This is a genomic window from Marinobacter sp. Hex_13 (assembly GCF_001566815.1).
In the GTDB taxonomy this organism is placed as follows: Bacteria; Pseudomonadota; Gammaproteobacteria; order Pseudomonadales; family Oleiphilaceae; genus Marinobacter; species Marinobacter salarius.
The window spans coordinates 1-54,123 of sequence record NZ_LSMM01000036.1; the positions used below are offsets into that span (position 1 = coordinate 1).

The 54,123-nt window shown below is 56.8% G+C and carries 47 protein-coding genes, 1 tRNA gene, 1 other RNA gene and 1 pseudogene; 10 read left to right on the top strand and 40 right to left on the bottom strand.

Features of this window, described 5'->3' with window-relative positions; translation table 11 throughout:
- Nucleotides 1-251 precede the first annotated feature (251 nt).
- The 13 genes from rpsO to rlmE form a co-directional block, all read right to left on the bottom strand.
- On the bottom strand, nucleotides 252-521 hold the full coding sequence (gene rpsO / locus AXW11_RS09165) for a 30S ribosomal protein S15 (RefSeq protein WP_007153099.1): 270 nt from the start codon (nucleotides 519-521) through the stop codon (nucleotides 252-254).
- 91 nt (nucleotides 522-612) lie between these two features.
- On the bottom strand, nucleotides 613-1,533 hold the full coding sequence (truB, locus tag AXW11_RS09170; RefSeq protein WP_091642836.1) for a tRNA pseudouridine(55) synthase TruB: 921 nt from the start codon (nucleotides 1,531-1,533) through the stop codon (nucleotides 613-615).
- Nucleotides 1,530-1,967, bottom strand: a complete 438-nt coding sequence (gene rbfA / locus AXW11_RS09175) for a 30S ribosome-binding factor RbfA (RefSeq protein WP_036207858.1) — start codon at nucleotides 1,965-1,967, stop codon at nucleotides 1,530-1,532. Before rbfA ends, truB begins: the two co-directional genes overlap by 4 nt.
- 25 nt (nucleotides 1,968-1,992) lie before the next feature.
- On the bottom strand, nucleotides 1,993-4,554 hold the full coding sequence (infB, locus tag AXW11_RS09180) for a translation initiation factor IF-2 (RefSeq protein WP_091642834.1): 2,562 nt from the start codon (nucleotides 4,552-4,554) through the stop codon (nucleotides 1,993-1,995).
- A 17-nt stretch (nucleotides 4,555-4,571) separates the two neighbouring features.
- Nucleotides 4,572-6,065, bottom strand: a complete 1,494-nt coding sequence (gene nusA, locus AXW11_RS09185; protein WP_036212210.1) for a transcription termination factor NusA — start codon at nucleotides 6,063-6,065, stop codon at nucleotides 4,572-4,574.
- 42 nt (nucleotides 6,066-6,107) lie between these two features.
- A complete protein-coding gene (gene rimP, locus AXW11_RS09190; RefSeq protein ID WP_036212208.1) occupies nucleotides 6,108-6,569 on the bottom strand; it encodes a ribosome maturation factor RimP in 462 nt (153 codons plus the stop codon).
- Nucleotides 6,570-6,898: 329 nt separating this feature from the next.
- A tRNA-Leu gene (locus AXW11_RS09195) sits at nucleotides 6,899-6,983 on the bottom strand.
- Nucleotides 6,984-6,990: 7 nt separating this feature from the next.
- Nucleotides 6,991-7,371, bottom strand: a complete 381-nt coding sequence (gene secG / locus AXW11_RS09200; RefSeq protein ID WP_036212204.1) for a preprotein translocase subunit SecG — start codon at nucleotides 7,369-7,371, stop codon at nucleotides 6,991-6,993.
- 49 nt (nucleotides 7,372-7,420) lie between these two features.
- A complete protein-coding gene (tpiA, locus tag AXW11_RS09205; protein ID WP_091642831.1) occupies nucleotides 7,421-8,179 on the bottom strand; it encodes a triose-phosphate isomerase in 759 nt (252 codons plus the stop codon).
- A 75-nt stretch (nucleotides 8,180-8,254) separates the two neighbouring features.
- Nucleotides 8,255-9,598, bottom strand: coding sequence for a phosphoglucosamine mutase (gene glmM, locus AXW11_RS09210; RefSeq protein WP_091642828.1), 1,344 nt, complete (start codon nucleotides 9,596-9,598; stop codon nucleotides 8,255-8,257).
- Nucleotides 9,595-10,428 carry a dihydropteroate synthase gene (gene folP, locus AXW11_RS09215; protein WP_085679072.1) on the bottom strand — a complete coding sequence of 278 codons (834 nt, stop codon included), beginning with the start codon at nucleotides 10,426-10,428 and terminating at the stop codon, nucleotides 9,595-9,597. Before folP ends, glmM begins: the two co-directional genes overlap by 4 nt.
- A 93-nt stretch (nucleotides 10,429-10,521) precedes the next feature.
- Nucleotides 10,522-12,465, bottom strand: a complete 1,944-nt coding sequence (gene ftsH / locus AXW11_RS09220) for an ATP-dependent zinc metalloprotease FtsH (protein ID WP_220387378.1) — start codon at nucleotides 12,463-12,465, stop codon at nucleotides 10,522-10,524.
- A 152-nt stretch (nucleotides 12,466-12,617) separates the two neighbouring features.
- Nucleotides 12,618-13,238: a 23S rRNA (uridine(2552)-2'-O)-methyltransferase RlmE gene (gene rlmE, locus AXW11_RS09225; protein ID WP_041333801.1), complete on the bottom strand. Its 621-nt coding sequence runs from the start codon at nucleotides 13,236-13,238 to the stop codon at nucleotides 12,618-12,620.
- A gap of 164 nt (nucleotides 13,239-13,402) precedes the next feature.
- Here rlmE and yhbY point away from each other — a divergent pair, with 164 nt between their 5' ends.
- The gene (gene yhbY / locus AXW11_RS09230) at nucleotides 13,403-13,714 is read left to right on the top strand and encodes a ribosome assembly RNA-binding protein YhbY (protein ID WP_091642825.1); all 312 of its coding nucleotides are present in this window, start codon (nucleotides 13,403-13,405) and stop codon (nucleotides 13,712-13,714) included.
- Nucleotides 13,715-13,804: 90 nt separating this feature from the next.
- Here the strand turns inward: yhbY and greA are convergent, their stop codons facing one another.
- The 7 genes from greA to grpE all read right to left on the bottom strand — a co-directional run bounded on the left by greA (nucleotide 13,805) and on the right by grpE (nucleotide 23,492).
- Nucleotides 13,805-14,284 (bottom strand): transcription elongation factor GreA, encoded by a 480-nt coding sequence (gene greA, locus AXW11_RS09235; protein WP_082040532.1) that lies wholly within the window; start codon nucleotides 14,282-14,284, stop codon nucleotides 13,805-13,807.
- Nucleotides 14,285-14,288: 4 nt separating this feature from the next.
- A complete protein-coding gene (carB, locus tag AXW11_RS09240) occupies nucleotides 14,289-17,504 on the bottom strand; it encodes a carbamoyl-phosphate synthase large subunit (protein WP_091642823.1) in 3,216 nt (1,071 codons plus the stop codon).
- Nucleotides 17,504-18,628 carry a glutamine-hydrolyzing carbamoyl-phosphate synthase small subunit gene (gene carA / locus AXW11_RS09245; protein ID WP_091642820.1) on the bottom strand — a complete coding sequence of 375 codons (1,125 nt, stop codon included), beginning with the start codon at nucleotides 18,626-18,628 and terminating at the stop codon, nucleotides 17,504-17,506. Before carA ends, carB begins: the two co-directional genes overlap by 1 nt.
- A gap of 201 nt (nucleotides 18,629-18,829) precedes the next feature.
- Nucleotides 18,830-19,630: a 4-hydroxy-tetrahydrodipicolinate reductase gene (dapB, locus tag AXW11_RS09250; RefSeq protein WP_041333799.1), complete on the bottom strand. Its 801-nt coding sequence runs from the start codon at nucleotides 19,628-19,630 to the stop codon at nucleotides 18,830-18,832.
- A gap of 11 nt (nucleotides 19,631-19,641) precedes the next feature.
- Nucleotides 19,642-20,772 carry a molecular chaperone DnaJ gene (gene dnaJ, locus AXW11_RS09255; protein ID WP_041333797.1) on the bottom strand — a complete coding sequence of 377 codons (1,131 nt, stop codon included), beginning with the start codon at nucleotides 20,770-20,772 and terminating at the stop codon, nucleotides 19,642-19,644.
- A 78-nt stretch (nucleotides 20,773-20,850) separates the two neighbouring features.
- The gene (dnaK, locus tag AXW11_RS09260) at nucleotides 20,851-22,776 is read right to left on the bottom strand and encodes a molecular chaperone DnaK (RefSeq protein ID WP_091642817.1); all 1,926 of its coding nucleotides are present in this window, start codon (nucleotides 22,774-22,776) and stop codon (nucleotides 20,851-20,853) included.
- A 110-nt stretch (nucleotides 22,777-22,886) separates the two neighbouring features.
- Nucleotides 22,887-23,492, bottom strand: a complete 606-nt coding sequence (gene grpE, locus AXW11_RS09265; protein ID WP_091642814.1) for a nucleotide exchange factor GrpE — start codon at nucleotides 23,490-23,492, stop codon at nucleotides 22,887-22,889.
- A gap of 246 nt (nucleotides 23,493-23,738) precedes the next feature.
- Between grpE and recN the strand changes: the two genes are divergently transcribed.
- Nucleotides 23,739-25,418 (top strand): DNA repair protein RecN, encoded by a 1,680-nt coding sequence (recN, locus tag AXW11_RS09270; RefSeq protein ID WP_041333796.1) that lies wholly within the window; start codon nucleotides 23,739-23,741, stop codon nucleotides 25,416-25,418.
- Between the two features lie 103 nt (nucleotides 25,419-25,521).
- Here recN and fur read toward each other — a convergent pair whose 3' ends face one another.
- Complete coding sequence (gene fur / locus AXW11_RS09275; protein WP_007153120.1) at nucleotides 25,522-25,932, bottom strand: ferric iron uptake transcriptional regulator; 411 nt, start codon at nucleotides 25,930-25,932, stop codon at nucleotides 25,522-25,524.
- A 122-nt stretch (nucleotides 25,933-26,054) separates the two neighbouring features.
- Here fur and AXW11_RS09280 point away from each other — a divergent pair, with 122 nt between their 5' ends.
- Entirely contained in the window at nucleotides 26,055-26,381 is a 327-nt protein-coding gene (locus AXW11_RS09280; RefSeq protein ID WP_007153121.1) for an outer membrane protein assembly factor BamE, read from the top strand.
- 14 nt (nucleotides 26,382-26,395) lie between these two features.
- On the opposite strand, the gene AXW11_RS09285 is transcribed toward AXW11_RS09280, so the two are convergent.
- From AXW11_RS09285 to AXW11_RS09295, 3 genes are all read right to left on the bottom strand, one after another.
- The gene (locus tag AXW11_RS09285) at nucleotides 26,396-26,677 is read right to left on the bottom strand and encodes an RnfH family protein (RefSeq protein ID WP_036212170.1); all 282 of its coding nucleotides are present in this window, start codon (nucleotides 26,675-26,677) and stop codon (nucleotides 26,396-26,398) included.
- Nucleotides 26,678-26,679: 2 nt separating this feature from the next.
- Nucleotides 26,680-27,120 (bottom strand): type II toxin-antitoxin system RatA family toxin, encoded by a 441-nt coding sequence (locus tag AXW11_RS09290; protein WP_036212167.1) that lies wholly within the window; start codon nucleotides 27,118-27,120, stop codon nucleotides 26,680-26,682.
- 81 nt (nucleotides 27,121-27,201) lie between these two features.
- Nucleotides 27,202-28,818 carry a sodium-dependent transporter gene (locus tag AXW11_RS09295; RefSeq protein ID WP_041333794.1) on the bottom strand — a complete coding sequence of 539 codons (1,617 nt, stop codon included), beginning with the start codon at nucleotides 28,816-28,818 and terminating at the stop codon, nucleotides 27,202-27,204.
- A 179-nt stretch (nucleotides 28,819-28,997) separates the two neighbouring features.
- On the opposite strand from AXW11_RS09295, the gene smpB reads away from it, so the two are divergent.
- From smpB to AXW11_RS09315, 4 genes are all read left to right on the top strand, one after another.
- The gene (gene smpB / locus AXW11_RS09300) at nucleotides 28,998-29,477 is read left to right on the top strand and encodes an SsrA-binding protein SmpB (protein ID WP_007153125.1); all 480 of its coding nucleotides are present in this window, start codon (nucleotides 28,998-29,000) and stop codon (nucleotides 29,475-29,477) included.
- 162 nt (nucleotides 29,478-29,639) lie between these two features.
- Nucleotides 29,640-31,058 (top strand): wax ester/triacylglycerol synthase family O-acyltransferase, encoded by a 1,419-nt coding sequence (locus tag AXW11_RS09305; RefSeq protein WP_177190623.1) that lies wholly within the window; start codon nucleotides 29,640-29,642, stop codon nucleotides 31,056-31,058.
- Between the two features lie 85 nt (nucleotides 31,059-31,143).
- Nucleotides 31,144-31,508: a transfer-messenger RNA gene (gene ssrA, locus AXW11_RS09310) on the top strand.
- A 112-nt stretch (nucleotides 31,509-31,620) separates the two neighbouring features.
- Nucleotides 31,621-32,484: a hypothetical protein gene (locus tag AXW11_RS09315; protein WP_143071146.1), complete on the top strand. Its 864-nt coding sequence runs from the start codon at nucleotides 31,621-31,623 to the stop codon at nucleotides 32,482-32,484.
- Nucleotides 32,485-32,646: 162 nt separating this feature from the next.
- Here AXW11_RS09315 and AXW11_RS09320 read toward each other — a convergent pair whose 3' ends face one another.
- From AXW11_RS09320 to AXW11_RS09330, 3 genes are all read right to left on the bottom strand, one after another.
- A complete protein-coding gene (locus AXW11_RS09320) occupies nucleotides 32,647-34,548 on the bottom strand; it encodes an ATP-dependent nuclease (protein ID WP_041335284.1) in 1,902 nt (633 codons plus the stop codon).
- A 762-nt stretch (nucleotides 34,549-35,310) separates the two neighbouring features.
- Nucleotides 35,311-35,799 (bottom strand): hypothetical protein, encoded by a 489-nt coding sequence (locus AXW11_RS09325; protein WP_041335281.1) that lies wholly within the window; start codon nucleotides 35,797-35,799, stop codon nucleotides 35,311-35,313.
- A 169-nt stretch (nucleotides 35,800-35,968) separates the two neighbouring features.
- Nucleotides 35,969-36,478 carry an MgtC/SapB family protein gene (locus AXW11_RS09330; RefSeq protein ID WP_041335277.1) on the bottom strand — a complete coding sequence of 170 codons (510 nt, stop codon included), beginning with the start codon at nucleotides 36,476-36,478 and terminating at the stop codon, nucleotides 35,969-35,971.
- Nucleotides 36,479-36,659: 181 nt separating this feature from the next.
- On the opposite strand from AXW11_RS09330, the gene AXW11_RS09335 reads away from it, so the two are divergent.
- Entirely contained in the window at nucleotides 36,660-37,256 is a 597-nt protein-coding gene (locus AXW11_RS09335) for an exopolysaccharide biosynthesis protein (RefSeq protein ID WP_041335274.1), read from the top strand.
- A gap of 132 nt (nucleotides 37,257-37,388) precedes the next feature.
- Here the strand turns inward: AXW11_RS09335 and AXW11_RS09340 are convergent, their stop codons facing one another.
- The 5 genes from AXW11_RS09340 to mqo all read right to left on the bottom strand — a co-directional run bounded on the left by AXW11_RS09340 (nucleotide 37,389) and on the right by mqo (nucleotide 44,953).
- The gene (locus AXW11_RS09340; RefSeq protein ID WP_041335272.1) at nucleotides 37,389-38,258 is read right to left on the bottom strand and encodes a hypothetical protein; all 870 of its coding nucleotides are present in this window, start codon (nucleotides 38,256-38,258) and stop codon (nucleotides 37,389-37,391) included.
- Nucleotides 38,259-38,308: 50 nt separating this feature from the next.
- Nucleotides 38,309-39,979: an acetolactate synthase large subunit gene (locus tag AXW11_RS09345; protein WP_075194484.1), complete on the bottom strand. Its 1,671-nt coding sequence runs from the start codon at nucleotides 39,977-39,979 to the stop codon at nucleotides 38,309-38,311.
- Between the two features lie 28 nt (nucleotides 39,980-40,007).
- On the bottom strand, nucleotides 40,008-42,032 hold the full coding sequence (locus AXW11_RS09350) for a hypothetical protein (protein WP_091642805.1): 2,025 nt from the start codon (nucleotides 42,030-42,032) through the stop codon (nucleotides 40,008-40,010).
- 53 nt (nucleotides 42,033-42,085) lie between these two features.
- Nucleotides 42,086-43,318: an ATP-grasp domain-containing protein gene (locus tag AXW11_RS09355; protein ID WP_091642803.1), complete on the bottom strand. Its 1,233-nt coding sequence runs from the start codon at nucleotides 43,316-43,318 to the stop codon at nucleotides 42,086-42,088.
- 153 nt (nucleotides 43,319-43,471) lie between these two features.
- The gene (mqo, locus tag AXW11_RS09360) at nucleotides 43,472-44,953 is read right to left on the bottom strand and encodes a malate dehydrogenase (quinone) (RefSeq protein WP_091642799.1); all 1,482 of its coding nucleotides are present in this window, start codon (nucleotides 44,951-44,953) and stop codon (nucleotides 43,472-43,474) included.
- 330 nt (nucleotides 44,954-45,283) lie between these two features.
- Between mqo and AXW11_RS09365 the strand changes: the two genes are divergently transcribed.
- Nucleotides 45,284-46,255 (top strand): calcium/sodium antiporter, encoded by a 972-nt coding sequence (locus AXW11_RS09365; RefSeq protein WP_177190622.1) that lies wholly within the window; start codon nucleotides 45,284-45,286, stop codon nucleotides 46,253-46,255.
- 9 nt (nucleotides 46,256-46,264) lie between these two features.
- Here the strand turns inward: AXW11_RS09365 and msrB are convergent, their stop codons facing one another.
- The 3 genes from msrB to chrA form a co-directional block, all read right to left on the bottom strand.
- Entirely contained in the window at nucleotides 46,265-46,693 is a 429-nt protein-coding gene (gene msrB, locus AXW11_RS09370) for a peptide-methionine (R)-S-oxide reductase MsrB (RefSeq protein ID WP_091642796.1), read from the bottom strand.
- Between the two features lie 10 nt (nucleotides 46,694-46,703).
- A complete protein-coding gene (gene msrA, locus AXW11_RS09375; protein WP_091642794.1) occupies nucleotides 46,704-47,351 on the bottom strand; it encodes a peptide-methionine (S)-S-oxide reductase MsrA in 648 nt (215 codons plus the stop codon).
- Between the two features lie 99 nt (nucleotides 47,352-47,450).
- Nucleotides 47,451-48,644: a chromate efflux transporter gene (gene chrA / locus AXW11_RS09380; RefSeq protein ID WP_091642791.1), complete on the bottom strand. Its 1,194-nt coding sequence runs from the start codon at nucleotides 48,642-48,644 to the stop codon at nucleotides 47,451-47,453.
- Nucleotides 48,645-48,802: 158 nt separating this feature from the next.
- On the opposite strand from chrA, the gene AXW11_RS09385 reads away from it, so the two are divergent.
- Nucleotides 48,803-49,777: a metallophosphoesterase gene (locus AXW11_RS09385; protein WP_091642788.1), complete on the top strand. Its 975-nt coding sequence runs from the start codon at nucleotides 48,803-48,805 to the stop codon at nucleotides 49,775-49,777.
- A gap of 9 nt (nucleotides 49,778-49,786) precedes the next feature.
- Here AXW11_RS09385 and AXW11_RS09390 read toward each other — a convergent pair whose 3' ends face one another.
- From AXW11_RS09390 to AXW11_RS09410, 5 genes and pseudogenes are all read right to left on the bottom strand, one after another.
- Nucleotides 49,787-50,269 (bottom strand): CDP-archaeol synthase, encoded by a 483-nt coding sequence (locus AXW11_RS09390; protein WP_091642786.1) that lies wholly within the window; start codon nucleotides 50,267-50,269, stop codon nucleotides 49,787-49,789.
- 46 nt (nucleotides 50,270-50,315) lie between these two features.
- Nucleotides 50,316-51,692 (bottom strand): class II fumarate hydratase, encoded by a 1,377-nt coding sequence (locus AXW11_RS09395; protein ID WP_091642783.1) that lies wholly within the window; start codon nucleotides 51,690-51,692, stop codon nucleotides 50,316-50,318.
- Nucleotides 51,693-51,723: 31 nt separating this feature from the next.
- Complete coding sequence (locus AXW11_RS09400; protein ID WP_041335245.1) at nucleotides 51,724-52,008, bottom strand: hypothetical protein; 285 nt, start codon at nucleotides 52,006-52,008, stop codon at nucleotides 51,724-51,726.
- Between the two features lie 49 nt (nucleotides 52,009-52,057).
- Entirely contained in the window at nucleotides 52,058-53,809 is a 1,752-nt protein-coding gene (locus AXW11_RS09405; protein WP_091642780.1) for a PAS domain-containing hybrid sensor histidine kinase/response regulator, read from the bottom strand.
- Nucleotides 53,793-54,123: pseudogene (locus AXW11_RS09410) on the bottom strand (alcohol dehydrogenase); the annotation flags it as partial. The pseudogene AXW11_RS09410 and the gene AXW11_RS09405, both read right to left, overlap by 17 nt.

The following is a 54,123-nucleotide window of genomic DNA, read 5'->3' on the forward strand; positions in this document are numbered from 1 at the left end:
TTATCCGCTATAACTGCAACATCGCCTGAAGTGATGAACTGAAGGGTAGCCCGTCTGAAAGCTAACAGGCTGTTGCAAAACCCCGGGGCGTAAGCCACCTGGCTAAACCGGGCTTTTCAACAACCTGCTATCAATTTCAGCTTTCCGTTACGACAGGGAGTTCCTTCAGGGTTCACAGACAGACACGATGCAGGAGAGAGGCACAACCAGCGGGACTATCAAAGCCCCGCCGGCCGTTAAGTACAACCGGATTAGCGACGCAGGCTCAGACGCTGGATCAGGTCCAGGTAGCGGTCTGCGTTCTTACGCTTCAGGTAATCCAGCAGTTTACGACGCTGGTTAACCATCCGGATCAGACCACGGCGGGAATGGTGATCCTGCTTGTTGGTCTTGAAGTGATCCTGCAGCTTGTTGATGTTGTGGCTCAACAGTGCAACCTGAACTTCAGGAGAACCGGTATCGCCATCACCCTGCTGAAAATCCTTAACGATCTGTGCTTTCTCGTCGGCAGAAAGTGCCATAAAACTCACCTCATTGTCGCGATGCTATCGAATTCGGCCGAACCACGCATCTCTACAGCCCGGCTAACTGGCAATAACCCTCAAAGGGCTATCAGCCACTCTTCACCAGACGACGAGGCACCAGTTTGGTCGCCTCCCCCTCCGGGAATCCTTCCGCCAGCCCGACAAAACGCCCGTTGCCATAAAGGCGAACGAACCCTTCCGCGGGCTGACCCGATATTCTAACTGGTTGTCCGTTCAATATCGACACCAGCGAACTGCCTTCCAGATCCCGCTCCGGGAACATGGACAGAGCAGCATCCGGGGCCACCAGCAGGCCATCCAGACTTTCACCTTCTTCGCGCATGGACTCCAGCACTGAAACCTCTCGGGCATCCGCCAGCGTGAAACCGGAGGCCATGGTGCGGCGCAATGCCGTGACATGGGCACCGCAGCCCAATGCCTCGCCAATGTCCTCCACCAGCGAGCGAATATAGGTGCCTTTCGTGCAACTTACCGCGATATCAATCTCAGTTTCGCGCACCTCCAGCAGCGTCAGCTCGTATATGGTCACCGGGCGCGACGGACGCTCCACCTCAATACCTTCGCGCGCGTATTCATAGAGCGGTTTGCCCTTGTGTTTTAGCGCGGAGTACATGGAGGGAACCTGCTGGATATCGCCACGAAAGCGTTCCAACACCGGCTCCAGGGCATCGGCATCGAGCCCAGGGGGCACCGGTTTCTCAGCAACCACGGCACCTTCGCTGTCCCCGGTTTCGGTACGGACACCCAGGCGAGCGGTGGCGATGTAGGCTTTGTCGCTGTCCAGCATCATCTGGGAAAACTTGGTGGCTTCACCAAAGCACAACGGCAGCACGCCGGTGGCCAGCGGGTCCAACGCACCGGTGTGACCGGCCTTGGCCGCCCCGAACAGGCGTTTTACCTGCTGCAGGATGCCGTTGGACGTAATGTCCATCGGCTTGTCGATCACCAGTATGCCGTTAACATCGCGGCCTTTACGACGTCGACTCAAGCCTTTTGCTCCGGATCATCAGACGCCCCGTCGTTGCGGGCGTCGTCGTCACGGTCAACCACTGGCTTGTCGCCAACCGCTTCCCGAATCAGATTGTCCATGTGACGGCTGTGCCCAAGCAACGTATCGAAATGAAAACGCAACTGGGGCGTCACCCGCAATTTCATGGCACGGCCGACCTGCCCTTTCAGGAAGCCAGCCGCTTTATTCAGCACTGTCAGGGAATCCCGCACCTGCGGCGACTCCTCGGTCAGCTCTTCGGTGGTCAGCAGCGATACGTAAACGTCTGCATAACCCAGGTCACGGCTCACCTTGACGGCATTCACCGTGACCATGCCCACCCGCGGGTCTTTGACCTCCCGCTGGATGAGCTGGGCCAGCTCCCGCTGCATCTGATCGCCGATGCGATCAATCCGGCTGAACTCTCTTGGCATCAGGTTTCCTTTAATCTCAGGCGCATCACGCGCCGGTGGACTCAAGCTTACGCTCAACCCGAACGCGATCGAATACCTCGATCTGGTCGCCGACCTTCACGTCGTAGCCCTTAACGCCGATACCACACTCCATACCGTTGCGGACTTCGGGTACGTCATCCTTGAAGCGGCGCAGCGATTCCAGCTCGCCTTCAAAGATAACCACGTTGTCACGCAGGACACGGATCGGCTTGTTGCGGTAAACGTTACCCTCGGTGACCATACAGCCAGCCACCTGGCCAAACTTCGGCGAACGGAACACATCACGCACATCGGCAATGCCCACGATATCCTCGCGGAATTCCGGCGCCAGCATGCCGGTCAGAGCTGCTTTCACATCATCAATCAGGTTGTAGATGATGCTGTAGTAGCGCAGATCCAGACCTTCCTGCTCCACCAGACGCTTGGACGCGGTGTCCGCACGCACGTTGAAGCCGAAGATAACCGCGTTGGTCGCCATGGCCAGACTGATGTCCGTCTCTGCGATACCACCAACGCCCGACGACACGATCTTGACCTGTACTTCGTCGTTACCAAGATCCTGCAGCGACTTGGTGATGGCTTCCAGGGAACCACGAACGTCGGTCTTGAGCACTACGTTGAGGGTTTTGACCTCGTCCTTGCCCATATTCTCGAACAGGTTCTCAAGCTTCGCAGCCTGCTGCCTGTGCAGACGCTGCTCCCGCTCGCGGGACTGACGGAATTCCGCCAGTTCCTTGGCCTTCTTCTCGTCAGCCACAGCAAAGAACTCATCACCAGCGTTCGGCGTGCCATTCAGGCCCAGGATTTCCACCGGAATGGAAGGCCCGGCTTCTTTGACCTGCTTGCCGGCCTCGTCGGTCATGGCGCGAACCTTACCGAAGAAGGAACCAGCCACCACCATCTCGCCCTGACGGAGCGTGCCGTTCTGCACCAGTACGGTAGCCACGGAACCGCGACCACGCTCAAGGCTGGATTCGACCACTACACCCTTCGCAGGTGCATCCGGAGAGGCCTCGAGCTCAAGGATTTCAGCCTGCAGCAGCAGTGCCTCAAGCAGATCTTCAATGCCGTCACCGGTATGGGCGGATACAGGGATAAACTGAACGTCACCGCCCCAGTCTTCCGGAATAACTTCCATACCCGCCAATTCGGTCTTGATACGATCCGGGTCGGCCTCTTCCTTGTCCATCTTGTTGATGGCAACGACGATGGGAACGCCGGCGGAACGTGCGTGATCCACGGCTTCCTTGGTTTGCGGCATAACGCCGTCATCGGCGGCCACCACCAGGATAACGATATCGGTGCACTGGGCACCCCGCGCACGCATCGCCGTGAAGGCGGCGTGGCCCGGAGTATCCAGGAAGGACACCATGCCATGGTCGGTTTCAACGTGGTACGCACCGATGTGCTGGGTGATACCCCCAGACTCGCCGGACGCCACCTTGGTGCGGCGAATGTAATCCAGCAGTGAGGTCTTACCGTGGTCAACGTGACCCATCACACTGACAACCGGCGCACGTTTGGTCTTTTCCTTGCCTTCAAAGGAGAATTCGCTCAGAACCTCTTCCTCAAACGCATCTTCACTCACTGTGTTGGCTTTGTGACCGAGTTCCTCAGTCACCAGCACAGCGGTTTCCTGATCGAGAGCCTGGTTGATCGTCGCCATTACCCCCATGCCCATCAGTTTCTTGATGACGTCCGCTGACTTGACCGCCATCCGCTGGGCAAGATCACCCACTGTGATCGTCTCGGGAATATCGACTTCTCGTACCATTGGCTTGGTCGGCCTCTCGAAAGCATGACGCTTTTCTTTGGGTTTCTTTTTCGCACGGAGCGGCTTGCGCAGCGTGGTGTCTTCTTCCTCTTCATTGATAATCAGAGGCTCTTCCACCGGACGGCTGCGCGGCCCACGATGCCCTGCGGACTTCTTCTTGGGCTTGCCCTCTTCGGGCTCATCACCGCGCTCGCGGGCCTTTTCCTTCTTCTTCTTCGGCTTTCGATCCTTGCCTTCGCCTTCTTCAGGCGGCGGAATCGGCATGTCTTCCGGCGCGGGAACCGGTGACGGTTCCGGCTCAGCAGCCACTTCCGGCTGAGCTTTTTCAGCCGGTTTTTCGTCAGCAGCCGGCTCTTCAGCCGGAGAATCTGACACCGGCGCTTCCGGCTTCGGCGCATCCGCAGGCTGTGCCTGCTCAGCCGCGACTGGCGCTGGGGCCTCTTCCGGGGACGCAGCCGCCTGCTCGGCAGCTTCTTCCTGCTTCGCCGCTTCCGGCTCGAGCTCGGCGCGCTTGATATACGTACGGCGCTTGCGAACCTCAACATTGACCGTTTTGGTACGGCCCGCTTTCAGCGTGGTTGTTGTCTTGCGCTTAAGAGTGATTTTCTTGGGCTCAGCCTCACTCTCACCGTGATTCTTTTTCAGATAGGTCAGCAACTGCTGCTTCTCATCACTGGTAACAGAATCCCCTTCGGAGCGGGCTTTCAGGCCAGCCTCCACGATCTGTCGCAGCAAACGATCCACGGGAGCGCCTACATCTGCGGCCAGTTGTTTTACCGTTACATCAGCCATACTGGTCCTCCTCCCGATTAAGCCTGGTCTTCAAACCAGGGGGCGCGTGCTGCCATAATCAACTGGCCGGCACGCTCTTCTTCCATTCCTTCAATGTCGAGCAAGTCGTCAACCGACTGCTCTGCAAGATCTTCCATGGTACGAATCCCCATACCGGCCAGCTTGAAAGCCAGGCCACGATCCATACCGTCCATTGCGAGAAGATCTTCTGCGGGCTCAGCGCCCTCTAGCGCCTCTTCACTGGCCAGGGCCTGATTCAACAGGGCATCCTTGGCACGGCGACGCAATTCGGTCACGGTTTCTTCATCAAAACCGTCAATGGCAAGCATCTCTTCCATGGGGATGTACGCTACCTCCTCAATGGAGGTAAACCCTTCCTCAATGAGGACACCTGCAAATTCTTCGTCCACATCCAGATTGCCGGTGAAGTGCTCGAGCAGAGAATTATACTCCTGCTCCTGACGCTCACCTGCTTCCTCTTCTGTCATGACGTTCAGCGTCCAGCTGGTAAGGTCCGTCGCCAACCGAACATTCTGACCATTCCGGCCAATCGCCTGGGCCAGATTGTCCTCAGCTACTGCCACTTCCATGGTATGGCGGTCCTCGTCCATGACGATGGACGCCACTTCCGCCGGTGCCATGGCATTGATGACCAGTTGCGCGGGATTGTCGTCCCACAGCACGATATCCACACGCTCGCCACCCAACTCGTTGGAAACTGCCTGTACTCGTGAACCACGCATGCCCACGCAGGCACCCACCGGATCAATCCGGCGGTCGTTGGTCTTGACCGCAATCTTGGCGCGGGAGCCTGGGTCCCGGGCTGCGCCACGAATTTCAATCAGCTCCTCCGCGATTTCCGGCACCTCAATGCGGAACAGTTCGATCAGCATCTGCGGATCGGTACGGCTCAGAATCAGCTGCGGGCCGCGATGATCGGTACGGATTTCCTGCAGCAGAGAGCGCACACGATCACCCATCCGGAACGTTTCACGGGGAATCAGGTGTTCACGGGGCAGCAAGGCTTCGGCGTTGGCACCCAGATCCACGATGACGTTGTCACGTGTCACTTTCTTTACGGTGCCAGAGACGAGCTCACCCACGCGATCCCGGTAGCTGTCGACAATCTTGGTGCGCTCGGCTTCCCGCACTTTCTGGAATATGATCTGCTTCGCTGCCTGGGCACCAATACGGCCGAAGGCAACGGATTCCACTTTCTCTTCGTGGATATCGCCGGGCTGCAGACTCTTGTCGATTTCTTCCGCTTCCTGCATGGTCAGCTCGGTGCCCAAAGCAGGAACCGCATCGTTATCAACCACCAGCCAGCGACGGAACGTTTCATATTCGCCGGTGCGGCGATCGATGGAAACGCGGATGTCCGCCTCCTCGTCGTCGTAGCGTTTTTTGGCAGCGGTGGCGAGTGCCAGCTCGATTGCTTCGAAGATCACGTCCTTCTCGACACCTTTCTCGTTCGAGACGGATTCAACCACCAGCAAGATCTCTTTACTCATTGGATTGCCCTGCCCTTAAAAATAAACTTTGCGTCCACTGACTTACTCAAATACCGGAACGATGTTGGCTTTCTCGATGCTATCGAATGGCAACAGGTATTCGTGATCATCAACAACCACGACAACGTCTTCACCTTCAATGCCTTTAATCAGGCCCTGAAACTTGCGACGCCCCTCAAATGCCATTCGTAATTTGATCTGGACCTGGTGGCCTGCGAATGCCTCATATTGCTCCAGACGGAACAACGGCCGGTCCATGCCCGGAGAAGATACCTCCAGGGTATACTCCGTCTGAATGGGGTCTTCCACATCCATTACGCCGCTGGCCTGGCGACTGACTTTCTCACAGTCTTCAATGCCGATGCCGTTTTCAGCATCGTCAATAAAAATTCTCAACAGGGAATGGTGTCCCTGGGAGCGAAATTCAATGCCCCAAAACTCGTAACCCAGGCCTTCCACAATGGGCCTGAGCAATTCTTCCAGCTGCTTCAACTTGGCTGACAAGGTTATCCCGTCTCCGTTACTCGATTTTTCCGACCCCAAAAACAAAAAAAGGGCTGTTGATCAGCCCTTTTTATGCACCAGGGCCTGATGCGCCAGGCCCCTTAATCAAAAAGCCCCTAAAAAGTGGGGCCCTTTGTTGCAAGAACTCACAGGGGAAAAGCAATCTAAACACCCCCTGCTGACAGACACCTGGCCTGCCTGGAACCGGCAGGGCAAATGTGCCCGGAGCCCGCTCCAATATCCGCCGGAGTATAGAGACGCCGGCCTTACTGGTCAAGGACTGACCAAAAAAAACGGCCTGGTAAATCCAAGCCGTTTTTCTTCTTATATGGTGCCCAGGGCCGGACTCGAACCGGCACGGCTTTCGCCACTACCCCCTCAAGATAGCGTGTCTACCAGTTCCACCACCTGGGCAGCACCTTTACTCGAGCTCGGGGAGTTTATTTTCATCCCCGCGCCCGTCTTCGCCTTCTGTCGCTGATTCACCCTCAGCCTGCCCGGCATCCGATTCGGCCGGTGACTCCTGGACTACAGGAATACCCGCCTCACCTGCCACTTCGGCACGCTGCTTGGCAAATACAGCCAGCGAAAAACTCGTTACAAAAAATACGATAGCCAGCAAAGTTGTGGCACGGGTCAGAAAGCTACTGCTGCCCTCGCTGCCAAACACGGTCTGGGAGGCGCCGCCACCAAATGCAGCACCGGCATTGGCACCCTTACCCTGCTGGAGCAGGACCAGCGTCACCAGCGCCACCGCAATGAGCACGTGCAGAACGACAACCAGTGTTTCGACCCAATCCATAATGACTCTCTAATGACTCTTGCTAATGGCTTTCGCGAACCTTTAACGCTCAGGACTTGCCTGGCACCGCCCGGCAAATACTTACAAAATCGCTTGCATCCAATGACGCGCCACCAATCAACCCACCATCGATGTCCGGCTGAGCAAAAAGCGCCGCGGCATTATCCGCTTTTACACTGCCGCCGTAAAGCAGCGATATCTCATCCGCCGGAGCCCCAAGGGACTTCAACACATCGCGGATAGCGGCATGCATGGCCTGGGCATCATCAGCGGTGGCGGTTTTACCCGTTCCTATGGCCCAAACCGGCTCATAGGCAATCACAACCTGCTGCCATGACTCACTGCCAACGTCAACGAGGGCCTTGCGAACCTGTCGCGACACGACACTTTCAGCCTTGCCCGCATCACGTTCTTCGAGGGTCTCGCCAACGCAAACAACAGCGACCAACCCTGACGTCAGGGCCTGCCCGACCTTGGTGGCAACCTGCTCATCGGTTTCGCCGAAGAGCTGCCTGCGCTCCGAATGCCCGACCAAGGTAAAACCACAGCCGCAATCTTTTGCCATCGCCGCGGAGATTTCCCCGGTGTAGGCGCCTGAACCCCAGCACGCTACATTCTGAACACCAACAGCCAGCTTATCGCCAGCCTGCTCAGCGACATCGCCAACAAACAGGGCGGGAGGAATAATAACAGCCTCCACACCATTATCAAACGATGCTAATTCGGACCGGACTTGACCAACCAGATTGCTTACCAAGTCTTTCGACCCGTTCATTTTCCAGTTGCCGGCGACAATCTTACGGCGCATAAAAAATCCCTGATTCAAGGGAGGGCGAACTATACAGCAGTCTTTTACAGCAGACAACTGCCCCTAAGCACAAAATCATGCCCGGGAATTCTCAACCACAACAGCCAGTTCCTCGGCAATTTTCACGATTTGTGCCTCATCCTGCCCTTCCGTCATTACCCGGATCAGAGGCTCGGTGCCCGATGCCCTCAGCAGCACGCGACCACCGCCACCCAGCCTGGCTTCCGCCGACTCCACGGCCCTGACAATATCGTCACGCCCGAGAGGATCAAAGCGCTGCTTGACCCGCACATTGATCATCTTCTGAGGCAACTTGCTCATACCCTGGCGAAGGTCTGCCAGGGAGCTACCTGCGCGACGAATGGCCAACAATACCTGGAGCGCAGACACAATACCGTCACCAGTGCTGGTGCAATCCCGGATGACCATATGGCCGGAACCTTCACCGCCGAGCAGCCAACCCCTGTCGATAAGCCGCTCCATGACGTAACGGTCGCCGACTTTGGCACGCTCGAAATCAATACCCTGCTCCCTGAGCGCCAACTCAACGCCCAGATTGGTCATCAGGGTGCCCACAACACCCCCTTTCAAGGTTCCGGCGGCATGACGTTGTGCGGCGATAACGTAGAGCAACTCGTCGCCATCGACTTCCGAGCCGTCACGATCCACCATGAGCACCCGGTCACCGTCGCCATCAAAGGCGATCCCGAGATCGGCCTGCTTCTCCAGAACGGCCTTGCTCAATGACCCCATGTGAGTGGAACCGACATTAAGATTGATATTCAGACCATCAGGCTCGCCCCCTACCACGGAAATCTTCGCCCCCAACTCACGGAACACTTTCGGGGCAACGTGGTAGGTAGCACCGTGCGCGCAATCCAGGACAATATGAAGTCCTTCGAGTGAAAACTCGTTGGGTACCGTACTCTTACAGAACTCAACGTATCGGCCTGGTGCGTCATCAACCCGGAACGCCTTGCCTAACTCTTTCGAGCCGCAGACCTCAATGGGCTTATCCAGCCACTTCTCGATCTCTGTTTCCAAAGCATCATCCAGCTTGGTCCCAGCGGGGGAGAAAAACTTGATACCGTTGTCGTGGTGCGGATTATGGGACGCACTGATGACAATACCCGCGGAGGCGCGAAAGGTTCGGGTCAAGTAGGCGATCGCAGGGGTGGGCATGGGCCCGAGCAACTTCACGTCCACTCCGGCCGCGGACAAACCTGCCTCGAGGGCGGATTCGAACATATAGCCCGAGAGACGGGTGTCTTTACCAATCAGCACACTGTTGCGCTGCCCATCCCGCTTGAAGGCCTGCCCCGCAGCCCAACCCAGGCGCAGCATAAATTCGGGGGTTATTGGAAATTCGCCCACCCGACCCCGGATACCGTCCGTGCCGAAATATTTTCTGTCGCTCATCGTCCAGCTTCCTCCATTGCCGTCACCACTTTAACGGCATCGACTGTTTCCCTGACATCGTGGACGCGAATGATGGATGCGCCCTTCATGGCGGATATTGTCGCGGCAGCGAGGCTTGCGGGCAAGCGTTCACTGACATCACGACCGGTGATATGGCCCAGCATGCTCTTGCGGGACATGCCCACCAGAATCGGGTGCCCCAGCAACTGCAGCTGTTCCAGCGAGGCCAAGAGCTGCAGGTTGTGCTGCGGAGACTTGCCAAAACCAAAGCCGGGATCAAGGATGATGTTGTCTGGCCGCACACCGGCTTTCTCTATCACCCGCATTCGCTCGGTAAGAAACGAACTCACCTCCCGCCGCACACTCCGGTAGCGAGGATCATCCTGCATGGTATCCGGCTCACCCTGAATGTGCATGACACACACCGGCACTCCAGCGCTTGCCACCACCTCGGGCGCGCCATCCCGCTGCAACGCCCTGACGTCGTTGATCATCCCGGCACCGAGCTTCACCACCTCTGCCATAACCTGGGGAGAACTGGTATCAACCGAAACGACAACGTCCAAATCACGGGCAATCGCCTCCACCACCGGACACACTCGCTCAAGCTCTTCCTCGACAGACACCGGCGTGGCACCTGGCCGCGTGGACTCACCACCCACATCAATAAAAGCCGCACCGTCCGCCACCATCTCGCGGGCCCTTGCCAGGGCAATCTCAACGGTATTGTACCGACCTCCATCCGAAAAGGAGTCCGGCGTCACGTTCAGAATCCCCATGACGTGGCAGCCAGACATATCCAGAACCCTGCCCGCGAAATTTATCTGCATAAATAACCTTTTCTGCAACCCGCAAAAACAAACGCCGCCCCGTCAGGGGCGGCGTTCAGTCTTCAACTACATCGGATCAGTATCCAGCCTGGCTCAGTGCTCACCGGCCGGTCGACCAACACCTGGTTGGCGACCGTCGTCGGAACCCTTCGGAGCAGGCGCCTGCTCAGGCTCATCAGCCGGAACACCACCGGAGGGACCGCTATCACCCCAACCTTTCGGCGGACGGGGCTCACGACCTTCCATGATGTCATCAATCTGGTGACGGTCGATGGTCTCGTATTTCATCAGGGCGTCCGCCATCAGGTCGAGCTTGTCACGGTTATCGACGAGCAACTGCTTCGCCTTTTCATAACAGCTGTCAATGATGTTGCGAACTTCCTCATCAATACGCTGCGCCGTTTCCGGAGAATAGACCGTTTGCGCCTGACCGGCAGAGCGACCGAGGAAAGGCTCTTCGCTGTCTGTATCGTACTGCAGCGGGCCGAGCTTCTCCGACAGCCCCCAACGCGTGACCATATTACGCGCCAGACTGGTTGCCCGCTCGATATCGTTGGAAGCACCGGTGGTGACACCATCGAAACCAAGGGTCAGTTCTTCGGCAATACGGCCACCAAACAGACTGCAGATGGAACTGATCAGGAAGCGCTTGCTGTGGCTGTACTTGTCTTCCTCTGGCAGGAACATAGTGACACCCAATGCGCGGCCGCGAGGAATAATACTGACCTTGTAGACCGGATCATGCTCAGGCATCAGACGCCCGACAATGGCGTGACCGGACTCGTGGTAAGCCGTATTACGCTTCTCTTTCTCGCTCATGACCATGGATTTGCGCTCGGCGCCCATCATGATCTTGTCTTTCGCGAGCTCAAACTCTTCCATGGAAACCAGACGCTGGTTACGACGGGCCGCAAACAACGCAGCTTCGTTCACCAGGTTCGCCAGGTCAGCACCCGAGAAGCCGGGCGTGCCACGGGCAATCAACACAGGCTCCACCCCATCGGCCAGAGGCACTTTCTTCATGTGAACCTTGAGAATCTGCTCACGACCGATGATGTCCGGCAGCCCGACAACGACCTGGCGGTCAAAGCGACCCGGGCGGAGCAACGCCGGATCCAGTACGTCCGGACGGTTGGTGGCAGCAATCACGATAACGCCTTCGTTACCTTCGAAGCCGTCCATCTCTACCAGCAACTGGTTCAGTGTCTGCTCACGCTCGTCGTGACCGCCACCCATGCCAGCGCCACGATGGCGGCCAACGGCATCGATCTCGTCGATGAAGATGATACAGGGGCTCTGCTTCTTGGCCTGCTCGAACATGTCACGGACACGGGAGGCACCCACGCCCACGAACATTTCCACGAAGTCCGAACCGGAGATCGAGAAGAATGGCACCTTGGCCTCGCCGGCAATCGCCTTGGCGAGCAGGGTCTTACCGGTACCCGGCTGACCCACCATCAGTACGCCCTTGGGGATACTGCCACCAAGACGCTGGAACTTGCTGGGATCCCGCAGGAAATCCACCAACTCCTTGACGTCTTCTTTGGCCTCGTCGACACCGGCAACGTCACCAAAGGTAGTTTTGATCTGATCCTCGCTCATCAGGCGGGCTTTACTCTTGCCAAAGGACATAGGCCCTTTGCCACCGCCACCGCCCTGCATCTGTCGCATGAAGAATACGAACAGCGCGATAATGATAAGGATGGGGAAGGCAGCCACCAACAGTTGGGTCCAGAGGCTTTGACGCTCCGGCTCCTTACCGATGACTTCCACGTTGTTGGCCAGCAGATCATCCATCAGCTTGTTGTCGGACACCTGGGGGCGGATGGTCTGGAACTGGGAGCCGTCACCACGGATACCCTGAACCTGCAGACCGTCAATGGTGACCTGACGGACCTGTCCGTCCTGCACCATTTCCACAAACTGCGAATAATTGACCTGTTGTCCGCTGGTGGTGGGTGTGAAATTCTGAAACACCATCAGCAGTACGGCGGCTATAATCAGCCAGAGAACCAGATTTTTTGCCATATCGTTCAAGGATCGTCACCTGTGAATTGAAGGATCGCCCCGTCAGGAGAAAGCCTTTTCTGACACCTTACACCAATTGTACGCCCGTCCACCAGAATCGGCCTATCCGTATCGACCACTGCGGGGGTGTCAATCCCACGGTCATTCCGTTCCGGGGCGGGTCAGCCCTTAAATCCCTTGCACACCTGATAAATCTCCCTGGATCTTGCGCGGGAGGAGTCAGGCTTCCTGCTGACAACGGTGCCAAAACTTTTACGCATTTCAGCCAGCAGGGCATCAAATCCCTCTCCCTGAAATACCTTGGCGACAAACACGCCGCCGGGCTTCAGGACTTGCTGAGCCATATCCAGCGCCAGCTCCACCAAGCCCATGGCGTTGGGAATATCCACTGCCGCCATACCACTCATATTGGGTGCCATATCCGAAATTACAACGTCAGCGCGGCGATCACCCAGTAAATCCAGCAATTCGTCAAGCACTGACTGCTCGGTGAAATCGCCCTGAACGAACGCCACACCCGCAATCGGGCTCATCTCGAGAATATCGCTGGCGACCACCGTGCCGTTGTCACCAACCCGTTCTACCGCCACCTGGGACCAGCCACCAGGCGCGGCCCCCAAATCCACAACGGTCTGCCCGGGCCGGAACAGGCGGTCTTTGTTGTCGAGCTCAATCAGCTTGTAGCTGGCCCGCGAACGATAGCCGTCTTCCCGGGACTTTTTGACCCAGACATCATCAAAATGTTCCTTCAGCCAGCGGTCACTGGTTTTCGAGCGAGCCAAGACCTACCTCCATAAAGCACTCCAATTGGACCTCCAATCATCTGGGTACGTGGTAACGGCGATTTCACCGGCCGATTGATCTGATACAATCCCGCGATTATACGGAATTGGCGAGCATTTCGCCGCTGACGTTTTATTAATCGCACCCATAAAGAGATCACATAATGAGTCTTTCGCCGGAACAGCGCCGGGAATACCGGGGCATCGCCCACAACCTGAAGCCCGTTATCATTGTCGGCGACAAGGGCCTGACCGAAGGGCTTCAGGAGGAACTCGAGCGGGCCCTGAACGATCACGAGCTGATCAAGATCAAGGTTGCCAGCCAGGACCGCGAAACCCGCCAGGAAGCCGTTGCCGCCCTGTGCGAAGCCGCCGGTGCGGAGCTGGTGCAGACCATCGGCAAGATCGCCGTGATCCTGCGCCGGGCGAAAAAGCCCAACCCCAAGCTGTCCAACCTGCTGCGCCAGAAACACTGACGCTGCCAGCACGCTAGAACCGCACAATGTAAAAAGCCGGCTGCTGTTCGCAGCCGGCTTTTTGTTTGCAGAATCCGCACCCGATGAACGTCAGATGTGCTCTACCTGCTCGATTTCATACTCAACGGTCCCCGAAGGCACGCGCACGGCAACCACGTCGCCCTCGCTTTTACCTACCAGCGCCCGCGCGATCGGCGAGGAAATGGACAGCTTCCCAGCCTTGATGTCTGCCTCATCCTCACCAACGATCTGGTAGCTGACCTGCTCGTCGGTATCGACATTGAGCAGCCGCACCGTGGTGCCGAAGATCACCTTGCCGGTGTTTTCGATGGTGTTAACGTCGATCACCTGGGCTGCGGACAGCTTGCCCTCGATTTCCTGGATACGCCCTTCGATAAAGCTCTGCTGCTCACGAGCGGCGTGGTATTCCGCGTTCTCTTTCAGGTCGCCGTGTTCGCGGGCATCGGAAATAGCCGCGATCACCCGGGGACGATCTTCGGACTTCAGTTTCTGAAGCTCCTCACGTAGGCGGATTTCCCCCGCCTTTGTCATGGGTACTCTGTCAGCCATAGTCTTACTTTCCTGCGTGTAGATCCTGGAGGCGGCGCACAGTGCGCTCGGGGCCGAATTTAATGGCCCTGCAGAAGGCTTCGCCGCCCGCCAGTGTCGTTGTATAGGTCACCTTGGTCTGCAGGGCCGACTGGCGAATCTGTGCCGAGTCGGAAATCGCCTTGCGACCTTCGGTGGTGTTAATAATCAGCTGCACCTGACCATTCTTGATGGCGTCCACGATATGCGGACGCCCTTCACGAACCTTGTTCACCCGATCAACAGTGAGCCCGGCCTGTTTCAACGCCTTGGCGGTACCGGTGGTAGCAATCACCTTGAAGCCAGCGTCAATCAGGTCCTGCGCCACTTTCGCGGCCCCGGGCTTGTCGACGTCCCGCACGGACATGAAGGCCGTACCCTTGGCCGGCAGACGCTCACCGGAGGCCAGGGCCGCCTTGGCGAAGGCTTCGTCGAAGCTGTCACCAATACCCATCACCTCACCGGTGGACTTCATTTCCGGCCCCAGGATGGGATCCACCGCCGGGAACTTGTTGAACGGGAACACCGATTCCTTGACGGAATAGTAAGTCGGCACGATCTCCTGGGTGAAGCCCTGCTCTGCCAGTGACTTGCCAGCCATGCAACGGGCCGCCACCTTGGCCAGGGACACCCCGATGGCCTTGGACACAAACGGCACGGTACGGGACGCCCGCGGGTTCACCTCGATCACGTAGATCTCGCCACCCTGCCAGGCCAGCTGCACGTTCATCAGGCCGATAACATCCAGTTCAATGGCCATCTTCCGCACCGCTTCGCGCATTTCATCCTGCACGTCTTTCGGCAGGGTGTAGGGCGGCAGGGAACAGGCGGAATCACCGGAGTGCACGCCCGCTTGCTCAATGTGCTGCATGATGCCACCGATGACCACGTCCTTGCCGTCGCTGATGGCGTCAATGTCCACTTCGATGGCGGCGTTGAGGAAGTGATCCAGCAGCACCGGGCTGTCGTTGGAGACCAGCACGGCATTGCGCATGTAGCGAACCAGCTCCTCCTCGTCATAGACGATTTCCATGGCCCGACCACCCAGCACGTAGGAGGGGCGTACCACCAGCGGATAACCAATCTCGCGAGCCGCCAGGATGCCTTCTTCGTGGCTGCGCACGGTGGCATTCTCCGGCTGAATCAGGCCGAGGCGGCCGATCATCTGCTGGAAACGCTCCCGGTCTTCGGCGCGGTCGATGGCATCCGGGCTGGTACCGATAATCGGCACACCCGCCGCTTCCAGGCCACGGGCCAGCTTCAGCGGGGTTTGGCCGCCGTACTGGACAATCACGCCCTTGGGTTTTTCGACGTGGATGATTTCCAGCACGTCTTCCAGGGTAATGGGCTCGAAGTAGAGCCGATCCGAGGTGTCGTAGTCGGTGGAAACGGTTTCCGGGTTGCAGTTGATCATGATGGTTTCATAACCATCGTCGCGCATAGCGAGGGCGGCGTGAACACAGCAATAATCAAACTCAATACCCTGACCGATGCGGTTGGGGCCACCGCCAATGACAACGATTTTCTCGCGATCAGAGGCACCCGCCTCACACTCTTCCTCATAGGACGAATACATGTAGGCGGTTGATGAGGCAAATTCAGCCGCGCAGGTATCCACCCGCTTGTAGACCGGGCGAATGTCCAGATCATGGCGCAGCTTGCGCAAGCTGACTTCAGAAATGCTGAGCAGCTTGGCCAAGCGCGCATCGGAGAACCCTTTGCGCTTGAGGCGGAACAGCGTATCGCGATCAATATCCGCCTTGCCGGCGGATTTGAGGGCAGCCTCTTCTTTGATCAGGTCTTCGATCTGTACCAGATACCATGGATCTACATGCGTGTTGTTGAACACTTCTTCCACGGTCATCCCGGCTCGGAAGGCATCGCCGATGTACCAAAGGCGCTCGGCTCCAGGCACATTCAGTTCCTGGGTGAGGGTTTCCTGGCCGTCGGTGGTGCTTAGGTCGACCTTCTCTTCAAAACCGTCGGAGCCCACTTCCAGACCACGCATGGCCTTCTGCAGCGACTCCTGGAAGGTACGACCGATGGCCATCACCTCACCCACGGATTTCATCTGGGTGGTCAGGCGCGCATCAGCCTGGGGGAACTTCTCGAAGGTGAAGCGCGGAATCTTGGTGACCACATAGTCGATGCTGGGCTCGAACGAGGCCGGAGTAACACCACCGGTGATTTCATTGCGCAGTTCATCAAGGGTGTAACCCACCGCCAGCTTGGCCGCCACCTTGGCAATCGGAAAACCCGTTGCCTTGGACGCCAGCGCCGAAGAACGCGACACCCGGGGATTCATTTCGATGACGACGACACGGCCGTTGTCCGGGTTTACGCCAAACTGCACGTTGGAACCGCCAGTTTCCACACCGATCTCACGCAGTACCGCCAGAGAGGCGTTCCGCATGATCTGATATTCCTTGTCGGTGAGCGTCTGGGCCGGCGCGACGGTGATGGAGTCACCGGTGTGCACGCCCATCGCGTCAAAGTTTTCAATGGCGCAGACGATGATGCAGTTGTCGTTTTTGTCGCGGACAACTTCCATCTCGTACTCTTTCCAGCCAATCAGGGACTCATCGATCAGCAACTCGTTGGTCGGCGACAGGTCCAGACCACGGGTGCAGATTTCCTCGAATTCGTCGCGGTTGTAGGCAATACCGCCGCCGGAACCACCCATGGTGAAGGACGGGCGGATGATGCAGGGAAATCCGATGTCGTTGGCCACTTCCCAGGCTTCCGCCATGGAATGGGCGATCGTGGCGCGAGGGCACTCCAGGCCAATCTTCTTCATGGCCTTGTCAAAACGATCACGGTCTTCAGCTTTATCGATGGTGTCGGCGTTGGCGCCGATCATTTCCACACCATGCTCAGCCAGAACGCCGTGCTTTTCGAGGTCCAAAGCGCAGTTCAGGGCTGTCTGACCACCCATGGTAGGCAGCAATGCATCCGGCTGCTCTTTCTCGATGATCTTGGCAACGGTCTTCCAGGTGATGGGCTCGATGTAGGTGGCATCGGCCATTACCGGGTCGGTCATGATCGTGGCCGGGTTGGAGTTCACCAGAATAACCCGGTACCCCTCTTCACGCAGGGCTTTACAGGCCTGGGCTCCAGAGTAGTCAAACTCGCACGCCTGCCCGATCACGATGGGGCCCGCGCCCAGGATCAGAATGCTTTTAATGTCGGTACGCTTTGGCATCAACGTGCCTCCATCAGGCGGATAAATTCATCAAACAACGGCGCTACGTCGTGCGGGCCGGGGCTCGCCTCCGGGTGACCCTGAAAACTGTAGGCTGGCTTGTCGGTACGGCGGATTCCCTGCAGAGAACCGTCGAACAGGGATTTGTGGGTCGCCTCCAGATTGTCCGGCAGGCTGGTTTCGTCCACTGCAAATCCGTGGTTCTGACTGGTAATCATCACGGTACCATCGGCGATGTTCTGTACCGGATGGTTGGCGCCATGGTGGCCATGCCCCATCTTGATGGACTTGGCCCCGCTGGCCAGGGCCAGCAACTGGTGGCCAAGACAGATGCCGAAAACCGGAATGTCGGTCTCCAACACATCGCGAATGGCGCTGATGGCGTAGTCACATGGCTCGGGGTCGCCGGGGCCGTTGGACAGGAAAATACCATCGGGATTCATCGCCAGCACATCGGCAGCGGGGGTCTGGGCTGGCACAACAGTGATATCACAGCCGCGACTGGCCAACATGCGCAGGATGTTGAGCTTCACACCGTAGTCCCAGGCGACGACCTTGAATTTTGATTCGGTGCGCTCGCCATAGCCACTTTCGATATCCCACTCACTCTGGCTCCAGGTCCAGGTTTTTTCCGAGGTGACTTCCTTCGCCAGATCCATGCCTTTCAGGCCCGGAAAAGCGTTGGCCAGCTCCAGAGCACGCTCGGCCGTGGCGTCTGCGCCGGCGACCACGGCGCCATTCTGGGACCCTTTATCCCGCAGGATTCGGGTCAGGCGACGGGTATCGATATCGGCAATGCCGACGATGTTGTTGTCGCGCAGGTAGTCCTGTAGCGAGCCGGTGCTGCGCCAGTTGCTCACCAGCAGGGGCAGATCACGGATTATCAGGCCGGAGGCCTGGACGCGATCGGATTCGATGTCTTCTTCATTCACACCGGTGCTGCCGATGTGAGGGTATGTGAGGGTGACAATCTGGCGGGAGTAGGACGGGTCGGTCAGGATCTCCTGATAACCGGTCATGGCGGTGTTGAACACCACCTCTCCGCTGGTTTCCCCTTCAGCGCCAATGGCGGTGCCGTAGAACAGGCTTCCGTCTGCGAGTGCAAGGATGGCAGGTGTACTCAAGGCTTGTATCCTCATCGAGTGGCGTACAGGTTCGTCACGAACAGGAACGCAAGCGCAAATTCAGGTCGCAAAAAAGCGAGAGGGAGTTGAACTCCGTCCCGCTTTTTCTGTTGAGCGTTGTCAAAGCTACGCTTGGTGCAGTTAAACCGCCTTATTGTACGAAATATGGCAGTTTGTGTCCACGCGAAATCTTACTCGTCGCTACTTCAGCCCCAACACATCCTGCATGTCGTACAACCCGGCCGGCTTACCTTCCAACCACAAGGCCGCACGCATCGCACCTTTGGCAAACGTCATCCGGCTGCTGGCTTTGTGGGTAATTTCAATGCGTTCGCCCTCAGTGGCGAACAGAACGGTATGATCACCAACCACATCGCCGGCCCGAATGGTTTCGAAGCCGATCTCCTTGCGGGTACGCTCCCCGGTAAAGCCTTCACGGCCGTAGACAGCACATTCCTTTAGGTCTCGACCGAGGGCATCGGCGACAACTTCGCCCATTCGCAAGGCCGTGCCCGACGGCGCGTCTTTCTTGTGGCGGTGGTGGGCTTCGATGATTTCCACATCGTAGTCGTCGCCCAGGGCTGCAGCGGCGGTGCGCAGCAGGTTGAGGGTGACGTTGACGCCCACACTCATGTTGGGGGCAAACACCACCGGGGCCTTTTCGGCGGCAACGGCGAGCTGTTCTTTCTCGGCGTCGGTCAGGCCGGTGGTACCGATCACAATCATTTTGCCGTTGGTTTTACAGAATTCCGCATTTTCCAGGGTCAGATCCGGGAAGGTGAAGTCGATGAGTACGTCGAAATCCTCCTTCACTTCGGCGAGGCTGCCAGCCATCTTGACGCCAGTCTTACCAATGCTGGTCATTTCACCGGCGTCGGCGCCGATAAGACTGCTGCCAGGCTCGACGACTGCCGCGCCAAGTTCCAGGCCTTCAGTTCCGTCAACGGCTTCGATCAACACTTTGCCCATGCGCCCTGCGGCGCCGATGATTGCTACCCTCATCACGTCTGCCCTCAGAATTTCATTTCGTCGAAGAAGCTTTTCACACCTTCAAACCAGGAGGTTTTTCGCGGACCGTGCTGGTTGCCATCGCCACCGTCCAGGGTCTTCTGGAATTCTTCCAACAACTCTTTCTGACGCTTGGTGAGGTTAACCGGAGTTTCCACAACCACGCGACACAGCAAATCACCGGACGGACCACCACGAACCGGGCTAACGCCCTTGTTCCGCAAACGGAACAGCTTGCCGGTCTGAGTCTCCGGTGGAATCTTCAGCTTAACGCGACCATCGAGCGTCGGCACTTCAAGTTCGCCACCGAGACTGGCATCCACGATGCTGATAGGCACTTCGCAGTAGAGGTTGCGACCATCACGGGTAAAGATGGAATGCTCCCGAACCGCGACCTGCACGTAGAGATCACCGGAAGGGCCACCTTCAACACCCATCTCGCCTTCACCGGAGAGACGAATACGATCACCGGTATCCACGCCCGGCGGCACCTTGACGGACAGCGTTTTCTCTTCCTGGATGCGACCGGCACCGTGACACTTCTTGCACGGGTTCTTGATAATCTTGCCGGAACCGCGACAGGTAGGACACGCCTGCTGCACAGTGAAGAAGCCCTGCTGCATCCGTACCTGACCCATGCCATTACAGGTACCACAAGCCTCCGGCCGTGAGCCCTTCTCGGCCCCGGAACCGTCACAGGTGTTGCACTCGGTGTGGCCAGGAATCCGAATCTGGACGGTTTTGCCTTTTACCGCCTCTTCCAGGTCCAACTCCAGGGTGTAACGCAGGTCAGCCCCGCGCGTATTGCGGCCACCGCGACCGCCACCAAAGATATCACCAAACACATCGCCAAAGATGTCGGAGAAGCTGGCACCACCGCCGCCTCCTCCGAATCCGCCGCCGGCAGAGCCATCAACACCGGCGTGGCCAAACTGGTCGTAGGCTGCGCGCTTGGAGGAATCGGAGAGTATTTCATAAGCTTCACTGGCTTCCTTGAACTTATGATCGGCGTCCTCATCATCCGGATTCCGGTCAGGATGATACTTCATCGCAAGCTTGCGGTAGGCTCGCTTGATCTCTTTTTCATCCGCTTCCCGGGACACCCCGAGAATCTCGTAATAGTCGCGCTTGGCCATGCTCTAAAACCCTGTTGGTAAAACGAGGAAAACGCGGAAGAGCTCCCGCGTTTTCCAACTGCCTGATGATCTTAAGTTTTATCGCTTGTCGTCGTCTTTGACTTCTTCAAACTCGGCATCAACGGCGTCGTCGCTGGAACCGGACTGGGCAGACTCTTCGCCCCCGGCCTGCTGCGCCTGCTCTGCCTGATCCGCGTACATCTTCTGGGCCATTTCAGAAGACGCTTCCGTCAGCTTCTGAGTCTTGGCCTCGATGTCGTCCTTGTCAGAACCAGCCAGAGCTTCTTCCAGCTCCTTGATCGCAGCTTCGATAGACTCTTTCTCGCCGTCAGACACTTTGTCACCAGCATCGGCCAGGGTCTTGCGCACGGTATGGACCATCGCGTCACCCTGGTTGCGGGCCTGGACCAGCTCTTCGAACTTGCGATCCTCGTCGGCGTTGGCTTCCGCGTCCTGAACCATCTTCTCGATTTCGTCGTCGTTCAGACCTGAAGACGCCTTGATGACGATGGACTGCTCTTTACCGGTCGCCTTGTCTTTGGCCGACACGTTCAGGATACCGTTGGCATCGATATCGAAGGTGACTTCGATCTGCGGCGTACCACGGGGCGCCGGCGGAATGTCCGCCAGGTCGAAGCGACCCAGTGACTTGTTCTGTGTCGCCTGCTTCCGCTCACCCTGGACCACGTGAATGGTCACTGCAGTCTGGTTGTCATCCGCAGTGGAGAAAGTCTGCGACTTCTTGGTCGGGATCGTGGTGTTCTTGTCGATCAGCGGTGTCGCCACGCCACCCATGGTTTCGATACCCAGGGTCAGCGGGGTAACGTCCAGCAGCAGAACGTCTTTCACATCACCGGAGAGCACGGCCGCCTGGATGGCAGCACCCATGGCTACAGCTTCATCCGGGTTCACGTCCTTACGCGCTTCCTTACCGAAGAAGTTCTTCACTTTTTCCTGAACCATCGGCATGCGGGTCTGACCGCCGACCAGGATGACTTCGTCGATTTCACCGATCTTGGCACCGGAATCTTCCAGCGCGGTGCGGCACGGCGCGAGACTGCGCTCGACCAGCTCTTCAACCAGTGACTCCAGCTTGGCACGAGTCACTTTCACGTTCATGTGCTTGGGACCACTGGCGTCTGCCGTCACGTAAGGCAGGTTCACATCGGTCTGCTGGCTGCTGGAAAGCTCAATCTTCGCCTTCTCAGCCGCTTCCTTCAGTCGCTGCATCGCCAACGAGTCGCCACGCAGGTCAATGCCACTGTCTTTCTTGAACTGATCGGCAAGATACTCGATCAGCTTCATGTCAAAGTCTTCACCACCCAGGAAGGTGTCGCCGTTGGTGGCCAACACTTCGAACTGGTGCTCACCGTCCACATCGGCGATCTCGATGATGGAGATGTCGAAGGTGCCACCACCCAGGTCATAAACAGCAACAGTACGGTCACCGCTCTTCTTGTCGAGACCATAGGCCAACGCAGCAGCAGTTGGCTCGTTGATAATCCGCTTCACGTCCAGACCAGCGATCTTGCCGGCGTCTTTGGTGGCCTGACGCTGGCTGTCGTTGAAGTAGGCCGGCACGGTGATAACCGCTTCGGTCACTTTCTCGCCCAGATAGTCTTCTGCGGTTTTCTTCATCTTCTTGATGATTTCCGCAGACACCTGCGGCGGCGCCATCTTCTCGCCTTTCACTTCGACCCAGGCATCACCGTTGTCTGCCTTGGCGATCTTGTACGGCACCATCTTGATGTCTTTCTGGACCACGTCGTCTTCAAAGCGACGACCGATCAGACGCTTGATGGCGTAGAGGGTGTTGTTCGGGTTGGTGACCGCCTGGCGCTTGGCAGATTGACCTACCAGCGTTTCACCGTCTTCGGTATACGCCACGATGGACGGGGTAGTGCGATCACCCTCGGCGTTTTCGATAACCTTGACCTTGTCGCCATCCATAATGGCTACACAGGAGTTTGTGGTTCCCAGGTCGATACCAATGATCTTACTCATGCAATTACTCCAATTCGGTTGTTCAATTCAGTTCCGGCTGCCTTGAAAGTTGCCCCGGAGTCCCGGTGCGCCGCCTGTTTACTGGCTATATTGGCGCTTTAATCTGCTTTTCAAGCCTGCTCGTCGATTTTTGGCGCGTCTTCAGCCTTGGCGACCACCACCATCGCGGGACGAACAAGGCGATCGTTCAGGGTGTAGCCCTTCTGGACCACAGCCACCACACTGTTGGGCTCGGCATCAGGTGCCGGCACCATGGACATGGCCTCGTGCTGCTGGGGATCAAACGGCTCACCCACGGGGTTAAGCTGAACCACATTGAACTTGCCTAGACTCCCCATGAACAGATTAAGAGTCATCTCGACCCCTTCACGAATAGAGGCCACCAGTTCGCCGGCACTTTCATGCCCCTCTGTGCTTTCAACCGCCTTTTCCAGACTGTCAGCGACCGGCAGAAGCTCCTTCACAAACTTCTCCAGCGCGAATTTGTGGGCTTTCTCCACATCGATCTCAGCGCGACGGCGAACATTCTGCATCTCCGCCTGGGAACGCAACATCTGCTCCTGAAACTCCTGCGCCCGGGCCTTCAGGGCCTCAACTTCGCTTTCCGGAGCGGCTTCGGCACTGTCTTCCGTCGCCGTTTCTTCCTCGGGAGCGGCTTCCGCAGTGTCTTTCAACTCTTCTTCCACCTGTTCGTTACGATTCTCGTCAGCGCTCATGACTACTCCTGCTTGATCGTCGGCGGCCAGACGACCGGCCAGTTAACGTTTGGTTTCCGACCGCCATGGGCCGAAAAAAACATGTTTGCGAACGGATATGGGGCCCGTATCGGATGTTTCAACCGTTGCGCACCTCATTCATTCACAAATTCGCCAGCCGATGTTTGCAAACAGCAAAAACCCTGTATATATTCACAGTCACTGTATGTAATCACAGTATTCAGGAATTGAGCGGAGGACCTCTGCATGCTCACACAGCTCACTGTTTCCAATTACGCCATTGCCGAGCGGGTCGAACTTCAGTTTGGAAAGGGTATGACGGCGCTGACCGGAGAGACCGGTGCCGGCAAATCCATTGTCCTGGACGCCCTCGGCCTTGCCATGGGCGGGCGCGCCGACGCTGGCGCCGTACGCCATGGTGCCAAACGCGCCGATATTACCGCTACTTTCGACGTGTCCCGCATTGCCGAAGCCCGGCAATGGCTGGAAAACCATGAGCTCGACGATGACAACGAATGCATCCTGCGCCGAGTGATCAGCAAGGATGGCCGCTCTCGCGCCTACATCAACGGCCAGCCCTGCCCCCTTGCCCACCTGAAAGATCTGGGCAGCGCCTTGATGGACATCCACAGCCAGCACCAGCACCAGTCCCTGCTGCGCAAGGAGACTCACCGCAAACTGCTGGACGAGTTCGCTGGCGCAGAAGCGTTGGGAGAGCAAACCAGGGATGCATGGAAAGCCTGGCACAAAACCCGCCAGCGGCTGACCGAACGCCAGCAGAATGCCGATGAGACAGAAGCCCGCCTGCAGCTACTGCGCTACCAGGTGGAAGAACTGGATCGCCTGGCGCTGGAAGACGGAGAGCAGGCAGAGCTGGAGAAAGAACAGGAACGGCTCAGCCATGCCGACACGGTGCTACACAACAGCCATCAGGCTACCCTGCTATGCACGGAAGATGAGAATAGCGCAGCGGATCTGGTGCGCCAGGCTTTACAGCAACTGGAGCAGTTGCCGGTGGAGGTACCGGCACTGACGGAAACCATCCAGATGCTGAATGAAGCCCAGATTCAGATCACCGAGGCTGGCGACAACCTGCGCCACTTTGTGGAAGATTACGACGCCGACCCAGCCCGACTGGCCGAAGTGGAAGAGCGCCTGAGTGCCATTTACCAGATGGCCCGCAAGCACCGCATCACACCGGAGACTCTCCCGGAATTCCACCAGAGCCTGAGTGCCGAACTGGCATCGCTGGACGACGGCGAGGGCAGCGTTGAGAAGCTGGAGGCGGAACTGGAAGAACAGCGAAGCCACTTCAATACCCTGGCCACCGAGTTGTCGAACGCACGCCAACAGGCTGCTGCCAACCTCGATCAGCGCATCGCGGAGGAGCTCGCCCAACTGAGCATGCCAGCGGTCCAGTTCGTAACCCACCTGAGCCGCAACAAAGGCGACGAGCCTGCGCCCCACGGCCTGGAAGACATTGAATTCCTGGTCAGCGCCAACCCGGGCCAACCCGCACGTCCGCTAGCCAAGGTAGCCTCGGGTGGCGAACTCTCACGCATCAGCCTGGCCATTCAGGTGGTGGTTGCGCAAACTTCCACCACACCAACACTGGTCTTTGACGAGGTGGATGTAGGCATTGGTGGCGGCACCGCCGAAGTGGTTGGTCGCTTGCTTCGCAGCCTGGGCAGTAATGGACAGGTGTTGTGCGTCACCCATCTTGCCCAGGTAGCGGCCCAGTGCCATCAGCACCTGTTCGTCAGCAAGTTTACGGAATCAGACGCCACTTACTCGAAGATCGAGTCATTGGACGACAATGGCAGGGTCAGCGAAGTGGCAAGAATGCTCGGTGGTGTGGATATGACCGAACACACCATTGCCCATGCCCACGAAATGTTCACGAAAGGCCAGGCTACGCATCACTGAACAGTTTGAAAGGTAAGCGTATTCCCCTCTCGATCCTGAGAGTTGTTGGGGCGGGCTAAAACCCCGCCCCCTTTTTTCTTTTTCCGGAACAAATCCTGAATGATCAGGATTTGAGGGGTTTGACGTAAAGAATCAGGCTGTGATCGACAATCTCATAGCCTCGTTCTTTGGCAATCTTTTGCTGCCGCTCTTCGATCACCTCATCGACGAATTCAATGACCTCGCCGGTCTGAGTGCAGACCATGTGATCATGATGATCGTCGCCGGCCATCTCAAATACGGCGTGCCCACCTTCAAAGTTGTGGCGCAGAACCAGGCCAGCTGCCTCAAACTGAGTCAGCACCCGGTAGACGGTTGCCAGGCCCACGTCATCACCCTGTTCGAGGAGCTTTTTGTACACATCCTCGGCGCTGAGGTGATGCTCCTCGGAGTTCTCCAGAATATTGAAGATCTTCACTCTTGGCAGAGTGACTTTAAGACCGACTTTTCGTAATTCGGTGTTTTCGGATGACATGTTACGATTCACTCTTTGGTGTGCCTCACGGCTTCCGGTATGATGAAGCCGCATGTTAACGGTCAGACCGTGTCACACCTGCCCCTGGCAGGCGATTTCAAGATAGAGGATTTCCCCCGGCGATGCAAAAGCTCACAGCTCTCATTCTAACTCTCATCATGGCTGGCTGTGTTTTCCCAGGCGTATACAAGATCAACGTACAACAGGGGAACATACTGACCGACGAAGAGCTGACATCACTGGCCGAGGGCATGTCCCGCAGCCAGGTCCACTCCTTGCTGGGCACCCCGCTGATGACCAACCCCGCCGATCCGTCCCGGGAGTACTATGTGTATACCTTCCAGCGCAGTGGTGGCGATATCAAGGAACAACGGGTCATCGTCTACTACGATAACGACCAGTATTCCCATTACGAAGCCCAGCTGCTGGAAGAAACGCCCGCCTACTGAGCCAGCCTCAAGCCTTAGCCCTTCTTCTTTGCCCGGTTAAGCCGGGCCTGCTTGGGGTCGATCTGCAGCGGCCGGTAAACTTCAACCCGGTCGCCGTCCCGCAACTCGTGGGCGGACGGATTCTTGATCACCTTACCGAAGATCCCCATATCGCCATTTTCCGGATCGACCTCAGGAAATATGGCAACAATGCCGGAACGCTTCACAGCCTCCACAGCCGTGGTGCCCTCTTCGACACTCAAGCTGATGATTTCCTGCCTGTCTGGCCTGGCAAAGGCCACCTCAACTCGAATCATTGTTATCCCCCGAGATACACTTGGTCTGCGCGACGGCAGAACGCGTCCACCATGGTATTCGCAGCCTGATTGAAGACCGGCCCGAACGTCATCCTCGACAAGGATCCGGAAAACTCAAATTCCAGCGTGAGAATCACCTTGCAGGCGTTATTCTGCAGGGGCTTGAACTGCCAACGACCGCTAAGGTTACGGAAAGGGCCATCCACCAGGCTCATTTCAATGGTATGCGGCAGGTACAGCTGGTTGCGCGTGGTCAGCCGGTGACGGATACCACCTTTGGCGATATCCATGGATGCCATGATTTCGTGGTCTGTCTGCTCGTGCACCTGGCTGGCTGAACACCAGGGAAGAAAGTCGGGGTAGCTGGCAACATCGTTGACCAGGTGGAACATGCGTTCCGCCGAGTGCATAACCAGCGCGGTCTTGTCGATCTGATGGGGCATTGGAACCGGACGTCCTGCTTGCGAATACTCTTGAGTTGAAGACCCTGCAAAGGGGGAGCCCCTTTAATCGGGACGCCAATATCAGACGCTATGATAAAGGATATCACCGTTGTTGGGGTCACTTTCCTGCCCAGCCGGGCCATTCTTACCGCTCTTCTCTCCTGGCTCGCCCGGATTGGTCTCTGGCTCGCCACCCCCACCAGCATCACCGGCTTCATTGTTGGAATCACCCGCATCGGGGGCAGTTGGCGTCATTGAGCTTGGCGCCAACTCTACGGTAGGTTTGCACCACAATCCGTTGCTACCGCTGTCGCACAACGCCACCAGCGACGTGGCGGTGTACTGCAGGCCGATATACGCCACCACCAGCGGCAAGATCAAGCGCATCACCCAGAACCATATACGGCCAATCAGACGTGGTGCCTTTCCCAGTATGGTGAAGGTCAGATTTCGGGTCAGGTACCAGCCCGCGAAGACGGATATCAGGATACTCACCAGTGGAATCAGCAGGCCACCCGTGATCAGCTCAAGCCAGCGGAATAAGGTGCCCCCGGCGAAACGCTCGTCGGACCATAGATTGAAGGACAGCAACGACCCAAGCCCCGCCAGCCAGACTGAGCTGCCCATCAGAAAGGCGGACAAGCCCCTTGGTGCGCCTGTCCACTCCTGGAACCAACCAACCACCGGCTCAAGCAATGAAAGAGACGTCGTCCACACAATCATCACGATGACCAGGAACACGGCCGCCACCAGAAACTGACTGCCCGGCAGATCCGCCAGGGCCACCGGCAGCGACAGGAAAAGCAGCCCGAACCCGCGCTCACCTTCCATGGAATGGCCATCGGGCGCCAACGAATAAATCGCCAACCCGGCCCCGATGGCGATCAGGGTGTCCATCAACACCACAGCCAGCACGGAACGCTTAAGGCGCGTGTCCGCGGGTGTATAGGCACCGAACAGGGTCCACACGCCCATTCCGAGCCCAAGAGTGAAAAACGCGTGAAACAACGCCGCCCGCAAACTGTCCAGGGTCACGTCGGCGGGGCGGAAATCCAGCATGAAGTCCGACGCACTGCGGAAATCCCCACTCCAGGCGGCCAGACCGCAGAGCGCCAGCAGAATCAGCATCATCGCCGGTGCCACCACCCGTACTGCACGCTCGACACCGTCCACCACGCCCTGCATCGACACCCACACCACCAGCAACAGGAAGAACCCGTGCCAGCCCATGAACACGCGATAGTCCCGCGAGTCCGACACCAACGCGGAGAGGATACCTGCGGCTTCAGCCTCGCCGGCGCCAATAAACCGGCCCATGGCTCCGTAGAATACGTAGGCCAGAGCGATGGCACCGAAAACAGCCGTAAAGGAAAGCACCAGAAAAGCCGCCAACACCCCCAGACGACCAGCCCACATCCACGCCCGGGACCGTCGCGCGCTGCGAACGAAACCATCCATCGCCAGCACCAATCCATGGCGGGCGTATCTTCCCATCGCGGATTCGGTGACCATCAACGGCAGCGTGACCAGCAACAGGCACGCCAGGTACAGCAATATGAACAACCCGCCGCCATGCTGGCCGGCCAGGTAGGGGAACTGCCACACGTTCGCGAGACCAAAGGTTGCCCCGGTCGCAGCCCAGAAAAAAGTGGTTGGCCGGGTCCACGACCCGATTGGTGTTTCGTATGGAGTAGGCATTCCATTCCCTGACGACATCTCAGCGCACATTGTAGCGGAGGAATCACAACCCATACGACCATCGACTCAGTCAATCGCGCCGATTTCGTGACCAGTCTGGTACTACTGGGCTACAATGCGCGCTTTTCCGGCACGATTACGCACGGTAAATTTTCTGTCCGACTCCGGATCAACGATTCATGAGCAAGAAGAAACCCGGCGCTCCGAGCGCCACCATTGCCTTGAACAAAAAGGCAAAACACGAGTACCACATCGAGGAACGCTTTGAGGCGGGCCTGGCCCTGCTCGGATGGGAAGTAAAATCCATCCGTGCCGGCAAGGCGCAGCTCACCGATGCCTACGTGCTGCTTAAGGACGGAGAGGCCTGGCTGCTGGGATCCCACATCATCCCGCTCACCGCCGCCTCAACCCACGTTATCGCGGACCCGACCCGAACCCGTAAACTGCTGCTGCACGCCAAGGAAATTGCCAAGATCGTCGGCAAAGTTAACCAGGCAGGCCATACCTGCATTCCGCTGGCCATGTACTGGAAGAAGAACAAGGTGAAATGCGAAATTGCCCTGGTGAAAGGCAAGAAGCTCTTCGACAAGCGTGCCACCGAGAAAGAACGGGACTGGAACCGCCAGAAACAACGCATCCTCCGCGAAACCAACGTCTGATCGCTGGCCGGGCCCCAGGCCCGGCGTCCTCTCCCCGCATTTTATGTCGCATCTGCATCCTCTTTTAGCCCCTCTCTGATCAGCCTATACTCGATCCCTTACCCCAATCCGCATAAGGACAGCGGCCACCCAGGGACAGACGGGAACCAAAGGGAGCAAGTGATGACACGCCGACAAACACCCATGTCTGCAGTAGATCGCTCGTGGCTACGCATGGAATGCCCCGAGAACCCCATGATGATTTCAGCGGTGCTGGTGTTTGATCAGCCCATTGCCCTCAAGCGCCTCAAGCGAACGCTCGACGAACGCTTTCTCACCTTCCGGCGCTTTCGACAGCGCGTCGTCACCGAAGGCGACCGCACGTACTGGCAGGACGACCCACTCTTTCATATCGACAACCATATTCACGTTCTTGCCCTTCCCGGCGATGGAGGCAAACAGGAGCTGCAAACACTGACCAGCGACCTGACCAGCACCTCGCTGGATTTCCGGCGCCCGCTCTGGCAAATCCACTATATCGAGAACTATCAGGGTGGCTGTGTCCTGCTGGTTCGCATCCATCACTGCATTGCTGACGGCATTTCACTGGTGCGTGTGCTGCTTTCGCTGACCGACAACTCGCCGGAACCGAGACTCAGCCGGGTATCGACATCCAGCCAATCCAAGACCCATGCACCTCAAGGTCTACGACAGCTCGCCAGCCGGGCTTTGCATAATGGACAAACCGCCATCGACCAGGCAGGCCTGTTTCTGAAGTCCATCCGCAACGAGCCGGGCTACCCGTTCAAACTGGCCACTACCGCGGGCAACATCGCCGTCGACCTGCTCAAGCTGGGCCTCTCCCCGGCGGAACCAGACACCTGCCTGAAAACACCCCTGAGCGGTCGCAAGCATGTCGCCTGGGCCGACCCGCTGAGTCTCGCCGAAGTGAAGGTGTGCGCCAGAGCCCTGCGCGGCACCGCCAACGATGTGCTGCTGTGTGCCGCCGCCGGCGCGTTGCAACGGCATTTTCTAGCCACCGGCGAGGCCACGCCGGAATGCGGTGTTCGCGTTGCCGTACCGTTTAACCTGCGCCCGATGCGACAGCCGATCGAAACCCTGGGCAACCAGTTCGGGCTGGTGCTGGTCACCCTGCCCGTGGAGGAGACCGATCCGATCATGCGGTTCCGCCAGGTTCAGGAAAACATGAACCGCCTCAAACGCTCCTATCAGGCTCAGGTAACCTACAGCCTGCTGGACCTGTTCGGGCGCGGCCCGGATGTCCTTGAGCGGCGGGCGCTCTCCATGCTCAGCAATAAGGCCTCTGCGGTACTCACTAACGTGCCGGGCCCAAAAGAACCTGTATATTTGGCGGGAGCAAAGCTCACCCAGCCTATGTTCTGGGTGCCCCAAAGCGGCAATATCGGCATCGGTTTGAGCATATTCAGCTACGCCGGCACAGTGCAATTCGGCATCACTATCGACAAGAACATCAAGGCCGACCCGGCTAGTGTGATGGGGCATTTCCGCGACAGCTTTGCCGAACTCCTGGACGCCGCGTTGCACAACAGTGAACAGAACACCGCCCGGGCCGCCAGTTGATAGGTACAACTGACCACCCGACACCACAAAACAAAACCAGGAAAACCTTGAAGTTGGCGGAAGCAGCCACATATACTGTCGGTAAGGGGACGACATGGCTTCGACGCCGGTGGCGAACCCTTGGGTGCATGTCGAGATGGCAGCCAATCTCGTTAATCCAAAGCTGCAACGCAATAGTCGCAAACGACGAAAACTACGCACTAGCAGCGTAAGCTGCTAGTCGTCCTGACCGGGTCGCCCGTAGCCCGGAAGCAACATCTCAGGACGTCATCGCTTACGGGATGCTCCGTTTTCCAGAGTTCACTGGCTAACGGCTAAGATCTAAAGAACTCGGTTCTTGCACCCTGGCTCTCGGGTCGCTTGAACTTAAATCAATAGAGAGACGCTAAACATGTAGACCTCAAGGCTGAGTACTGGCGGACGCGGGTTCAATTCCCGCCGTCTCCACCAACCAACCGCAAAAAAGCCCCTGATTTCAGGGGCTTTTTTTGTTTATACAGCAAACAATTTCCAAAAAGTGTCAACCAACTGCCAACGGGGTGAGAAATTGGACAGCTTTTCCTTGAACTCGATGCTTGAGCTCCTGCACGAAATTCCCTCACCGCCAGACACAGTGCTCGCCGCTATCACAGCCGCATTGATTACCCTTTTTGGCATCCACCTGCAAAATAGAAGCAACTTTCGACAACTTCAGGAACGACTTGATCAGGAGCGCGTTGAGAGATCGACACAACGAAAAATAGAACTGCGCAGAGAAACCTACTTAAAAGCTGAAAAAGACTTAGTAGATATGCAGGTGTTTCTCGGGCAGATGCCGACACTGTTCAGACAAGGCGAATTTTCAACAGAATCGCTAAACAACTTCACCGCAAGCGCTGGGCAGGTCCAGCTCATATCAGAGATTGAAACGGCAAAGGTTGCCGGAGAACTAGCCACTCAACTTGGGGAAGCTTATCTCGAAGGACTACGACAGCTCATACCTTTTATTCAACTTAGTAATGAGCTCGCGGAAACAGAAGAACACCTGAATGTCGCGAGGACAGAGTCTAAGCGACTAATTCTCGAAATAACTACATGGCACGAGAAAGCTGAGCAAAACCACGACGAGTACAATCGACTGAATCACTCCTTCGAATTCTGGAACAGAAAATCTCAAGAGCACCTACTGAAAAAAGCGAACCTGGAAGCTTCCAGGATTAAACTCGAGCTCCAACACTCTGAATGGCTTGTAGAAAAACTTAAAATGGCACACCAAGTAACCACTGAGCTTAGATCCAGCCTCAGGCAGGAATTGGAGTTTGAAGAAGGAAAAGAGGAGTTCGGACAGCTCGCAGCAAAAAACTCAGACAGAATAATTGCAAAACTGAAGGAATTTAACAAAGCCTTAGAAAAAGAAATATCAGACTCAGGGAACACTCAGAGTTAGTCTACCTTTTCCCAAGATCTGAAACTGTGCCCAGATGGTCAGGAGACAAATGGGCTGGCCGTCGTGTTGTGTGGTGTCGGTTTCAGGCAATATCAAAGCGATGACATTTGAAAATGAACATAAAGCTGAAGCAGCATGTGCAAACTTCAGCTTTAGTACGTACTATGCCAAACAGCTACCACGCCATTGCAACTTAATTACACGCTCAATAATAGCGCTAATCGCCTTAGGTAATTCCCCGCCGTTTTCCAAATGTAGATGTGTAATAAATCTCGCTTCAAGAGGCTTTCCTACTTTTCCAAGAATTTCATGCGCTTTCTCCTTATACTCAGAATAACTTGAAATACTCGATTCCATGTAGTGCTCCCAAGTAATTCTGAATGCGCACAGATTATCAATTACCAAGAAATCATCATTGAACTCCTCTGAGCACCCCACTAACTCCATAATTCCTTTTGACGTCCTTCTACTACCAGAATCGGTAGAACCCTGATCAAAGTCGAATACTATGTAGCAAGCGATTCCTAGCTCATTAAATACCCGATACAATCTGTCCATCTGCCCCTTTCCACCACACTCTATAACCGAGATATTATAATAGTCTAGGTTATACTCGGAGGCCTCAAACAGCAGCGGTAGACAGTAAGACTCTGTAGCCCCTTCCACCAAAATTACCTTTTGAGCAAAAAAACCTTCAGATTTATTCTGATGATACGCATTATGATAATGCTGACGAATAGACTCCGACGACACAACTCCTTTCATACTCGGGATACGATTTTCAATATCCGATATTAAATCACCTGGGGAAATCTGGCGACATATAGAGTATGCACCATTATCACTATCATTTCTTTCAAGCCTTACAATTTCATCGAAATGAACAATATCTAAAAGCAAAGAAGAATGGGTAGAATAAAATAACTGACTACCTCCATCAGAAAGCTGCTTAAACACTCTCCGAAGGGTTCTTTGAGCTTGAGGATGCATATATATCTCAGGCTCTTCAATACCAAATATGGTATTGTTAAGAGCATCATTATTATCTTGCGCGAAAGCACGCAAAATCGACAATATTACCGCCCTCTGCAAACCGTGGCCTTTATTTTCTATCGAGCTTCTAAAACCATCATGTGAAAACAATCTTGGCGATTGAATAATCTTATCGAAAGATGGAGTTTCAAACTCTATCTCTATTTCCGCTGGCATATATTCAGACAAAATTCCATTTATTGAAGATTCCAAATCATCTATTTGCTGAATCCGTATTCCATTATCATTTCTATTAAAGCTTTCAGCAACAGATTTAAGCTGCACCTCAACTTCAGCTTTCCGCTCTTCAGCAACATTCTCAAGAATTTTCTTTAAAAGCTTTCCAAAAGGCGAAGATGCGGTATATTTAGCCTCATCTTTTACATCTCTTACTGCAGGAACATAGATATAAGCAGGAAGTATACTCTTAAGAACACTTGAATATCCTGCTGGGTTTTCATGCCAGCATTCAATGTAATCACTTTCAAGAAGGGCATCAGAACAAAACTCTTCAATTGCCTGCTTCCAGTCACCGACCTTTCTACTTGGCAAGTAATCTCTAAACTTCTTGCCGTTAATTTCTGTATCGGCCACTCCGGCCTCGTCCCACTCTTTAATAGCCTTGGCGCTTACACTGGATGGATTAAGCCAAGGGAATTTTGGAGAACTCTTTTGGAAATGCTGACTAATATCAAAATCGAACTCCCCATCAATTTGCTCTTCATGTGCAGTTGCAGATCGAGCGATATGAAAAGATCCATCGTCTCGAAGGTATCCTTTCAGTGATTCGGACTCACTTCCTGAGAGTTCTGTAAATATTGCTTCAATCCATATCGGCTCATCTGTGAGACAATGATACCAAGACTCTTCATCGATATTTTTCTTTGATGGATTAAGCAAAAAGTCGAGAGCCTTCAAAACACCAGACTTTCCAGAATTATTAGCACCAACTAGAGCGTGATGCGAACCCACATTGATGCATTCATCTTTGAAAGACTTAAAATTCTTAATACGCAGATAACTAAGTTGCATTGTGCCTCCGTGCAGTCATAGTTAAAACTTGATAGTACGGAATGAGGAAACATTACACAAAAGTTAATTAGGAAGGGTCAGAACAGAGCTCTCCCTGAAGTCACACCACCACTATGCAGGTGTCGCTCTTGCCAGGCATCTTGCCCTCGGTGAGCTCCGGTCATTCTGAAGAAAAAGCTCGCCGCTAGTTTACTGGTCATGGTTTGTAGAGGACTTGTCTTAAAGTCTTGTGAGGGAACGCCTACACCGTGATTCTCGGTTACGCTTGGCCCGCTTCGATCATTTCACCCTCCCCCGCTTATCCCAGGTTCGCTGGTGATTTTATTGGCCCCACCAACAAGGGCTTTTGATGCTGATTTTCAGCAGGTGATGGAGTAGGTCTGTGTTGGTCAGGTGTGGGTCAAGCCACATATTAAAGTCTTTCGGTTTGAGCATCACGGGGGATGCTCTTAGGGTGGATGTTGTTGCACTCTGCTTATGCCCTTTCTTTCTCTCCGGTCTATTCATGGAAGCCGCTGGCCGGGATGATGGCCCGATGTGAGTGAAACCGCCTTTTCCAGAGTGGACTGGTTCCAGGCTACCCAATCGGGTGTTGAAGGTGCTGCATTTTGGTGATGGGCGGTAGCCGCTACCGTCGGGGTTGGACGCGTAGGTGGTGCCCAGGATTTCGAGAAGACCCTGGACCAGTGGGACGTCGATTGCGTTGTAGCGGCAGCACACCTGAAATCACCTCGTACACTGACCTGATCATTCCGCATACGACTAACTCTCCAAATCGTTACCCGGCTTAAGTTCAGCCCCGCTCTCGTCTGACTCAGGAAGTTCCTCAACGCTGGATTGAGCATCACTTCTTCCGATCCCATAGGCGATAAACACAAAACTAAAGAAAGCGACGCAGACTGAAATTGCGAAAATTGCAGCCAAAAGACCACTTGCCGATACCAGCAAAGCGCCAAGGCCCACGATACCACCTACCCAGCCCGCACCCATGATTAAGTCCAGAATGGTATTCGCCCAGGCCGGGATGTGGCTTCTTTGAGAAAATAAGAAAGAGATGAAAGAGGCTGCAACACACAGGGGGATCGCTGCTGTGAAAAGGAACAATGCCATGGCGCTATATTTATCGAGTTCGCCGAAGTTGCCTTGCAAGAACATCAATAGAGTTGCGGTCGCAAACGCTGCAATTGCATTCGTCATTGCTCGAAATTCGTTATGGAGCACTGGCTTAACAACAATTTCTTTAGCTTGCATTTGGCGTCCTTGCACAGTTACTTGATTGTCAAAGCATATCAAAAACGCTGCCGATAGGTTTCAACAAAGTGTCTACGGTTTTGGGTTTTGGCGTGGCGCTTTGAGAAGGTGCGGCATCGGGTTCAAATCCCACTACCTCCACCAACCAACCGCAAGAAAGCCCCTGATTTCAGGGGCTTTTTTTGTTATCAGACTCCCGAACTTCCACAGGCTTGGCTGTCTGCCCATCTTCAACCACAGGCTCACCGGTCACCGACCGCACCAGCCTTCCCATGTAGCGCAGCGTGAAGAAGTTCAGGGCGCTCAGGGCTATGGCAATCTCAAGGTGGTGGTACGCAACAGCCACACCGATCGCGCCACAGTTCCAGATACTGGCGGCGGTGGCGGTGCCGATTACTCGGCTGTCGTCCTTGAGGATGGCGCCGCCGCCAATGAAGCCGATGCCGGTGACAATGCCTTGCAGTACGCGGCCCTGTTCGCCCGGGGAGTCGATCACGGCGCGGCCAACGAGCATGAAGCCACATGAGACCACGGCCACCAGCGGAAAGGTTCTCAGGCCAATCCGGGGCCCCTGCTCTTCCCGGTCGAAACCGATGGGGAACGCCAGCAGGTAGGCAATGGCCATCAACAGCAGGTGGTTGAGGGTGAGCATCCAGTCAACGTTGAGCAAGTCTGCCATGGGAATTTCCGGGTTTTGAAGTTTTTGTTATCGCTGGATCGAGATTAGTCCTGGTCTGCAAAGGCTTCAATTATTTCCGCTTCTGTTCGGCCACAATCGCTGTTTTCCGATTATCGGGAATGGTAGGTTTTAAAGGCCGGATTTGGCAGACGTTACCCTGATTCGAGGAAGAGCCCTATCTATGCGCAACAATGGCGACCCTACCAACATGCAACAACTGCTGGAGCAGATCCGCGAGTCGGCGGCCGGGGCCGGGCGAGTGTCGGTGAACGATATCCTGAATGGCGTGGGGGAACGTTCGTTCGGGCCCGTGGTGCTCGTAGCAGGGCTGATCACCCTGGCGCCGCTGATCGGTGACATTCCCGGCGTTCCAACCATTCTGGGGCTGGTGGTTCTGCTGACGCTGGGGCAACTGTTGTTCCACAGACGCACCATCTGGATGCCGTCCTGGATTTCCCAGCGTTCCGTGCCCCAGGACAAGCTCTTGAAGGGACTGGACTGGCTGCAAAAACCGGCTCGTTTTCTGGATCGTTGGACAGGGCCGCGCCTGGTGTTTCTGGCGGACGGGCCAGGGCTCTATGTGATGGCCATTATCTGCATGCTGGTGGCTCTGGCCATGCCGGCGATGGAGGTGGTGCCCTTCAGCGCCAATGGTGGCGGCGCTGCGTTGACGGCCTTCGGGCTGGCAATCGTAGCAAGGGACGGGTTGTTGGCAATTGTAGCAACGTCGCTCACGCTGGTGACCGGCTGGTTTGTGGTTACCGGGCTGGCGGGGTAATACTAGAGGCGTAAAAAGGAGCCGTCCGTTGGCCCAAAGATGCAGTGGAGCAGGAGCTCCTTTAGTCGCTTTCAGGGACTAACACATCTTCAGTACACCAGATCAATATGACAGTTCTATGACGCCGGGTTATCACCCACGCCCATGAAGCTCTTCAAAAAATATGCGGGTACGCTCAGTGATTTCGTCCAGTTTGGCGTCCCACGTGCGCTTGTAGCTTTTGAAGGTATCGTCACTCAGGCGCGAGATACGCGCTCCCGCCTCAGCTAACGCACGAGAACTGTCGGCAAAGGCGTCGAAATCCGGCTCATCCAGCCTGTCGCTGCTTCGATTGAGGTCCGCCGCGGTTCGCTGTAAGACACTTCGATCTCTCTCAGGCGCCCGCTGGTTGTCTTCCAACGCCTCTTCGATGGATTCCTCCAACTCTTCCATCAGCCCCTGCAGGGCTTGGCCGTACTCTTCCATGGCCTGCTCTGCCCGGCGCTGGGCCTGATCGGAATACGCCTCGAATTCGTGGGCAATGGCGTCCATCTGGCGAGAGAGATCGTCGGAGGACTGTCCGAAACTGGCCGTCAAGCGCTCGCCCAGCCGGTTCATTTCTCCGATCAAACCTGCAAACGGAGACGGATTCATGATCGCCTCGCCGGTGCGGTCGTAATCCACCAGCCAGTCGCCACTCTGTTCCACAAGGTAGGTATTCACTTCCCGGCGCTCGCCGGGGACGCCGTTTTCAGCGGGCAGGCGGGTTACGATCGTAGCTTCGCGATCGTCGATGACCACCCGACCGAAATCAGGCACGGTGCCAGACCAGTCCCGGGCGTAGCCATCGAAGGCAGAGGGGGCGGCAAGCGTCGATAGATCGGCAACGGTATCCGCGTCTTTCTCGGACAGGGCCTGCCAGAATTCAGCGGCCACTTCCTGGGGCGTTTCCGGCTTGCTGCATCCAGCGACCACCACGGCCGCCAGCGCTAGTGCCACCACTCTGAACCACGAGTAACTCATTCGCCCATCCTCAATCAATGTTCAATACTGGGCGAATAATACTACAGGCCTTAGAGGTTACAGGTCAGATTTACCAATTCTTCATCAAACACACGGCGGTTTTCGCTGTAGTCCACGGGCACATCGATCAGGTGCACACCCCCCGAGGTCAGTGCGTTTTTCAGCGTCGGCCGCAGGTCTTCGGTACGGGTGATTCTATGGCCAGTGGCACCATAGGCATCGGCGTATTTGACGAAGTCCGGGTTGTTGTAATCCAGCCCGAAGTTCTGAAAGCCTTCCTGGGCCTGCTTCCATTTGATCATGCCGTAGGCATTGTCGTTGATGATCAGTATCACCAGATTCAGCTTCAGCCGCACAGCGGTTTCCAGCTCCTGGCTATTCATCATGAAGCCACCGTCGCCGCACACCGCCATCACCTTGAGGTGTGGATAGAGCATGGCCGCCATCATGGCACTGGGCAGGCCGGCGCCCATGGAAGCCAGGGCATTGTCGAGCAGCACAGTGTTGTTGTCGTAGGCCGGATAATTGCGGGCAAACCAGAGTTTGTACATGCCATTGTCCAGCGCGATGATGCCGTCGTCGGGCATGACCTGGCGTACGTCGTTGACGATTCGTTGGGGAATAACCGGGAAACGGCCATCGTCCGCCTTGTCGGCCATATGGCTGTCCACGGAAGCTTTCACTTCCATAAACCGGCTGAAGTCGTGCGAAGAGCACTGGCCGCATTTCTCGGCCAGGTACTCCACGCTGTTGGCAATGTCGCCCACCACCTCGTGCTGGGGGAAGTAAACCGGGTCTACGTCAGCAGCGCTGAAGTTCACATGGATAACCTGTTTGCCGCCGGGATGCATGAAAAACGGCGGTTTCTCAACCACATCGTGCCCGACGTTGATCACCAGGTCAGCGTGATCAATGGCGCAGTGCACAAAATCGCCGGCCGAGAGCGCCGCATTACCCAGGTAACGGGGGTGGCGCTCATCCACCACGCCCTTGCCCATCTGGGTGGTGAAGAAGGGAATGCCAGTCACGTTCACCAGGTGGATCAGGGCCTGGGAAACCCGTTTGCGATTAGCACCGGCGCCAATCATGATCAGCGGATACCTGGCTTTGCTGATCATGTCGCAGGCAGTGTCCAGGCTCTTGGTACTGGCAGTGGGCCGACGGGCATCACTGGGCTGGAAGATATGGGTATCGCTCTCTGCCACCTCGGAGGCGATGTCTTCCGGTAATTCGAGATGAACCGCACCGGGGCGCTCTTCCGAAGCCAACCGGAAGGCTTCCCTCACCTTGGCGGGGATGGTGTTGGCGTTGCTGATCTGGCGGGTGTACTTGGTAAGTGGCCGCATCAGGTCCACCACATCCAGGATCTGGAACAGCCCCTGTTTGGACGATTTAATGGGCTTCTGCCCGGAAATCATCATCATTGGCATGCCGCCGAGCTGGGCATAGGCAGCGGCGGTTACCAGGTTGGTGGCCCCAGGGCCCAGGGTCGACAGGCAAACGCCCACACGGCCTGTCAGGCGCCCGTAGGTCGCGGCCATAAAGCCGGCTGCCTGCTCGTGACGATTGAGCACCAGCTCAATGCTGGATTCGCGCAGGGCCTCAAGGAGATCCAGGTTTTCTTCACCCGGTACCGCGAAGATGTACCGAACACCTTCGTTTTCCAGGGCACGAACAAACAGCTCGGCGCCGTTGCGGCGGGTAGTGGCCTCAGCGGTCATCATCTCTCCCGTTCTGGCTTGGTTGGGTCTACTTTTCCTGCGGGGGTTCGGCCTGCAATGCCTCAGCCGGCAACCGGTCTCGGCCCCAACTGCGGTGAACGCGGCTGATCACCCGCTCCAATTCCTCCTCGCCCACGTCTGCGGGTTCACCCCGTTCGAGGGGGTCGAAGTGAAAAATGTACAGCCGCGAGGCGAACTGTTCAAAGGGCAAGGATGCCTCACCGAACCGCTCCCCTTTCCTGGAGGTACTGACCACCACATCGTCACCCCAATTCTGACCACTGTCGTTGTTGGGATTGAAGAAATACACCCGCATGACCTCTTCCGGGTCCAGAGTCACACGGAGGATGGTAATCGCGTGCCAGCCGATGAATCTTGCGGCACTGTCGGTAACCGCTACGCCAGCCGGTTGCGGATGGATCAGCGGCTGGTTGCCATTATAGTAAGGGTGGTAGCTGGCATAGAAATGTCGCAGGAAGGTGTCCAGGTCTTCCAGGTGCCCGGTTGCAACATCCACGTTAATGCGGAATCCACGGCCGGCGGACCAACCATGGAACTCGGGGTTAACCCACTGGTGGGGGTCGCCCTGGCGGTCCGTACACAGGCGGCCCATTTCCGCATAAATCCGGTCAAGGTGCGGTACTACCACCAGCGAAACCGGATCCAAATCGAGCGTTACTTCGGAGGCCACGCCACCCTGGCTGCCGGAGGAAGATACCGGGCAACCCTCGAAGTGCATGATGATTTCGTTGTCGCGGGCGGCCCAGGCCACCATCTGCAGCAGATAGTCCGGATCGTTGTACGCCCACATGGACAGCGCCCGTGCCGATTGGCAGGTAGGGTTGTTTCCCTGCCCCACGCCAAGGGGCTGGCCCAGCATGTTAAGCACCCCCTGCAACAGCCATGCCTTCGGCTGTGGCTGGTAACCATATGCCAATCGGATACGCTCCCGGGCCTGCGGGCAGATGGAGAGCCTGGCCTGGCGCCACAGCGCGGGTGCAAGTGGCGGTTGATAGAGAATGCCTCGCTCCAGCATCAACGCAAGGCCATAAAGACCTTGGGCTGTTTCCGGATAGACGCCTTCATTGATCAACTCATGCACCAGATCCTTGTAGCAAAGCAGACAATCGCGGCCGGTACTGGACAGGCCCAGGGCTTCCGTCAATAGCGCATCCTGACTCTCCAGGATGTGGCGGACAAACGTGGCGTGATAGGGAGATACCAACCCGGTGTCGTGCATGGAACGGGCAAAACCGGTCGCCTCACTTTGCAGGGCCACGGCGTCCATGGACTGCAGCCGTTCCTGGTAAACAGGAATGCCAGGATCTTCGCGGCACGCCTGTGTTGGCCCGTAAAGGCTTGAAATCAGACGCTCCGCACCCTGCCCCGCACCACCGAGATCCACATTGGGATCAATGCGGCACAGTGCAATCTGGGTAATCATCTGCCGTACGCTGCTGACCTGAATAGGCCGTTGCTGCAATATGCGCCAGATCTCTTCAATCAGTTGATCGATGACATGCTCATAGCCGATCTGGGTGGCAACATGCTGTACCACCGCACGGCTGACCAGTGCCAGCTTGCCCTGCTCCCGCTCGGCCTCGCCTGCTTCACCAAACAGCATGTTCAGGTTGATGGCCAATACCTGGGTCAGGTAGTGATGTGCCTGTTCCGCCGACATCGACTCATGCAGGTACTCACCGCGCGCGACCGCCAGCAAGCGCAATTCGCTGAGCGCTTCGATGATGACCGTGTCGGCCTGTGGGCTTTGCAGGGAAAAGGTGGTCAACGATGGCAATAGAATGGAGGGGTCTGCCCAGTCTGTTCCCAGGAACACGCCGGCTTTCTCAAGCCGTTCGGCTCGCTGTTCAATTGCAAGGCAGCCCTCCGGCTGCAGAAGCACCCGTCGCACGATGTCGAACAACCGGGGTAACTTGCCAAGCTTGGCAAAATCGCGGCTCTCATCGAGAGCCGCGATGGCATCGTCCAGTCGCTGAACCAGCTTATCGAAATTGACGACAGGTGCCGGGTTTCCAGCGTCGGAGTTGCTCAAACTGTGTTCCTCAGAGTCTGAATCAGACCCATTGTTGTTAATTCCTTACGGAATTATACATAGAAATCCAGTTCTTCCTGATGTTTCAGTAAATCCCGCATTACATAAGGGTCTTCACCGAAGAAGTAAACCAGGCCCCAATGCGTGCCAAAGGCAGTACGCTTGGTAACCGTTTCTTCCAGCGGCGGCGTGAGCTCGTGGGACTCGAAGTAATCGTGGTTCTCGGTCTCTTCCGGCATTTCCAATTGGCTGACCACCCGGCGGCGCGGATAAACGCCGAAACAGCCGGCATAACCCTTGGCATCCACCACCTCTTTCGGGAAGAAGGCTTTTACCTCTTCTGCCGTGGTTTTCGGGTCAAAGGTCATGATCAGTGCCTGATAGGCGTTAAAGCCGTAGGCACGCTCAAGCAGCTCGAACACCTTGAAGCCCGGCGGCCGATACGCCACCTCGCCGAAGTACATGGTACTGTCGCTGGTCACGAAGTACTCTGGGTGAATAAACCCGAACTCGATATCGAACGTTTTGATCAGCTTTTCGATCTCGCGGGTAATCTGTTCCCGGTATTTCTCCAGGTCCGGCGTGGCCGGCACAAACACCGAGTAACCCAGGGTCACATACTCCGAGATGTTCAGGAATGCGATCTTGCCGTTGTGAATCCAGGCCTCGACGGCAAATTCCCAACCGTCCAGATGGGATTCCATCAGCACCGGGAATTCTTCCTCGGGAATGGTGTCTACTTCATCCGGGGTACGAATCACCCGGTGGCCCAGACAACCGGCTTTGTCGAATGCTTTGAGGTGAATCGGATCGTTCGGGTCACCGTCCAGCTTCAAGAGGGTCTGGTTGACGCGCTTGAGGAAACGGATAACGTCGTCCTTGTCATGGGCTTCCTCGAAAATCCCAACGCGAATGCCGCCCAGCTGCGCGCGGCGCTTCATCAGGGCCTTGTCCCGTAACAACATGGACTGGCCGAACAGCTTTGGCTGATCCATCAGAACCGAGTTGATAGCGCCGGCCCATTCCACGGTTTCCTCAAACAATGGGATAGCCACATCAACGCCCATTTCTTTGAGTGTCTGAGCAATCTCAACCGACCGGTCGTTCAGGCGCTCGAAGTTCCAAGGTACATAGGGAATATCATGTTCCTTGCAGTAAGCCTCCGCCCAATCCGGCGCAACCACCACATATCGTCGATCAAATTTATCGGCAGCTTCCACCGCGTTCAGGCTCCATCCCAGGAGTGCGATATAGCCTTTATTCGGATCGAATTCTTGCTCGCTCATGTTCGTTCTCCTTGGTGGTGTTTCCTTATAACCTAACGTTTCAGGCGCAAATCGCAACCGGGGCCGGCGCCCAGAAAACAAAAAGCGCCGGCAGCCCCAGCTTTTAAGCCAGGACTACCAGCGCTTCCGAAAGCGTTAGATCGTTTGGGAATATCAGCTCAATTTCAGGGTTGAGAGCGTTCGTTCCCGCACTTTTTTGAGTAATTGCTCATCGTCTACCAGCGACTGGCCGTAGGAAGGCACCATCACTTTCATGCGTTCCTGCCACTCCGAAGATTCCATACGCTCCGGGAAACAGCGTTGGATCACATCGATCATGGCCTGCACAGCCGTCGAAGCCCCCGGCGATGCACCCAGCAAAGCGGCCAGGGTGCCGTCCTTCGCCGCCACAATTTCGGTACCGAATTCCAGCTTACCGCCACCTTCCGGCGACTTCTTGATGATCTGCACGCGCTGGCCGGCGTCCTGCAGGCGCCAGTCCTCTTCGCGGGCATCCGGGAAGTAATTGCGCAGGGAAGCCACACGGTCGCTGTGTGACTGGAACACTTCACCAATCAGGTAGCGGGTCAGGTCCATGTTGGTGCGGCTCACCGACAACATGGGACGAAGATTCGCTGAGCGGACCGAGCCGAACAGATCGAATACCGACCCCTGCTTGAGGAAGCGTGTGGTAAAGCCAGCAAACGGGCCGAATAGAAGCGCGGGTTCCCCGTTGATAATACGGGTATCCAGATGCGGTACCGACATCGGCGGTGCGCCGATCGGTGCCTTACCGTACACCTTGGAGTAATGTTGCTGGACGATTTCCGGCTTCTGGCAAACCAGCCACTGACCGCTGACCGGGAAACCACCGTAGCCTTTGGATTCGTCGATGTTGGACTTCTGCAACATCGGCAAGGCGCCGCCACCGGCGCCCAGGAAGACAAACCCAGCCTCAAGCTTCGTCAGCTCGCCGGTTTTCTGGTTCTTCACCCGTACCTTCCAGCGGCCATTGTCGCGCTTGGCCAGGTAATGCACGGGGCTGCTTAACATCAGCTCAAAGTTCGGCGTGGTTTCCAGGAACTCCACCATGCTGCGAGTGAGAGAGCCAAAGTCCACGTCTGAACCGTGTTTGATACGCGTGGCGGCCACTTTCTGCATCGGGTCGCGGTTGTTCACCACCAGCGGCATCCACTCTTCCAGATCCCGCGGGGATTTGGTGTACTCCATTTCCCGGAACAAATGGTGGGCGCTGAGCTTTTCGTGGCGACGCTTGAGGAACTTCACACCATCCTCGCCCCATACAAAGCTCTGGTGAGGAGTTCGGTTGATGAAGCTTTTGGGTTCCGGCAGCATCCCCTGCTCAACCAGATGAGACCAGAACTGCAACGATACTTCGAACGAGGCATTGATCTTCAACGCCCGCTCGATAGCAACATCGCCATCGTCGGTTTCGGGGGTGTAATTGAGTTCGCAGTAGCCGGCATGCCCGGTCCCTGCATTGTTCCATCCATCGGTGCTTTCATGGGCGACGTGATCAAGACGTTCAACCATGACGATGTCCAGGGAAGGATCAAGCTGCCTGAGCATCATGCCGAGGGTGGCGCTCATGACGCCCCCGCCGACCAGCACCACATCTGCCTGTCTAACGGCCATTGGTTATCACCCTAGCTAGTTTAAAGCCTGTTGCCCGCCCACGATCAGCAGAGGGGCTTGGAAATTGTGGCGCGATTATCCCGTTTTTTGATCGGATAATAAATTGCGATTATCAACTGACTCGTGGTCGGGCCCGCCTGGGGCTGGTTGCGCCAACATATCTGACAAGGGCCAACGTCCTGATTTATTTACCAACGGTGGCCGTGTGTAGGTCAAACGTTTAAAATGCGCTCGCCGGGCGCTCTTTGTTACATTCTCGCGTCTGTGCTCAACGATATCACCGCCACTTTAGTCTCATACCGTGCGGCTTACACCAACAGGGCATCCTTTATGCTATTGGCAATCGCAGCAATCATCGCTGGCCTGGTTTTACTGGTCTGGAGCGCAGACCGCTTCATTGAAGGCGCGGCAGCCACCGCCAAACACCTCGGTATGCCGTCGCTGCTGATTGGTATGGTGATTATCGGATTCGGCACTTCTGCGCCTGAGCTGGCAGTGTCAGCCATGGCCGCACTCGATGGCAATCCCGGGTTGGCCCTGGGCAACGCCTACGGTTCGAACATCACCAACATCGCCGTGATCGTTGGTGTGACTGCGGTGATTGCACCGATTGCCGTGCACTCCCAGGTGATACGCAAGGAACTCCCGCTACTACTGGTACTGACGGCCATCGCCGGTTACCAGTTGATTGACGGCAACCTGACTCGGCTCGATGGTTGGGTACTGCTTGGTGTGTTCGCAGCCGTCATGGGCTGGTCCATCTATCAAGGCATCCAGGGCAAGGGGGACTCACTGATCGGCGAGACCGACTCCGAACTGGTTGCCCACCCGATGCCGCTGAAAATAGCCGTGATGTGGCTGGTTGTAGGCTTGGTGCTTTTGCTGGTGAGCTCGCGCATGCTGGTCTGGGGCGCGGTGTTTATTGCCCAGAGCCTGGGCGTCAGTGACCTGATCATCGGGCTGACGATCGTTGCCATCGGCACCTCTCTGCCGGAACTGGCTTCTGCGTTGGCGGCCGTCAAGAAAAACGAACACGACCTGATACTCGGCAACATCGTGGGGTCTGGTATTTTCAACACTCTGGCCGTGGTTGGCCTGGCTGCGACCATTGAGCCCCTGGCCGTGGATATGGAAGTGCTTTACCGCGACTGGACCCTGATGACAGCCCTCACCATCGGGCTTCTGCTGATGAGCTTTGGGCTGACGGGTAAGTCCCGGACCATCGGGCGACCGGACGGCGTGCTGCTGTTGCTGGTGTACGTTTGCTACACCAGCTATCTGGTGTCGACAGTCATCCGCTAACCAGGCCGGTCAGGCCTGGTTCTCCCTGAACACCATCGCCACTGAATTCAGGCAGTAACGCTGGCCGGTTGGCGGCGGGCCATCCGGAAACACGTGCCCAAGGTGGCTGTCACAGCGCGGGCAGCGGATCTCCGTGCGAGCCATGCCCATGCTGTTGTCTTCAATGTAACGGATGTGGTCGGTGTCAAAGGGCTGAAAAAAGCTCGGCCAACCGGTACCGGAATCGAACTTGGAATCGGAACTGAACAGCGGCAACTCGCACAACCGGCAGTAATAGACACCTGCGTTCTTGTTGTCCAGCAAGGTGCCGCAAAATGGCCGCTCGGTGCCATGATCCAGCAATACACGGCGCTCCTCGTCCGTCAGGCCCGCGGCCTTTTCATCCACTTGTTGTGGCGTTAGCGGGGTCAGGTCATAACCTGCAGCAGAAACGCTCATAGCAGCCTCCTCAGGCGATGTTGTTGTCGGTGTAACCAGGTTTGAGCTGGTCACCAAACGTGTCCACAAGCTTTTCGATCTTTGGTGCCGCAACAGCCATGATGTAGGGCTGGTATGGATTCCGTGCGGCAAAATTCTGGTGATAGTCTTCCGCCGGATAAAAAGCCTCCAACGGCTCCAGTGTTGTCACCAGAGGGTTATCATAAACACCCGCCGAGTTCAGTTGGCGAATATAGGCTTCCGCCACCTGTTTCTGTTCGTCATTCTCGTAAAAAACGGCGGAACGGTACTGGGTACCACGGTCGTTTCCCTGCCGGTTAAGCTGGGTTGGGTCGTGGGCCACCGAGAAAAACACCTTCAGGATTTCCCCGAAGCTGACGGTCTGCGGGTCGTAATGAACATCGACCACCTCGGCGTGACCGGTCTGGCCGCCACACACCGCCTCATAGTTGGCGGTTTCCGCCGTGCCCCCGGCATAGCCGGATTCCACCCGGCTGACACCGTTCACCGCCAGAAAAACGGCTTCCACACACCAGAAACAGCCACCCCCAAGCACAACCCTTTGCTCGCGGTTATCGCCGGTTGGCAAATCGCTTTCAGGCTCCGGAAAGCGGCTTTTCGGTACGTTCAAGCCCGGAATCGTGCAGGATGTGGACATAATCAGCCTCTGCTTCTGGATTATTGCCGTTCATTTAGTTTCCCAATGCCCAAGTGTGGCCTCCCTGACTGGTTTTAGCTACCCCCACTTTGGGGGGCATCAGAAAACCAGCAAGCCCACCAGCGCACTGCCGGGTGCCAGTATCCAGACCGGTACTTTCCATATCGACAGGGAAACCCAGGCCAGCAGAACAAACGCAACGCTCCCTGCATTGTGTACGGCAGAAGTCCACACCGGATCATACAGCGCCGCCAGCAGAAGCCCGACAACGCCGGCATTCACCCCGGCCAGAGCCGCCCGTGCAACCGAATGGCTGCGAATATATGACCACAGGGGTAGACCGGCAAATACCAGCAGGGTTCCCGGCAGGAAAACAGCGACCACAGCCACGGCAGCACCTGTCCAGCCGCCCTCAATGGCTCCCAGAAACGCTGAGAAAGTAAACAGCGGGCCTGGCATGGCCTGGGCCATACCATAACCGGCCAGAAACGTATCCGCCGACAGGTGCCCTGGCACCACAAAGCTCCCCTGAAGCCAGGGCAGCACCACATGCCCACCTCCGAACACCAACGCCCCCGCGCGATAGAGTTCAGACCCGATCCAGCCCAGGGAACCTTCGGCCAACGGTAAAAAAGCCAACAGCAGTAACGCGGAAAATACCACCAGAAATACCATCGGGCGACGGGGCTGAACCGGTATGGTTAATGCCTCCTCCACGCGCTTTTGCGGCAGGTGCATCGCAGCACCGGCCGCGCCGGCTGCAAGCAGGACAAGTATCTGCATCCAGGCTGCGCCCGCCATCAGCAGAACAACCGCGACCACCACGGCAATCGACAGGCGCGGAGCATCCGGGCACAGGGTTTTGCCCATCTGCCAGACCGCCTGGGCAACCACGGCGACCACAAATAGCTTAAGGCCGGTTATCCAGCCACCCTGCCCGGCATCCGGCCAGAGGCCAAGGCCGAGTGCAAACAGCGTCATCAACAATGCCGACGGCAGGGTAAAGCCAAGCCAGGCCGCTGCTGCGCCTCGATAGCCGCGCTGAAGGAACCCCAGGGTCAATCCCACCTGGCTGGAAGCAGGGCCGGGTAACAGCTGGCACAGTGCCACCACCTCGCCATAGGCTGCGTCCGACAACCAACGCCTGCGCTTTACGAATTCGTCATGGAAGAATCCCAGATGGGCCGCCGGACCACCGAAAGACGTCAGGCCCAGACGCAGAAATAACAGAAAAATGTGCCAGGCTGGCAGGGCCCCGGCATACGTCTCCCTGGTGAAGCTATCCTTGGTCATGGAACACTCTGATCGTGACAACGTGTGTTAAGAACGTGTGTTAAGAAAGATGAACATTATGACGCTTCGGTTGCATCACTCCCAGTCCCGACCATAATGAAGGGACGGGTTGACCGGATCGTGACAGGTAACGTTTCCAACAACCAACAGGACCAGCAATGACCGCCCGGGCCCATACACCAGACAATCATGATGACCTCCTGGAGTATCGCCTGAGCCTCCGCCTTGGCCCGGTACACGCACGCCAGCGCCTGGGCATCGAGCGGGAAGCGGAAGCCCGTGTGTTCGGCCCGGACCGCCATTCGTTCCACCTGGAAAACATCACCTCCGCCCCACGCTTCATCAGTGCTTGCCTGAAACTGGCCGGCTTGTTCCGGCGGGGACAGCACAACAGCCGCCGGCTGGACACGGCCCACAACCAGTTCCACATCCCGGACCTGCCACAGGCCTTCGAAGGCTACCGCATACTGCACCTTACCGACCTCCACGTGGATATGGATGAAGCCAACCTGCAGGCCGTCATCCGTCAAATCGAGCCCCTCGAGTACGATGTGTGTGTGCTCACCGGGGACTACCGGCGCCTCACCTGGGGCCCGATTGATGGTGCCATGGATGGCATGGCCAGGCTGCGGGACGCTATTCGCGGCAAAGCCTACGCTGTACTGGGCAATCACGACAGCGTGCGGATGGTTCCTGGACTTGAGGACATGGACTATCACCTGCTGATGAATGAACATGCCGTACTGCAGCGTGGCGAGGACAAACTCTATCTGGCGGGTGTGGACGATGCTCATTTTTACAAGGTACACAACCTACACCGGGCAGGAGACGAGATTCCCCCGGGTGGCATCAGCGTACTACTGAGCCACACGCCGGAGATCTGGCGCGAGGCTGCCCATGCGGGCTACGACATCTTCCTGTGCGGCCATACTCACGGTGGCCAGATCTGCCTGCCCGGTGGCATCCCCGTGACCCTGGATTCCGATTGTCCCAGAGAACTCGGCCGCGGCTACTGGCGCCGCAACGGCATGCAGGGCTATACCTCACCAGGCGCAGGCACATCGGTGGTCAACGTACGGCTGAATTGCCCACCAGAGGTCACGATACACACCCTGACACGAGGCCCCGGCTAAAGCCCGGGCTCAGTGCGGCTGATGGCGTATACCCAGGCGGTACAGTATGGGCGACAGCAGGATATTCGACACGGTAAACAGCACCACGACAACCGCCACAATCAACCAGCCCAGGTCCAGCCAAAGCCATGCCAGAAGCATCGGCAGCAAGGCTTCGGGAATCTGGTCGAGCCCTAAGGCCCGGGCACTGGAGGCGAGCCCGGCACGGCGCTTGATGAAACTGCTGATGATATCGCCAGTCAACCCCAGTAACCCGAACGCCAGGCCGAATACGACGCCTATCCCGGTGATCCACGCAAACAGGCAACACGCCAGCGCACCGGATACGACACCGCGCCAGGTTTTGCTGCGCCCCAACACCGGCCGCCCATCCCGCCATAGCCTGCCACCATCAACAGGGGCTGACCAGCGCCGACCAAACAGTCGGGCGGCCAGAACCGGTACGCCATTTGCCAGCACCAGCATTACCAAGAGCTCGATAGAAATCAGCAATCGGCTCAGTCTCCGTCAGGGCCGCCCTTTTGGCGGTTACTTACTATCAGGCAAGCCCGCCCTTGGTCAGCTTCAGCGGGTCCATCAGTTCCTCCAGCCGGTTGCGATCCAGGCCACTGCGCTCTTCCGCAACGTCAATCACCGGCCGCCCGGTCTGGTAGGCTTCCTTGGCAATATCAGACGCCAGGCTATAACCAATTTCAGGGTTGAGCGCGGTAACCAGTACCGGGTTCTTGCCGACTGCGGCGTCCAGATGATCGGTATTCACCGTGAAATCCCGAATCGCCTTATCTCCGAGCATGGTTGAGGCGTTGGTCAGCAGTTCGATCATGTCCAATAGATTGGCACCAACCAGCGGTAACATCACATTCAACTGGAAGTTACCCGACTGCCCTGCCATGGCAACGGTGCTGTCCAGCCCCATGACCTGGGCCCCGACCATGGCCACCGACTCGGGAATCACCGGGTTGACCTTACCTGGCATGATGCTGCTGCCAGGCTGCAACGCCGGCAGGCTGATTTCCGCCAGACCGTGAATCGGCCCACTGTTCATCCAGCGCAGGTCGTTGGCGATCTTGGTCAGTACGATGGCCAGCCCCCGCAACTGGGACGACAGAGCTACGGGCGCATCGATAGCACTCTGCCCCACGAATTTATGCTCCAGGGAGCGGAAGTGGTAACCCGTATTGGAGGTGAGGAACTTAACGAACTGCCCAGGAAACTCTTCCAGCGCATTCACCCCGGTTCCCACGGCCGTGCCACCCTGGGGCACCGCCAGAAGATCATCGGCGGCCGCCTCAAGCCGTCTTTCCGCGGCGAGTAATTGCTCCCGCCAGGTTCTCAGCTCCTGGCCCAGGGTGACCGGCATGGCGTCCATCAGGTGAGTACGACCGGTCTTGACCTGATTCGCGAACAACGCCTCACGCTCATAGATCACCCCACACAGGTGGGTCAACGCAGGAATCAGGCGCTCGTATATACCCGCCACGGCACTGACATGGATGGCGGTCGGGATCACATCGTTGGAGCTCTGGCTCATGTTGACGTGGTCGTTGGGGTGAATCTCAACATCCTCCCGCGCCGCCAGGGCGGCGATGACCTCGTTCACATTCATGTTAGTGCTCGTGCCAGACCCGGTCTGATAACGATCAATGGGGAACTGGTCAGCGAATTCACCGTTTACCAGGCGGTCACCGGCCGCAACAATCGCGTCCCGCAGATCGTTATCCAGTAAACCGAGGCTGGCGTTGGCATCGGCGGCGGCCTGCTTCACTCTTACCACTGCCGCAATGAACGCCGGTGGCATTGGCTGGCCGCTTACCGGAAAATTTTCGATAGCCCTCTGGGTCTGTGCGCCCCAAAGAGCGTCTTCAGGAACGCGTACTTCGCCCAGGCTGTCTTTTTCAGTCCTGAAATTCGTCATGACATCCTCCTCTGTTCACAGGCATTGGGGCTCACCCGTTTGGCGGTGACTTCAGTCTGACATGGTCGCAAATGCCGGTAACCTGATCAAAATTCAGGATCAGGGTATGAACCGTGTTGGTGTAGGTGTCGTGAAGGTGAAACTTGAAGCGGCGCTGCTTCTCCCCTTGCAGAAAACCATCATACTCCCGCACCAGTTCCCTTACGTCACCGCCTTCGTCCTTCGACCAAGTGGCGTTGAAGGGGCCCAGGACGGCACCGCCAGACAGGCATACAGTTACTTCGTGGTTCGTGAGGGCGTTCTCGGGAACGGACATGTCACACTCTCCTGACAAAACAATGATTGACAGAATAAAGTGTAGACCGTCATTGCGACTCTGAGTTCAGGGATGCGGCAAGACTGGAGACAAGAGCCCGAAGACGGTTAGGCTTTACTGGCTTGTTCAGAATGGACAGATACTGTGTACTGATTAGCCTTCGCGTTTCATCGCTGCGGTCCGCAGTAATGATGGCCGCCGGGATGTCACGACCGAAGTGTCTGCGTACGGCATACACCGCCTGACAGCCGGTCAGGTTCTCATCCAAGTGAAAGTCCGCGAGGATGATGTCTGCGCCGCCGCAATGCGCCACAGCCTCAACCGCACTACCCGCCGTGGTGACCACGCAACCCCAACGCTCTAGCAGGGCCTGCATGCTTTCCTGTACCGGCTCTTCATTGTCGATCACCAGAACACGAAGCCCATCGAAGGACACAGGTGCAATTGGTGGCGGCTCCGCATTTTGACTACTGGCAGTCGCCTCAGTGAACCGGGCCAGAGGAACAAGAATACTGAAACAGGAGCCTTTGCCGTGATGTGAACCCACGTGGATTTCGCAGGCCAGTATCCTTGCCATGCGTTCGACAATTGCCAGCCCCAGGCCCACACCCTGGCGACCGCCACCCTTGGGCAGTATCTGGTGAAATTCCCGGAATATGTCATTGAGCTTTTCCTGCTCAATGCCCACACCGGTGTCCCACACCCCAATTTCCAGATTGGGACCACGCTTGCGGGCCGCAAACAGCACCCCGCCTTCACGGGTATAGCGAAACGCGTTGCTCAACAGGTTGCGGAGTATCCGGGTTAGCATTCGCGGGTCAGTGCTTACGTAGCCTGTCCCCAAGCGCACCCGAAAGTGCAGCTCTGCGTTCTCAGCCACCGGTTCAAATTCCTGCGCCAGCCCTCTCATCAGTTCGCCAATATCAGTATTGACGATATCTGGCCGCATGGCTTTCTGATCCAGCTTGGAGATATCCAGGAGATCCGCCAACAGGTCCTCAGCGCTCTCCAGGGACCTCCACACACGCTGGACAAGTCGGTTTTCATCCGCTGGCAGATCACTGTCTATCAGGGCGGACACCAGTAACCTGGCCGCATTCAGGGGTTGCAGCAAATCATGACTGGCCGCCGCAAGGTATTTGTCCTTACTCTCATTGGCTTCCTTGGCCGCCTCTACAGCCACAACCAGCTCCCGCTCCACTCTTTCACGCTGCTCGATCTGGTATCTCAGCACGACGTTGGCGTTCTGCAGCTCTTCAGTGCGCTCCTCCACACGGCGTTCCAGATCCGCATTAAGCTGGCGAAGTTTTTCCCGCGCTTGGTGTCGCTCGGTGATGTCCGCCACAAAAGCTTCAACCACTTCGGGGCCCAAATCGGGACGCCGCAACAGGGTTATAGCAACTTGCACCGGCGTATTATCCGCCCGTCTGAGCCGGGTTTCCCTTGCACTGAGACTGCCGTTATCCAGTAACTCCTGGCGGATGGCGTCAAACTCACCAGAACTGCAAAACAGCTGCTCACGAAGGCGGATAACCCCCGTGATCAGGGCTTCAGAGCTTTCATAGCCGCAGATCCGGGCCATGGCCGGGTTGGCGGCCACAAAGCCGCCCCGGAGGTTAGCCTGAAAGATGCCATGAAGGGCATTCTCGAACAGCCACTTGTAGCGATTACGCTCCTTCTCCAGTTCGTCGATCCGCTCCTGCAGCGCCGGGTAGTAGTTCTTTCTTACCGACTGGCTGCCAAGGCCAAGCAGGTCACCGATGTCGTAGTCAGCGTTGTTGGAGTCAGAGGGCTTCTTCATAAACCACTTCGACGTCACGGCGGGAAGACTTGCGAGGATTGGTCAGGATGCATGGATCCTGCAATGCAAAGCCGGATAGGTAGGGTATGTCAGACGTGGTCACGCCCAGCTTGCCAAGCTTGGCCTCCAACCCTACAGCTTGTTTCAACGTGATAATTCGCGCCATCAGGCGCTGTTTGATGACCGGTTTTGACATACCGCGGGTGTCGATATCCATGGCCTCCGCCACGCGCCGGAACCGGTCCTCTGCCGAGGTGTAGTTGTACGCTACAACGTGTTCCAGCAGCAGGGCGTTGCAAAGGCCATGGGGCAAA

What these genes read in the sequence shown, in the direction of transcription:
- rpsO (WP_007153099.1), bottom strand. Translation starts at nt 521, where the DNA reads ATGGCACTTTCTGCCGACGAGAAAGCACAGATCGTTAAGGATTTTCAG.
- rbfA (WP_036207858.1), bottom strand. Translation starts at nt 1,967, where the DNA reads ATGCCAAGAGAGTTCAGCCGGATTGATCGCATCGGCGATCAGATGCAG.
- infB (WP_091642834.1), bottom strand. Translation starts at nt 4,554, where the DNA reads ATGGCTGATGTAACGGTAAAACAACTGGCCGCAGATGTAGGCGCTCCC.
- nusA (WP_036212210.1), bottom strand. Translation starts at nt 6,065, where the DNA reads ATGAGTAAAGAGATCTTGCTGGTGGTTGAATCCGTCTCGAACGAGAAA.
- secG (WP_036212204.1), bottom strand. Translation starts at nt 7,371, where the DNA reads ATGGATTGGGTCGAAACACTGGTTGTCGTTCTGCACGTGCTCATTGCG.
- tpiA (WP_091642831.1), bottom strand. Translation starts at nt 8,179, where the DNA reads ATGCGCCGTAAGATTGTCGCCGGCAACTGGAAAATGAACGGGTCGAAA.
- glmM (WP_091642828.1), bottom strand. Translation starts at nt 9,598, where the DNA reads ATGAGCGACAGAAAATATTTCGGCACGGACGGTATCCGGGGTCGGGTG.
- folP (WP_085679072.1), bottom strand. Translation starts at nt 10,428, where the DNA reads ATGCAGATAAATTTCGCGGGCAGGGTTCTGGATATGTCTGGCTGCCAC.
- yhbY (WP_091642825.1), top strand. Translation starts at nt 13,403, where the DNA reads ATGAGTCTTTCGCCGGAACAGCGCCGGGAATACCGGGGCATCGCCCAC.
- greA (WP_082040532.1), bottom strand. Translation starts at nt 14,284, where the DNA reads ATGGCTGACAGAGTACCCATGACAAAGGCGGGGGAAATCCGCCTACGT.
- carB (WP_091642823.1), bottom strand. Translation starts at nt 17,504, where the DNA reads ATGCCAAAGCGTACCGACATTAAAAGCATTCTGATCCTGGGCGCGGGC.
- dapB (WP_041333799.1), bottom strand. Translation starts at nt 19,630, where the DNA reads ATGAGGGTAGCAATCATCGGCGCCGCAGGGCGCATGGGCAAAGTGTTG.
- dnaJ (WP_041333797.1), bottom strand. Translation starts at nt 20,772, where the DNA reads ATGGCCAAGCGCGACTATTACGAGATTCTCGGGGTGTCCCGGGAAGCG.
- dnaK (WP_091642817.1), bottom strand. Translation starts at nt 22,776, where the DNA reads ATGAGTAAGATCATTGGTATCGACCTGGGAACCACAAACTCCTGTGTA.
- grpE (WP_091642814.1), bottom strand. Translation starts at nt 23,492, where the DNA reads ATGAGCGCTGACGAGAATCGTAACGAACAGGTGGAAGAAGAGTTGAAA.
- recN (WP_041333796.1), top strand. Translation starts at nt 23,739, where the DNA reads ATGCTCACACAGCTCACTGTTTCCAATTACGCCATTGCCGAGCGGGTC.
- fur (WP_007153120.1), bottom strand. Translation starts at nt 25,932, where the DNA reads ATGTCATCCGAAAACACCGAATTACGAAAAGTCGGTCTTAAAGTCACT.
- AXW11_RS09280 (WP_007153121.1), top strand. Translation starts at nt 26,055, where the DNA reads ATGCAAAAGCTCACAGCTCTCATTCTAACTCTCATCATGGCTGGCTGT.
- AXW11_RS09285 (WP_036212170.1), bottom strand. Translation starts at nt 26,677, where the DNA reads ATGATTCGAGTTGAGGTGGCCTTTGCCAGGCCAGACAGGCAGGAAATC.
- AXW11_RS09290 (WP_036212167.1), bottom strand. Translation starts at nt 27,120, where the DNA reads ATGCCCCATCAGATCGACAAGACCGCGCTGGTTATGCACTCGGCGGAA.
- AXW11_RS09295 (WP_041333794.1), bottom strand. Translation starts at nt 28,818, where the DNA reads ATGCCTACTCCATACGAAACACCAATCGGGTCGTGGACCCGGCCAACC.
- smpB (WP_007153125.1), top strand. Translation starts at nt 28,998, where the DNA reads ATGAGCAAGAAGAAACCCGGCGCTCCGAGCGCCACCATTGCCTTGAAC.
- AXW11_RS09305 (WP_177190623.1), top strand. Translation starts at nt 29,640, where the DNA reads ATGACACGCCGACAAACACCCATGTCTGCAGTAGATCGCTCGTGGCTA.
- AXW11_RS09320 (WP_041335284.1), bottom strand. Translation starts at nt 34,548, where the DNA reads ATGCAACTTAGTTATCTGCGTATTAAGAATTTTAAGTCTTTCAAAGAT.
- AXW11_RS09325 (WP_041335281.1), bottom strand. Translation starts at nt 35,799, where the DNA reads ATGCAAGCTAAAGAAATTGTTGTTAAGCCAGTGCTCCATAACGAATTT.
- AXW11_RS09330 (WP_041335277.1), bottom strand. Translation starts at nt 36,478, where the DNA reads ATGGCAGACTTGCTCAACGTTGACTGGATGCTCACCCTCAACCACCTG.
- AXW11_RS09335 (WP_041335274.1), top strand. Translation starts at nt 36,660, where the DNA reads ATGCGCAACAATGGCGACCCTACCAACATGCAACAACTGCTGGAGCAG.
- AXW11_RS09340 (WP_041335272.1), bottom strand. Translation starts at nt 38,258, where the DNA reads ATGAGTTACTCGTGGTTCAGAGTGGTGGCACTAGCGCTGGCGGCCGTG.
- AXW11_RS09345 (WP_075194484.1), bottom strand. Translation starts at nt 39,979, where the DNA reads ATGACCGCTGAGGCCACTACCCGCCGCAACGGCGCCGAGCTGTTTGTT.
- AXW11_RS09355 (WP_091642803.1), bottom strand. Translation starts at nt 43,318, where the DNA reads ATGAGCGAGCAAGAATTCGATCCGAATAAAGGCTATATCGCACTCCTG.
- mqo (WP_091642799.1), bottom strand. Translation starts at nt 44,953, where the DNA reads ATGGCCGTTAGACAGGCAGATGTGGTGCTGGTCGGCGGGGGCGTCATG.
- AXW11_RS09365 (WP_177190622.1), top strand. Translation starts at nt 45,284, where the DNA reads ATGCTATTGGCAATCGCAGCAATCATCGCTGGCCTGGTTTTACTGGTC.
- msrB (WP_091642796.1), bottom strand. Translation starts at nt 46,693, where the DNA reads ATGAGCGTTTCTGCTGCAGGTTATGACCTGACCCCGCTAACGCCACAA.
- msrA (WP_091642794.1), bottom strand. Translation starts at nt 47,351, where the DNA reads ATGTCCACATCCTGCACGATTCCGGGCTTGAACGTACCGAAAAGCCGC.
- chrA (WP_091642791.1), bottom strand. Translation starts at nt 48,644, where the DNA reads ATGACCAAGGATAGCTTCACCAGGGAGACGTATGCCGGGGCCCTGCCA.
- AXW11_RS09385 (WP_091642788.1), top strand. Translation starts at nt 48,803, where the DNA reads ATGACCGCCCGGGCCCATACACCAGACAATCATGATGACCTCCTGGAG.
- AXW11_RS09395 (WP_091642783.1), bottom strand. Translation starts at nt 51,692, where the DNA reads ATGACGAATTTCAGGACTGAAAAAGACAGCCTGGGCGAAGTACGCGTT.
- AXW11_RS09400 (WP_041335245.1), bottom strand. Translation starts at nt 52,008, where the DNA reads ATGTCCGTTCCCGAGAACGCCCTCACGAACCACGAAGTAACTGTATGC.
- AXW11_RS09405 (WP_091642780.1), bottom strand. Translation starts at nt 53,809, where the DNA reads ATGAAGAAGCCCTCTGACTCCAACAACGCTGACTACGACATCGGTGAC.